The organism is Microbacterium sp. LWH13-1.2 (genome assembly GCF_038397735.1).
Lineage (GTDB): Bacteria > Actinomycetota > Actinomycetes > Actinomycetales > Microbacteriaceae > Microbacterium.
On record NZ_CP151635.1, the window covers coordinates 1,018,874 to 1,074,813 of the forward strand.

Sequence of the window (55,940 nt, forward strand, 5' to 3'; positions counted from 1 at the left end):
AACCTCGATCAGGTGATGGACGGCGCTCTCGAGCCGATCATCGAGAGCGCGATCCAGGCCGACGAAGAGGCGCGTCTCGCCGCCGTCGGCTCGGAGTCCTGACCGGGCTCCTGACCGGCGTCCCGCGCGGAGTCGGACGGGCGGCCTGTTCCGCTGCCGGCCTTCGGGTGTCGCGCGTCCTCAGATCCGCGCCGCGTAACGATGCTCGGGTCGTCCGGTGGCGCCGTATCGCAGGCTCACCTCGACCACGGTCCGCGCAGCGAGCGCGGCGAGATGGCGCTGCGCCGTGGCGCGGGAAATCCCGACCCGCTCTCCGACCTCCGCCGCCGACGCCTCTCCGTCGCCGAGCGCGGCGAGCACCAGCTGCTCGGTGGCCGACCGAGAGACCGAGACGGGCTCTCCCGAGCCGTGCAGGATCGCCAGCGCCCGATCGACGTCCTCCTGCCGCAGAGGACGGTCTCCGGCGAGGAGGTTGCGATAGCGCGCGTACCGGTCGAGAAGTCCGGTGAGTGCGCGTCGGTCGAACGGCTTGAGCAGATACCCCACGGCGCCCGATCTCAGTGCGCGGCGTACTGTCGAGGTGTCGTCTGCCGCCGAGATGAGGATGGCATCGACCCCGGCATCCTGCACGAGTGCGATACCGTCTCCGTCCGGCAGGAAGACGTCGGCCAACAGCAGATCAGGACGAGACGAGCGGATGCTGTCCCGTGCCTCGGCGATCGATCGCACGGGCTCGAGAGCGACGAAGCCGGGTTGCTCGTCGATGATTCCGCGATGCAGCTGGCCGACACGGAAGTCGTCGTCGAGAATGAGGACGCGTATGGGGTCTGTCATGAACTCTCCTTCTGAGCTGGCGCGACGGGGGAGACGGCGCCGCTGAGGCGCGCGGCGAACACGGCGCCGTGCTGCGCTCCTCCGGGGTCGATGACCCAGAGCTCCCCGCCGCTCCGCCGTGCGATCTCGCGTGCGAGCGGAAGCCCGATGCCGTGACCGTGCACTCGGTCATCCGTGGCATCGGCGGAAGAATGCGGCGACAGGGGATCGACGCCTCCGAGACCCGCTCCCGAGTCCGCGACCGTGACCACGAGTGCATCGCCATCACCGAGCACGGCGACCTCGACCCAGCGGGGCGAGCTCTGGCCCTCGACGGCGGCGGTCACGGCGTTATCGACCAGATTGCCCAGCACGGCTGCGACGTCCTCCGGTGCTGCCACGCTGCCGATCAGCTGCGTCTCGTCTGCAATGCGGAGCGCGACGCCGCGCTCGCCCGCCTCGACGCCCTTGGCGCCGAGGAACGAATGCAGGAAGGAGTCGCCCAGCAGGTCGAGGCCGGCGACGGGGAAGGCAACGGAGCCGCGCTCGACCAGCTCGCCGAGGAAGGCCCGGGCATCATCCACCCGCTCCGCGTCGATGAGTCCTGCGGCGACATGCATGCGGTTGGCGAACTCGTGCCTCTGCACGCGCAGCGCGGCGGTCATGGTGCGCACCGTCTCCAGCCGCTCGGTCAGAGCGATGAGGTCGGTGCGATCGCGGATGATCAGCACATCGCCCAGGGCCCGTCCGTCACGCACGACGGGCCTCGAGTCGAGGTACAGCACGCGGTCGTCGACGAGGGCGCTGGACCGTGCTCGGTCACCCGTCACGGTCTCGAGCACGGCTGCAGGGAGTCCGAGGTCGGCGAAGGGGCGGCCGACGGGGGCGTCGAGCCCCAGCATCCGATCTGCGGCGTCGTTGCTCACCCTGACGATCCCGGCGGCGTCGACGGCCAGCACGCCGTCGTCGACGCCGTTCAGGACCGCCGTCTGGTTCTGCACGAGTGCGACGAGCTCCTCCGGCTGGACGCCGAGGGTGAGGCGTTCCCAGCGTCGGCGGAGGAGGAGGAATGCGAGGACGGCCAGTGCGAGTGCGCCGAGCGCGGTGACGCCGATCACAGCGAGCAGCGGGGGCAGGTCGTCGAAGACCCCTGTCCGTTCGAAGCCGACGCTGACCTCGCCCACGGGAATCCCTGCGTCGTCGCGGACGGGGACCTTGGCACGCGCGGACTCGCCGAGCGTGCCGGTCTGCCAATCGACGACCTCGTTGCCTCTGAGGACCTCTTCGAACGGCGTGCTGACGACTTCGCCGATGCGCGAGCTGATGGGATGGGCGAGGCGGATGCCGTCCTCATCGGTGATCACGACGAACAGTGCATCCGTGCGGGCCGACACGCCCATCGCGATGCGCTGCAGGTCTCCGTCTCTGAGCGCCTCGGCATCCGGTGCATCGTTCGCTGCGGAGATGAGCGCGACATCTGCCCGGACCTGCGGATCCTCCGCCAGCGTCCTGGCGATGCCGAGAGCGGTCGACTCGGCCTCGGCGCGCAGCTGCTGCACGGCGACAGCGAGGTACACGCCCGTGCACAGCGCGACCACGAGCGCGACGGTGGCGAGGTGCAGCAGGAGCGTGCGCGTCGCGAACCGCGGCCTGATCGTCGTCGTCTTCGACACGGTTCTCCCTTCGCGCAATATGCGCAGAACCCACGCTACGCGCATAACGTCCGGGAATGCGGGATACCGCACCTGCAGTCGACGTATTCCCTAGTCTCGTCAGGATCCGTCGCAGATGACGGAGCGACGACGAAGGAGTCACCGTATGCCCGACATGCTCATCGGCCTGCCCGCGGCCGCAGAAGAGGCGCCCACGTACGACGTGGCTTTCGTGCCGCCGGAGTGGGTTCTCGTCCTCCTCGGCTTCACCATGGTGCTGGCGTTCATGACGCTCATCATGACGAAGCGTCTGACGCCCATGGTGGCGCTGATCCTCGTCCCGACCGTCTTCGGCCTCTTCGCCGGTGCGGGCCTCGGCCTCGGGGACATGATCCTGGACTCGATCGCGACCATGGCGCCGACCGCCGCGCTGCTGATGTTCGCGATCATGTTCTTCGGCATCATGATCGACGTCGGCCTGTTCGATCCGCTCATCCGGATGATCACGCGTCTGCTGGGCGACGACCCCGCGAAGGTCGTGCTGGGCACGGCGATCCTCGCGGGCGCTGTCTCCCTCGACGGGGACGGATCGACGACGTTCATCATCACGACCTCGGCCATGCTCCCGATCTACCTGCGGCTCGGCATGAGCCCCGTTGTGCTCACCTGCGTGGCCGGACTCATGAACGGCACGCTGAACATCGTGCCGTGGGGCGGCCCGACCGTGCGAGCGGCGACGGCCCTCGGTCTGCAGCCCACCGAGATCTTCGTGCCGATGCTCCCCGCACTCGGCGTCGGCATCCTGGTGACGCTGGGCTTCGCGTGGATGCTCGGGCTGCAGGAGCGCCGACGGCTCGGACGGCTCGACTCCGACGGGCGGCTCACCGGAGCTGACGGCGGGGCGCTCTCGACGCTTCCGAAGCTCTTCCGCGGTTCCGATGCGACACCCGGTGCCCGCGCGGCGCTGCGCACCGGCAACATCGTCGTGGTGTCCGGCGGACGCGGCCCCGTCGCCGCCGCGAGCGTCGACCTCGCGGACACCGCGATGGCCGACACCATGCTCGACCCTGCCCGGCCTACGCTCCGACCCCAGCTGATCTGGTTCAACCTGGCGCTCACGGTCGCCGTGATGGTGCTGCTCGTTCTCGACATCATGCCGCTCCCGTACGTCTTCATGGTCGGCGCCGCCGTCGCCCTCCTCGTCAACTTCCGCGGGATCAAGGATCAGGCGTCCGAGATCGTCGCTCATGCGCCGAGCATCGTGGGGGTCGTGTCGATGGTGATCGCCGCGGGCGTGCTGGTCGGGGTCCTGTCCGGTACCGGCATGGTCGACGCCATGGCGACCTGGATCACCGACGTTCTCCCTCCGGCGCTCGGACCGTTCCTCGCGCCCATCACGGGCCTCCTGTCGATCCCGTTCACGTTCTTCATGTCGAACGACGCGTTCTACTTCGGCATCCTCCCTGTGCTGTCGCAGAGCGCTGCGGCGTTCGGGATCGACCCGGTAGAGATGGCGCGCGCGTCGATCATCGGACAGCCCGTGCATCTGCAGAGCCCGCTCGTGCCGGCGATCCTGCTGCTCGTCTCGCTGGCGAGCGTCAACCTCGGCGATCATCACCGGAAGGTGCTGTGGCGTGCGACGGTGGTGTCGCTGGTCATGCTCGGAGTCGGGATCCTGTCCGGTGCCATCCCCTTCTTCGTGGCGCAGTGACAGGGAGGCCGTGGGGAGCCGGATGCTCCGGCTCCCCGCGGCAGTGCTCCGAAGGATTCCGCGCGCTCGTCACGATCGCACTGCGGTTCCCGGTGGTTCCGCGCCCTGGCGCTAGGCTCAGCCCGTGATCACGTTCCTCTTCCGCGCGCTCCTGTACGTCGTGTCCGCAGGTCTCGGCCTCATCGTCGCCGATCTGGTGCTCGACGGCTTCCAGATCCAGTGGGACAAGTGGTGGGGCTTCGTCATCTGCATCCTGATCTTCGCGATCGTGCAGAGCGTGCTCGCTCCCTGGGTCAGCAAGATCGCCGACCGCTATGCGCCGGTGCTGATGGGCGGCATCGGGATCGTGTCGACTCTGATCGCCCTGGTCGTCGTCGTGCTGCTGCCGATCGGCGGCCTGCGCATCGTCGATCTCACCGGCTGGCTGCTCGGCGCCGTGATCGTGTGGCTCGTCACGGCGCTCGGCAGCGTGCTGCTGCCTCTCATCTTCCTGCGCAAGAAGGTCGAGAAGTCGCGGGCTCGCTGAGGCGTCCGTTCCGACGCCGGACGCACTCTCAGATGGAGTAGTCGGGCGCGGTGAGCATCGCTTTGGTGTCCTCGCCGAGGATGCGCGCCCGAGCCTTCGCAGGGATCCCGACCAGGACGCTGTCGGCGGGGGCATCGCGGGTGACCACGGCGTTCGCCCCGACCACCGATCCCTCGCCGATCGTGATCGGTCCGAGGATCTTCGCCCCCGCGCCCACGGCGACGCCGTCGCCGAGGGTGGGATGCCGTTTGCCGGAGTCTCTTGTCCGGCCGCCGAGCGTCACCCCGTGGTAGAGCATCACGTCGTCGCCGACCTCGGCGGTCTCTCCGATGACCACGCCCATGCCGTGATCGATGAAGAATCGCCGCCCGATCTGCGCACCGGGGTGGATCTCGATGCCCGTCAGCCAGCGCGCGACCTGCGACGTCGCGCGTGCGAGCAGACGGAGGCGCTTACGCCAGAGCGCATGCGAGACGCGGTGCGCCCAGATGGCGTGCAGTCCGGGATAGAGGAGCGCCACCTCTGCTGCGCTGCGAGCAGCCGGGTCGCGAAGTCGAGCTGCCGCGATGTCCTCGCGCATTCGGCCGATCATGCCCATCGACGGATCAGGATTCCCGCAGGTGCTCGTACAGAGCGGTCGAGAGGTAGCGCTCACCGAACGAGGGGATGATGACGACGATGGTCTTCCCCGCGGCCTCCGGACGCTGCGCGACCTGCAGAGCGGCCCAGATGGCGGCACCGCTCGACATGCCCACGAGGATGCCCTCTCTGCTCGCTGTCTCCCGTGCGACCCGGATGGCATCGTCGAAGGTGACGTCGATGACCTCATCGAGGACGTCGCGGTCGAGGATCGGCGGCACGAAGTTCGGTCCGATGCCCTGGATCTTGTGCGGTCCTGGGTGTCCCTCGGTCAGGATGGGGGAGTCCTTGGGCTCGACGGCGACGATCTGAACGCCCGGGACGCGCTCCTTCAGCACCTGGCCGACCCCGGTGATCGTTCCGCCGGTCCCGATGCCCGCGACGAGGTAGTCGACGGAGCCCTCGGTGTCGCGGAGGATCTCCTCGGCTGTGGTCCGGCGGTGGATGGCGGGGTTCGCCTCATTGGCGAACTGCTTCGCCAGCACGGCACCCGGCGTCCGGGCGGCGATGGCCTCAGCCTCGGAGATCGCGTGCGTCATGCCCTTCGTCGGGTCGGTGAGGACGAGCTCGGCTCCGAAAGCCCTGAGGAGCATGCGCCGCTCCTTCGACATCGACGCGGGCATCGTGAGGATCACCTTGTAGCCGCGTGCTGCACCGACCATCGCCAGTGCGATACCGGTGTTGCCGCTGGTCGCCTCGACGATCGTGCCCCCGGGCTTCAGCTCGCCGGACGCCTCAGCAGCGTCGACGATCGCGATGCCGAGCCGGTCCTTGACGCTCGACGCCGGATTGTAGAACTCGAGCTTGGCGAGCACGGTCGCGCCGAGACCCTCGGTGACCCGGTTGAGGCGAACCAGAGGAGTGTTGCCGAACGCGCTGGTGATGTCGGAGTGGATACCGGGCATGGGGAGAGCCTTCCTGTGCGGGGTGACTGCGGCTCCAGCCTAGGCGAGCACCCTTGGGGGTCGGGCAATATGACACCTTCCCGCGCTCTACGCTTGTGCTCATGCCTGATCTCTCCCTCGCCTCCGCGGTGCACGCCGCCGCCCGACGACTCGCGGAGGCCGGGGTCCCGGATCCGCTCGTCGATGCGGAGCTCCTGGCGGGACACATCCTCGGTGTGCGGCGGGGCGAGGTGCAGGCTGCCGTGATCAGGGGTGATGCGATCGCCGACGACGCTGCGGTCGCCTTCGACGCGACCGTCACTCGCCGCTCGGCGAGGGAGCCGCTGCAGCACATCACCGGGACGGCGCCGTTCCGGCACCTCGAGCTCGCGGTCGGACCCGGCGTCTTCGTCCCCCGGCCCGAGACCGAGACCGTGGTGCAGTACGCGATCGACGCCCTTCTGGGATCGTCGTCGCCCGAGCCCATCGGCGTCGACCTCGGCACCGGAAGCGGGGCCATCGCGCTGGCCATGGCGACCGAGGTGCCCCACTCCAGGATCTTCGCGACGGAGCTGTCTCCCGATGCCTATCCGTGGGCGGCGAGGAACACCGCAGGAGTCGACAACCTGACGCTGGTCAACGAGGACCTCGCCCACGCCTTCGGCGATCTCGACGGCACGGCGTCAGTCGTGATCTCGAACCCGCCGTACGTGCCTGACGCCGCCGTGCCCCGCGACCCCGAGGTGCGGCTGTACGATCCGACGATGGCGCTGTACGGGGGAGAGGACGGCCTCGACATCGTGCGTGTCCTCAGCGTCCGCGCCCTCGAGCTCCTGCATCCGGGCGGACTGCTCGTGATCGAGCACGGGGAGCTGCAGGGGGAGGAGATCCGCAGCATCCTCACCCGCGACGGATGGCGCGCAGCGGCTACGCACCGCGACCTGACCCTGCGGGATCGGGCCACGACCGCTCTGCGCCCCTGAAAGCGGACACGAACCGCCCAGGCATCCCCAACTAGAATCGGATCGTCATGTCCTCCATCTTCGATTGCGGCGACGAGTCCCAGCTCCTCGCCGGCATGCGCCACGCCCGCCAGGCCATAGCCCGCGGCGAACTCATCGTGATGCCCACCGACACCGTCTACGGCGTCGCCGCCGATGCCTTCTCGCCCGCCGCGGTGCAGCGACTCCTCGACGCGAAGGGCCGCGGACGAGATCAGCCACCGCCCGTCCTCGTCGGCACGAAGGAGACCCTGCACGCGCTCGCGGAGTCGGTGCCGGAGCCCGTGCAACGACTCGTCGACGCGTTCTGGCCCGGCGGCCTGACGATCGTGCTGCCGGCCCAGCCGTCGCTCGTCTGGGACCTGGGGGAGACCCAGGGCACCGTCGCCGTGCGCATGCCCGAAGGGCGTGTCGCTCTCGAGCTGCTCGCCGAGACCGGTCCGCTCGCGGTGTCGAGCGCGAACCTGACCGGTCGCGATGCGGCGATCTCGGCGTTCGATGCCGAGCGGATGCTCGGTGACAGCGTGTCCGTCTACCTCGCCGACGGCGTGAGCCGCGACGGCATCGCCTCGACCATCGTCGACGCCACATCCCTCGTCCCTCGTGGAGCCGAGCCGACCACGGGCGGCGTACGCATCCTCCGCACCGGCGCGGTCAGCCGCGAGCGGCTCGAGGAGGTGCTCGGCGATCTGCTCGAGCCCGCTGAAGAGCCTGCGGAATCGGACGGGGATTCGTGAAGCAGTATCTCTTCACGATCATCCTGACCGCCGCGATCACGTTCGCGCTGACCTGGGCGGTCTGGCGGCTGAGCCTGCGGTTCAAGCTCTACCCGAGCATCCGCGAGCGGGATGTGCACACCACGCCGACCCCGCGTCTGGGTGGCGTCGCCATCTTCCTCGGCATCGCGGCGGCGATCGGGGTGTCGGCGGCGAACCCGTTCTTCGCGAACATGTGGATGCCGCCCCAGACCATGTGGTCGATCCTCGCCGCGTCGCTGCTGATCGCGATCGTCGGCGTGGTCGACGACCTCTGGGATCTCGACTGGATGATCAAGCTCGGCGCGCAGTTCCTCGCCGCCGGGATCATCACGGTCGGCGGCGGGCTGCAGATCCTGTCTCTGCCGTTCGGCGACCTGATCGTGTTCTCCAGCTGGCTGAGCATCACGATCACGATGTTCGCGATCGTCATCGTGATGAACGCGGTCAACTTCATCGACGGCCTCGACGGGCTGGTCGCCGGTGTCTGCCTGATCGCCAACGGAGTCTTCTTCGCGTACTCCTACATCCTGACCCGCGACACCGGCGCCTCCAGCTACTTCAACCTCGCCTCCTTCCTGGCAGCGGTCCTGATCGGCGCGTGCCTCGGATTCCTGCCGTTCAACTGGAGTCCGGCGAAGCTGTTCATGGGAGACTCCGGCGCTCTGGTCCTCGGGTTGCTGATGGCCACCTCGGCGATCGCGGTGACCGGTCAGCTGGAGCCGTCGGCGCTCGATCCTGAGCGCCTCGGACGCTCCCAGCTCCTCGGAGCCTTCATCCCGATCCTGCTGCCGCTGCTGGTCGTGCTGCTGCCGCTTCTCGACTTCGGCCTCGCGGTGCTCCGACGCATGAACGCCGGCAAGTCGCCGTTCTCGCCCGATCGCAAGCACCTGCACCACCGCATGCTCGACCTCGGACACCGCGACCGCGATGCCGTCCTGATCTTCTACGCCTGGACTGCGGTGATCTCCCTCGCCGTGCTCCTGATGTACGTCGGCGCCCGTGAGGACTGGCCAGGCCAGTACATCCCCGGCGTCGCCTTCGGAGTCGTCGGCATCGCCGCGTGCCTCGTCATCACCCTGAATCCTCTGCGCCGACGGAAGTCCGCGGCGTCTGCTGAGCCCGACCCGACACCCGTGGAGTCCCCGTGAGCCCGAGCCCCGTTTCCAGCAATCCGATCCTGCGGAGGACGCTGCTCTGGTCCGCTTTCTCGATGGTGGTCCTCGCGCTCGTGGCCGGCGGGATCGGTCTTCTCGTCGACGGCGTGGAGGGTCTCGTGAGCGGCCTGCTCGGGGTCGTGCTCGCCATGCTGTTCCTCGGGATCACCGCGCTCAGCATCCTGATCGCCAACCGCTGGTTCGGCGACCCGCTCTACGTGCAGCTGTTCTTCGCGATCGTCCTGGGAGGCTGGCTGCTCAAGCTCGGGCTGTTCGTGGTGATCATGATCGTTCTGAGCGGTCAGCCGTGGGTCAGTCCGATGGTGTTCTTCCTCTCGATCGTCACGGGCGTCGTGGCGACCCTCGTCATCGATGTGATCGTCATCACGAAGATGCGGCTGCCGAACGTGAGCGACGCGTCGCTGCCCACGCAGGCGCCGGCCGACCATGCCCCGGGCATCCCGCTGCCGACCGTCGTGCCCGAGGATCGTGCCCCCGGACGCCACAACCTGATCCCCGAGTCCCACGACGAAGAAGGGTCGGCAGAAGACGCCCCGCGGTCTTAGGACACCCTCAGATTCTGATAGTGTTATGACGTGCCCGCCGCTCGTTCGCGAGCGCTTGCGCTTGAAGCACACCGACCATCGTCGCCCCGGTTCTGACCGGTGCCCCGAAGCTGGAGCCCGCGCTGTTCAATCTTGCTGCGACCCTGATGCCCAAACTCGCCACTGACGGCGAGTTCCACGGACCTTCGATCGACGAGTTCTTCCCGGAGATCCTCTTCACTGTGGCGGGTATCCCCGTCCATCGAATCCACCTCGTCCAGTTCATCGCGGTGGTCGCCGTCGTGCTGATCCTGGTTCTCGGAACCCGTCGGATGAAGATCGTCCCCGGCCGCTTCCAGAGCGTCGTCGAGATGGGGCTGGACTTCGTCCGCTCCAACATCGCGCACGACCTCCTCGGGCGCAAGGACGGAAACCGGTTCCTGCCGATCCTGACCACGATCTTCTTCATGGTGCTGTTCATGAACATCACGGGAATCATCCCGTTCCTGAACATCGCCGGAACGAGCATCGCCGCCGTGCCGCTGACGCTCGCACTGGTGAGCTACATCACCTTCATCTACGCGGGCATCAGGAAGAGCCCGCTGGGCTTCTTCAAGAACGCGCTGTTCCCGGCGGGCGTGCCCTGGCCGGTCTACATCATCGTGACGCCGATCGAGTTCCTCTCGACCTTCATCATCCGGCCCGTCACGCTGATGCTCCGACTGCTGATGAACATGGTCGTCGGTCACATGCTCCTGGTGCTGTGCTTCGCAGCCACCCAGTTCTTCTTCTTCACCGCAGGTGGCGGCTGGGCCGCCCTCGGTGTCGGAACCCTCGCCTTCGGCGGCGCCTTCACTCTCTTCGAGATTCTGGTCGCCGTCCTCCAGGCATACGTCTTCACCGTCCTCACCGCGGTCTACATCCAGCTCGCGGTCGCAGAAGAGCACTGAGCGGGTCGGCAACTGCCGTCCCACCCAACGAAAGGAAAAACCCGTGGACGCTACTACGGTTCTCGCAGACATCAACGGTCACCTCGCTTCGGTCGGCTACGGCCTCGCCGCAATCGGCCCGGCCATCGGTGTGGGCATCGTCGTCGGCAAGACCATCGAGGGTGTCGCTCGTCAGCCCGAGCTGGCCGGCCGCCTCCAGGTCCTCATGTGGATCGGTATCGCCTTCACCGAGGCGCTTGCATTCGTCGGCATCGCCGTCGGATTCATCCCCTTCCCGTAATCTCTACCGACTTCTGAAGGAGACAGGATGCTGAACGCTCTTGTCACGAACCTCGCAGCAGAGGGTGAAACACACAACCCGCTGATCCCTGCGTGGTACGACATCATCTGGTCGGGCCTGTGGTTCCTCGTCATCCTCGTCGTCGTGTGGAAGGTCGCCCTTCCGAAGTTCACGGCGATGCTCGACAAGCGGTCCGCCGCGATCGAGGGCAACATCGCCAAGGCCGACGAGGCCCAGAAGCAGGCTGAGGCCGCGCTCGAGGAGTACACCCGGCAGCTCGCCGAGGCGCGCACCGAGGCCGGAGAGATCCGCGAGGCCGCCCGTGAGGACGGCAAGAAGATCGTCGCCGAAGCCAAGGACACCGCGTCGAGCGAGGCCGCTCGCATCACGGCGACCGCGCACACGCAGATCGAGGCGGAGCGTCAGACCGCTCTCGTGTCGCTGCGCAGCGAGGTGGGCTCGCTCGCCATCGACCTCGCCGGTGGCGTGGTCGGCGAGACGCTCTCGGACGATGCTCGCGCGACGGCGGTCGTCGACCGCTTCCTCGCCGACCTCGAAGCATCCGAGAAGGCGGCTCAGTAATGGGCAGCGCGACCACTCAGGCACTCGCGGCATCCACTCAGTCGCTTGCCGCAGCGAAGGACGTCACTCTCGACTCGGCCAGGGAGCTGTTCGCAGCTGCCAGGACCGTGGCGGAGTCGTCTCAGCTGAGCGGCGCGCTCACCGATCCCTCGGCTCCGGCAGACGCGCGACAGAACGTCGTGTCCGCGGTCTTCGGCGGATTCTCCCAGGACGTGCAGAACGTCCTGAAGACCGTCGTCGCTCAGCGCTGGTCCTCCACGTCGCAGCTCGTCGACGGCGTCGAGGAACTCGCCATCCGTGCCGCGGCGATCTCCAGTCCCCAGGCCGACATCGGGGGAGAGCTGTTCGGCTTCTCCCGGGTCATCGCCGCGAACGCGGATCTCGAGCTCGCGCTCGGAACCCGCCTCGGGGGAGAGGACGCCAAGGGCGCACTCGTCGAGAGGCTTCTGGCCGGCGGCGTCAGCGACGCCGCCGCGCTGATCGTCTCGTCGCTGGTCCGCCAGCCGCGTGAGCGTCGCATCCGGCAGATGCTGTCGCGGGCGACGCGCATCGTCGCTGACCAGGGCGATCGGGTGGTGGCGACGGTGCACACCGCGAAGCCGCTGACCGACGCGCAGCGCACGCGTCTGAGCGCCGCACTCTCGCGCCGCTACGACGGCAACGTATCCCTCAACGAGGTCTTCGACCCCGCCGTCGTCGGAGGTCTGCGTGTGCAGATCGCCGATGACGTCATCGACGGCAGCATCTCCGCTCGACTCGCCGACCTTCGCCAGAAGCTCGCGGGCTAACACGACTTCGCGCGGGGAACCGCGCACCCAGATACAAAGGGAAGACAATGGCAGAACTATCGATCAGCCCCGACGTCATCCGTGACGCGCTGAAGGACTTCGCCGCCGCCTACGAGCCCACCGGGGCAGCGGCGACCGAGGTCGGCACCGTCATCGACGCAGCGGATGGAATCGCGCACGTCGAGGGCCTGCCCGGCGTCATGGCCAACGAGCTCGTGGCCTTCGCGAACGGCACCAAGGGCCTCGCGCTGAGCCTCGACCAGGACCAGATCGGTGTGGTCGTCCTCGGCGACTTCACCGGTGTCGAAGCAGGACAGGAGGTCACCCGCACGGGTGAGGTCCTCTCCGTTCCCGTGGGTGACGGCTACCTGGGGCGCGTCGTCGACCCGCTCGGAAACCCGATCGACGGCCTCGGCTCGATCGTCACCGAGGGCTCGCGTGAGCTCGAGCTGCAGGCGCCCGGCGTCATGCAGCGCAAGTCGGTTCACGAGCCGATGCAGACCGGCATCAAGGCGATCGACGCCATGATCCCCGTCGGCCGCGGCCAGCGTCAGCTGATCATCGGCGACCGCCAGACCGGCAAGACCGCGATCGCGATCGACACGATCATCAACCAGAAGGACAACTGGGAGTCCGGCGACGTCAACAAGCAGGTGCGCTGCATCTACGTCGCCATCGGCCAGAAGGGCTCGACCATCGCCTCGGTGAAGGGCGCGCTCGAAGAGGCCGGCGCCCTGGAGTACACCACGATCGTGGCAGCTCCCGCCTCCGACCCCGCCGGCTTCAAGTACCTGGCTCCCTACACCGGTTCGGCCATCGGCCAGCACTGGATGTACGGAGGCAAGCACGTCCTGATCATCTTCGACGACCTGTCGAAGCAGGCAGAGGCCTACCGCGCCGTCTCGCTGCTGCTGCGTCGTCCGCCGGGCCGCGAGGCCTACCCGGGTGACGTCTTCTACCTGCACTCCCGTCTGCTGGAGCGTTGCGCGAAGCTGTCCGACGAGCTCGGCGCAGGCTCGATGACCGGTCTTCCGATCATCGAGACCAAGGCCAACGACGTCTCGGCGTACATCCCGACCAACGTGATCTCGATCACCGACGGCCAGATCTTCCTGCAGTCCGACCTCTTCAACGCCAACCAGCGTCCTGCGGTCGACGTGGGTATCTCGGTGTCGCGAGTCGGTGGTGACGCTCAGGTCAAGTCGATCAAGAAGGTCTCGGGAACGCTCAAGCTCGAACTCGCTCAGTACCGCTCGCTCGAGGCCTTCGCGATGTTCGCGTCCGACCTCGACCAGGCGTCGCGTCGTCAGCTCTCCCGTGGTGCGCGTCTGACCGAGCTGCTCAAGCAGCCGCAGTACTCGCCGTACCCCGTCGAGGAGCAGGTCGTCTCGATCTGGGCCGGAACCAAGGGCAAGCTCGACACGATCGAGGTCGCTGATGTCCTGCGTTTCGAGCGCGAGCTGCTCGACTACCTCCGTCGCAACACGAAGGTCCTCGACACCCTGCGCGAGACCAACGTCCTGGACGACGACACGGTGGCTGAGCTCGAGAAGCACACCGACGCTTTCCTCCTGGAGTTCCAGGGTGGCAAGGGGCAGGCCATCGGCGCTCCCGGTCACGAGGAGCACGCTGCAGCCGAGGCTGAGGACGTCAACCAGGAGAAGATCGTCAAGGGTCGTCGCGCGTAATCGCGTGAGGAACTGATTTCATGGGCGCTCAACTCAGGGTCTACAAGCAGAAGATCTCTTCTGCTCAGACGACCAAGAAGATCACGAAGGCGATGGAACTCATCGCGGCTTCGCGCATCCAGAAGGCGATGGCACGCGTCAAGGCGTCCAGCCCCTTCGCGCGAGCCGTGACGAGGGCCGTGTCCGCCGTCGCGACGCACTCGAACGTCGACCACCCGCTCACCCGCGAGCCCGAGACGATCCGCCGCTCCGCGGTCGTGATCTTCTCGTCGGACCGCGGTCTCGCCGGAGCCTTCAACTCGCAGATCCTCCGTGAGGGTCTCGAGGTGGCGGAGCTCCTGCGCGGGCAGGGCAAGGAGCCGGTGTTCTACCTCGTCGGTCGCAAGGCCGTCGGATACTTCCAGTTCCGTCGCATCGCGGCGGCCGCGGAGTGGACCGGCGACACCGACACCCCGTCGTTCCACACGGCGGAGGAGATCTCGGCCACGCTGCTCGAGGACTTCTCCCGCGGTGCGGACGAGGGCGGCGTCGACGAGATCCACCTCGTGTACAACCGCTTCGTCAGCATGATGACGCAGTCGCCGGAATCCGTGCGCCTGCTTCCGCTGGAGATCGCGGAAGCCGATGACTCGGAAGCGGGAAGCGCCGTCTACCCGCTGTACGAGTTCGAGCCGGATGCCGAGACAGTCCTCGACGCGATCCTGCCGGTGTACATCCAGAGCCGCGTCTTCAACGCTCTCCTGCAGTCGTCTGCTGCCAAGCAGGCTGCGACGCAGAAGGCGATGAAGTCGGCCAGCGACAACGCCGACAAGCTCATCACCGACTACACCCGTCTGCGCAACAACGCGCGTCAGGCGGAGATCACGCAGCAGATCGCGGAGATCGTCGGCGGCGCCGACGCACTCTCGTCGAGCAAATAGACCATCAGGAAAGAGACGAAAATGACCACCACCGCCACGGCTGACCAGCCGGCGACCGCGGTCGTCGGGCGCGTCGCACGCGTCAACGGTCCGGTTGTCGACATCGAGTTCCCGCACGACTCGATCCCCGACATCTACAACGCGCTGAAGACCACGATCACGATCGGCGACGAGTCCGTCGAGATCACGCTCGAGGTCGCTCAGCACCTCGGCGACGACCTCGTTCGCGCCATCGCCCTGAAGCCGACCGACGGCATCGTCCGCGGCCAGGAGGTGCGCGACTCCGGTGAGGCCATCTCGGTCCCCGTCGGCGACGTCACCAAGGGCAAGGTCTTCAACGTGATCGGCGAGGTCCTGAACCTCGAGCCCGGCGAGACGATCGAAGTCACCGAGCGCTGGCCGATCCACCGCAAGGCTCCGAACTTCGACCAGCTCGAGTCGAAGACCACCATGTTCGAGACCGGCATCAAGTCGATCGACCTCCTGACGCCGTACGTCCTCGGTGGGAAGATCGGTCTGTTCGGTGGCGCCGGTGTCGGAAAGACCGTCCTCATCCAGGAGATGATCCAGCGCGTCGCGCAGGACCACGGTGGTGTGTCGGTGTTCGCCGGTGTCGGTGAGCGCACCCGTGAGGGCAACGACCTCATCCACGAGATGGAAGAGGCGGGTGTCTTCGACAAGACGGCCCTCGTGTTCGGCCAGATGGACGAGCCGCCGGGAACGCGTCTGCGCGTCGCCCTCTCGGCTCTGACGATGGCGGAGTACTTCCGTGACGTGCAGAAGCAGGACGTGCTGCTCTTCATCGACAACATCTTCCGCTTCACGCAGGCAGGCTCCGAGGTCTCCACGCTGCTGGGCCGCATGCCCTCCGCCGTGGGTTACCAGCCGAACCTCGCCGACGAGATGGGCCTCCTCCAGGAGCGCATCACCTCGACCCGTGGCCACTCGATCACCTCGCTGCAGGCGATCTACGTGCCCGCCGATGACTACACCGACCCGGCCCCGGCGACGACGTTCGCCCACCTCGATGCCACCACGGAGCTCTCGCGTGAGATCGCGTCGAAGGGTCTGTACCCGGCCATCGACCCGCTGACCTCGACGTCGCGCATCATGGACCCCCGCTACTTGGGCGAGGATCACTACCGCGTCGCCACCACGGTCAAGCAGATCCTTCAGAAGAACAAGGAACTGCAGGAGATCATCGCCATCCTCGGTGTCGACGAGCTCTCCGAAGAGGACAAGATCGTCGTGTCGCGTGCACGTCGCATCCAGCAGTTCCTCTCGCAGAACACCTACATGGCAAAGAAGTTCACGGGCGTCGAGGGTTCGACCGTCCCGCTCAAGGAGACCATCGAGTCCTTCGATGCGATCACGCGCGGTGACTTCGACCACGTCGCCGAGCAGGCCTTCTTCAACGTCGGTGGCATCTCCGACGTCGAAGAGCAGTGGGCGAAGATCCAGAAGGAGAACGGCTGACCATGGCGCTGCATGTCAGCCTCGTCTCCGCGGACGCGGAGGTCTGGACGGGAGAGGCGAGCCTCGTGGTCGCCAAGACCGTCGAAGGTGAGATCGGCTTCATGACCGGCCACGAGCCGGTTCTGGCGATCCTCGCCCAGGGCGAGGTCCGCATCACGCAGACGGATGGCACCAAGGTGCTCGCCAACGCACAGGACGGCTTCCTCTCGATGGAGAGCGACGTCCTGACGATCGTGGCGGGCAACGCGGCTCTCATCGCCTGATCAGTTCAGCTCATCGCGTCCGCCTCGGCGCCCCCAGGGGAGCCGAGGCGGACGCGTCTGCATTCCCGAGGTCCCATGAAGATCCTGCTTCCCCCGTCAGAGACGAAGCGCCCCGGCGGGAACGGTGCACCCCTCGATGTCAGCGCACTGGCGCTTCCCGGGTTGCACAACGAGCGTCATGCCGTGATCGACGCGCTCGTCGACCTCGCTGCGGACGAGGCAGGTGCGCTCAAAGTGCTCAAGCTGAGCCCGAGGCAGGCGGGTGACATCGTCCACAACCGGATGCTGCGCTCCGCCTCGACGATGCCCGCTGTCGATCGCTACACGGGAGTGCTCTACGACGCGCTCGACGCGCAGACGCTCTCGTCGTCGTCTCGCCGGTGGCTCGCTTCGCATGCGTGGATCCATTCTGCGCCGCTCGGCCCGATCGGCGCTCTCGATGCCATCCCTGCCTACCGGCTGGCGGCAGGCACGTCGCTGCCCGGGCTACCGGCGCTGCGCCGCCACTGGGCAGACGCGACGACCGCGGCGATCGCAGGGGAGGACCCGGCGTTCGTCCTCGACCTGCGCAGCGAGGCCTACGTCGCACTCGGGCCGGTGCCTGCTTCCGTCCCCTCCGCCTACGTGCGGGTGGTGACCGAGCATGGGCGTGCGCTCAACCACTTCAACAAGAAGTCCAAAGGGCTGCTGACCAGGGCGCTTGCCGAAGACCGTCCGCGCGTACGCTCGTTGAGCACCCTTCGTAGGTGGGCCGAGTCGCGCGATATCGTGCTCCGAGACGCGCGGGAGCCCGGAATCCTGGAGTTCGTCGTCGCGGAGTGACGCAGTGTCACGCAGGAGGGCTCTCCTGCGTGTGTCGTTGCCCCGTATATCGGGACCCCGCTATGGTGGGTGTCGCGGCGCGCAAGGCGTCTGCTCCATCGGATCCGGAGGGGTTCATGTTCTCATTTATCGGCGACGTAAGCGCGGCGATCGCGTCATCGTATAACTACGACGGAGGCGGAGCCGCAGCGGCCGCCTTCTGGGTCATCTACGGCATCTTCATCTTCGTGTTCGCCATCGGCGGCTACGTGCTCAGCGCTCTCTTCCTCATGAAGATCTTCGAGAAGGCCGGCGTCGAGGGCAAGTGGCGTGCCTGGGTTCCGTATTACAACCTCATGATCTTCTTCAAGCTCGGCGATGTGAGCCCGTGGCTCGTCTTCGCCAGCCTGCTGACCTGGATCCCGGTTCTCGGCTGGTTGGTCGCCATCGGATTCGCGATCGTCGCGGTCCTCGCCGCGTGGCGCGTCGGTCTCAAGCTGCAGAAGGACTCCGTCTGGGTGATCCTGTACGTCTTCCTCTCTCTCGTCTGGCTCGGAATCAACGCCTTCGACAAGTCGCGCTGGAACCCGAACATCGCTCCGGCATCGTGGGCGAACAACGGCTTCCTCGCCGACCGCACGGTCTGGCAGGGCATCCCCGTGCAGCCGCGTCCGGCGGCCGGCCCCGGCTACGGTGCACCGCAGGGCTACGGCGCTCCTCAGGGGTACGCACCTCCCGCTCCTCAGGGCTACGCGCCTCCGGCTCAGCCCGGCTACGCGCCGCCTGCTCAGCCCGGTTACGCGCCTCCCGCGGCTCCGTCGGCTCCGTCGGCTCCTGGCGTTCCGCCGGCAGCCCCGTCGGCACCCCCTGCCTCTCCGCAGGTCCCGCCGGCGCCGCCCGCAGCCCCGCCCGCGCCGCCGACCAACCCCACGCAGCCTCCGGCCTGATCACGTGATGCAGAGCCCCCGACTCCGGTCGGGGGCTCTGTTGCGTATCGTGATCGTGTTCCGCCGATTCCAGGTGCATCGGGTCGAGGCGATAGCGTGGGGGAATGCTCACTTCGCAACGCCGGGACGGCGCCGCCGCTCTGCTCGCGACGCCGAGACCCGTGGGCGCGAGTTCGAGCGTCTCGGTGTCCACTACGATGTGTGAGTATCCCGGCGAGGCCCGACCCGCAGGACTTTCGGAGGCGACGAGTGTCTGACACGACGACGAAGACGCGCAGCGTCACGGTTGCGCAGCGCCCGCTGCTGCTCTCCTGGGCGGGCGTCACCGACGTCGGCCGGAGACGCGAGACGAATCAAGACGCGTTCTTCGCGGATTACCCCTTGTTCATCGTCGCAGACGGTATGGGCGGTCATGCCGGAGGTGAGATCGCGAGCCACAGCACGGTCAAGAGGCTCGAGGCCGTCGTCGCGTCGGGGTCCGTCGAGCGCGGCTCCATCGAAGGCGCGCTCGAGCTGGCCGTCGGCGATATCGCCGACCACCCGGAGACGACCGACGAGGGCACGGGAACCACGCTCACCGGAGTGTTCCTGGAGTTCGAGAACGACGAGCCGCATTGGGCCGCACTCAACATCGGTGATTCGCGGGTCTATCTTCTTCGCGACGACCGCCTCGTCCAGGTGACCACCGACCACTCGGTCGTCCAGGAGCTGATCGCCGCGGGCAAGATCAGCCCGGAGGAAGCCGAAGGGCACCCCTACAGCAACGTCATCACTCGTGCCGTCGGGGCGAGCGAGTTGACCGCTCCCGACTACGTCACTCTCGACGTGCGCGCAGGCGACCGCTTCGTGATCTGCTCGGACGGACTCACGAAAGAGCTGACGGACTACGGGATCCAGCACTTCCTCCGTGAGAACGCCGACCCGGCGGCGGCGGTGGACGCGATGCTCTCCGCTGCCCTCGAGAACGGTGGGCGCGACAACGTGACCCTCGTCGTCGTGCAGGTGGCGGACGAGTCGTCCTCCACATCGGACGCTCCCGCGGAATAGCTCTCCTCGGCTGTGGAGTACGACCTTCACATGCCTCCGGTGATGTCCACTGAGCGGCATGGACTCCCTTCCGATCGCGATCCCTGCTGAACCCGCACCGCCGCGCCGACCGCCGACACCGTTCGTCGCTGCACTCGTGCCGGTGGTCGCCGGCGTGGTCCTCTGGCTCGTGACCGGCTCGCTGTTCTCCTTGTGCTTCGCGGCGCTCGGACCGCTGATGATCGTCGCGTCGCTGATAGACGGTGCGCGATCCCGACGCAGGGCGCACCGCCTCGCGGAGGCGGAGAGCGCCGAGGCCTGGTCATCGGCTGAAGCCCTTCTCGCACAGCTTCACGATGATGAGCGTCAGATCCACTGGCACCGGCGACCCGACGCTGCATCGTGTCTGGTCCAGTCCCCGCTGCGTGGGCTCGACGCGCCCGAAGCCGGCACCGAGATCGTCGTGGGCAGCGGGACGGCGCGAAGCGGAGTGAGAGCGATGGGAGGAGACGGGGAGCGTGAGCGCGAGTTCCGCTCGAGATGCGGGCGGCTCGAGAACGTGCCGATCGCCGTGCCTCTCGGCAGCGGCGTCGCGCTGCGCGGGGCTCGTCCGATCGTCGAAGCCGCCGCACGAGCAGTGATAGTGCAGATGTGTCTGCGGTTCGGGACCGCCCAACTCACGCTCATCGGGGATCACCTCGAAGAATGGGGCGTGTCGGGCTTCCCTCACGCCCGGGCCGCGCGCCGCGGGTCGTTCCGCCTGGGCATGGCTCGGGTCGGTGATACGAGACTGACGACGGAGGCGACGATCTGGCTGCTCGCGCGCGGCGACGAAATACCGGAGGGGATCACCACGGTGATCGATGTCGTCGAGCCGCACCGCGCGACCGTCCGCACCCCCGAGGGCATCGTCGAGGTCGCAGCCGAGTGCCTCTCCCACGCGCAGACGGTCGTGGTGGCCGAGTCTCGCACCGACGCCGCCGAGGAGCTCGACGTGTTGCCCGCCGGGGTACGGCTCGAAGATCTCGTCCAACCGGTGTCGCAGACCGGGCTGCCGGCCGCGATAGGTCGGGGTGAGCGTGATGATCTGATCCTCGACATCGTCGATGACGGGCCTCATGCCATCGTCACGGGAACCACCGGCAGCGGGAAGAGCGAGCTCCTGGTGTCCTGGGTGACGGCCATCGCAAGCGCACACGGTCCGGAGCGCGTGATCTTCGTGCTCGCGGACTTCAAGGGCGGGACCGCCTTCGAGCCTCTGCGGATCCTCCCGCAGGTCGCGGCGGTGATCACCGACCTCGACGAGCACGGTGCCCGGCGCGGCGTATCGAGTCTGACGGCGGAGCTGCGACGCCGCGAGACCGTCCTCGCGGCAGCCGGGGCACGCGACATCCGAGAGGTCGGAATGCCGCGGCTGGTGATCGTCGTCGACGAGTTCGCCGCACTGCTGCAGGAGCACACCGACCTCGGTGTCGTGTTCACGGACATCGCAGCTCGCGGCAGAGCGCTCGGCATGCACCTCATTCTCGGAACTCAGCGCGCATCCGGAGTGATTCGCGATGCTCTCGCAGCGAACTGTCCGCTTCGACTGAGTCTGCGCGTCGGTGAGGCCGCTGACAGTCGCGCGGTGATCGGCACGGATGCGGCGGCCGATCTGCCCGGTGGCGTGGAGTCCAGGGGGCTCGCTCTCGCGCGTCGCCCACAGGACACCGAACCGGTGCCGTTGAGGGTCGCGCTCACCGGCGCCGCAGACCTCCGGGCCGTCTCGATGGCCTGGGCCGGGGCGGAGGCTCCTCAGAGCCCGTGGCTTCCTGCGCTGCCGTCGGTCCTTCCGCTCGCCGAGCTGAGTCGTGCGGAGAGGGGGCATGGGGACCTGGTCTTGGGGCGCGCCGACGACCCAGATCACCAGCGTCAGCCGCTCGAGGTTCTCTCCGTGGGGTCGGATCGCGGCATCGCGCTGATCGGCGCTCCCGGTTCCGGTCGCACCTCGGCTCTGCGTGCGCTGGCGAGGCAGCACTCGGATTCGCTATGGGTGTCTCGTGATCCGGAGCTGGCCTGGGACGCGGTCCTCTCGCTCGCGTCGGGAGGCGCGCCGAGGTCGGGACTCGTGCTGTGCGACGACATCGATGCCCAGATCAACGAGCTGCCGATCGAATACGGCCAGCACCTCGCCCAGCTGTGGGAGCAGATCCTGCGCAACGGCACGGGTACCACCTTCGTGGTGACGGCGACGCGGGCTGCAGGGCAGGTGGGCAGGCTGCTCGATTCGCTGCCGAGGCGCGGCCTGCTGCGCATGCCGAGCCGAATCGATCACCTTGCGGCCGGCGGCGATTCCGACGGATACGACCGCGATCGCCCACCCGGCCGCCTGCGGCTGGGGGATCGTGAGGTGCAGATCGTGTGGGTTCCCGAGGAACGGCTCCGCTCGACGGGGGTTCTTGGGGTTCCTCAGTCGGCCGAGCGGCTCGCCTGGAATCCACGGTCAGCGGCGACCGCGCTCGTCACACCGGCTTCCTCGGTGGTCGCCGAGGTCGTGGCTCGGGCGTACCCCGAGTGCGATGTCGTGTCGCTCTCGGGCGAGGCGCCCGCACTTCCCGACTCCGGTCGTCCGATGATCCTGATCGGAGAGTCGGACGCGTGGCAGCGTCACTGGGCCCTGTGGCAGCGGATTCGCAGCGAGGGCGAGGTGCTCGTGAGAGCCGAGAGCGCAACGGACCTGCGGCAACTGGCTGGTGTCCGTGAGATCCCGCCCTACGCGAAGCCGCACGCCGGACGCGCCTGGTCGCTGTCAGGAGATTCTGCGCCGCGACGCGTGGTGATTCCGGCGCTTGCGGACCGGCGGTGACCTCGGCTCACAGGACGACTGTCGGGCGCACCCGGGGACGAAGCACGCGCCTGCCGGTTATGCGGCGTCAGATCCCGCTGCCGGGGCGGATGACGCCGACCTCCTCGCCCCCGCCGAGCACCTCGAGCGAGAGCGCGGCACCGAGCGTCGCGACGTCGGCGTCGGTCAGCCCGCCTGCTCGTGCGAGGAGGGTTGCAGCGACGATCGTGGAGGCGCGGGCACCGCCGTCGAGCATCTTCAGGGCGACAGTGGTGCCGTTCGGAGCGACCATGACCATGACGCCCTCAGCGCCGCCCTTCGCGAACACACCGAGCGTCTCGATGGCGATCGTGTCAGGGCGACCCGGACCGTCGATCGTCCAGGGGTGTTCGCGGACGGCGCGCACCAGCGAGCCCGCGACACGGTGCAGAGCGAAGGGGGAGCGGTCGGAGGCCGTCCCGATCCGATGGATCGACCGGGCGAGGCCCGTCAAGGTGAGCGCATACACCGGAGCGCCGCATCCGTCGATCGCCGTGTGTGCGACCTTCTCGCCCGTCAGGCGCTCGATGACGTCTCGGATGTGCGCCTGAAGCGGATGCGCAGGATCGAGGTACCCGTCGGTGGGCCAGCCCGTCGCGACGCAGGCGCGCAGCATCGCCGCGTGCTTTCCGGAGCAGTTCATGCGGATCCGGGTCTGTGCCCCGTGCTCGCGCACCAGCTCGTCGCGAGCGGACGTGTCTCCGGGCCAAGCCGGCGGGCAGGCGAGGTGGTCTTCGGTGAGTCCGCCCTCGGTGAGCACATCGCGCACCACGGATGCATGCCGGTCCGTGCCGCTGTGGCTCGCGGTCGACATGGCGAGCTGCTCGCCTTCGAGAGAGGCGCCGGCCGTGATGCACGCCACAGCCTGGAGCGGCTTGAGGCTCGATCGGGGCAGGATCAAGGCATCCGCATTGCCGTGACGCGCGATCACGTCGCCGTCGGGGGAGAGGACCACCGCCGCTCCCGCGTGGCGGGATTCGACGAACCCGCTCCGTTCGACAACGGCGAGTTCTACGGCATCCTGAACGGTGAGAGTCTCCAGCACCTCCCCAGGATATCGTCGGTTCGGCATGGGGCTGTGCCAGGGCGGCGCGGTTCCCGGGGTTCGATGCGGCTGGCAGACTGTCGGCATGGCAGATCGTTCCGCGCCTCTCGGCGAGCATCGCTACACACTCACCTCGACCTGGACCGGGAACTCCGGCACGGGGACCAGCGGTTATCGCGACTACCGCCGCGACGTCACGCTCGAGGTGGCGGGCAAGCCGGACGTCCTGGCATCCGCCGACAAGCCGTTCCGCGGTGATCCCTCGCGCTGGAATCCCGAGGACCTCCTGCTTGCCTCGCTCTCCGAGTGTCATCTGCTCTCGTATCTGCACGCCTGCGTCACCGCCGGCGTGGTGGTCGTCTCCTACCGCGACACCGCCTCGGGCGTGATGCGCGAGGACGGCGCCGGTGGCGGTGCCTTCGTCGAGGTGATGCTGCGGCCCGAGGTCGTGGTCGCGGATGCGTCCATGATCGACGCCGCCGAGCGTGCACACGCACAGGCCAACGCGTGGTGCTTCATCGCGAACTCCATGAACTTCCCGGTGCGTCACGAAGCGAGGGTCCGCGCTGAAGAATGATCCCTCGCCAGGATGCGGGCCTCGATCGGATGATCGGCGACGACGCCGCGCGACCGCCTGTTCCGGCTGATCCGGAGGTTCAGGGCCTCAGCGGCGCTCGTGCGGGAGTGCCTGCTTGATCTTCTCGATCGTGCCCTGAGCCGGAGCCTCGTTGTACGCGTCGGCGAGTTCCTGCCCGGACAGGGCGTGTATCGCCGCCATGATCTCGTCGGTCGCGAGCCGACGTGCGCGACCGCTCGTCGCCGGGCCGTGAGGGGAGAGGTCCAGCGGCTGACCGAACCTCACGGTGATGCGCTCCTTGAGAGTCGGCACCTTGGCGCCGACCGGCATCACCTTGTCGGTTCCGATCAGTCCGACGGGGACCACTGGGGCGCCGGTCTGCAGCGCGAGGAAGGCGACCCCCGTGCGGCCCTTGTACAGACGTCCGTCGGTCGAGCGCGTTCCCTCGGGGTAGAGGGCGACGGCGAGCCCCTCGTCGAGCAGCTGTCGTTGCACGTCGAGTGCGTCGAGAGCGGCCTTGCCTGCGCCGCGGCGCACCGAGATCGCCCCGATGGATTCGAAGAAGGTCTTGCTGAACCAGCCTTTGAGCCCCGGGCCTTCGAAGTAGCTCGACTTCGCGAGGAAGTGCACAGGGCGCGGCGCCGCGACCGGAATCGCGATCGAGTCGATGAAGGACAGGTGATTGCTCGCGAAGATGACGGGGCCGTCCTTCGGCACGTTCTCCCTGCCCTCGATTCGCGGTCGGTAGATCGTGCGTGCGAGCGGAGTGATGAGGCTGCGTCCGAGCGCATAGGCGAAGCCGGCGTGACGAGGCTTCTCAGTCTCTGCGGGCGAGGATTCGGGCTCCACGGACTGCTCTGACGTCATCAGAGCAGATTACCCCCGGATCCATGCCTTGGTGGGAATGAAGCGCCAGAGCGCGCCTCCCAGCATCGACAAAGAGGTATGGGGGATGATGGGGTGTCCCGCCCGCGATCCTGAGGTCTTACTGTGCGCAAGCGTCCGCTCATCGTTCTGTCCACCGTCGCTGCGGCGACCCTGCTGCTGGCCGGTTGCGCCGGCGATGCGGCGCCCGAGTCGACGGGAACGCCCGATCCGTCGGCGCAGAGCTCCTGCCTCGCTGACCTCGCCTCGGGCGCAGGTTCCGACGCCGTGTCCGTCGAGGGCACCGGAGCCGACGCGAAGGTCACTGTTCCCGCAGATGCCGATCTCGCCGAAGCCCAGCGCTCCGTCGTGGTCGAGGGCGACGGCGACGACGTCATGCCCGGCGATCTCGTCTCGCTTCGGTACCAGCTCGTGGACGCCACGACCAACGAGGTGCTCAGCACGTCGGAGCGCGGCCCCGACGGCGTGCTTTCCGCACTTCTCGCGGTGCAGCAGCCGCAGCAGATCGTCGACCCCACCCAGTCGACCGTCTTCACCGTCGCCGCGGAGTGCCTCCCGATCGGCTCGAGCATCGTGCTGACGCTGCCGGCCGCACAGGAGGGCATGAACCCGAGCGTTCTCTACGTCGAGACCATCGAGCAGCTCCCGAAGACCGCTTCCGGCTCGGATGTCGATGCGACCGAGGGCATGCCCACCGTCGAGCTCGACGACGCGGGCTCTCCCACGATCACCATCCCGGACTCCGAAGCCCCCACCGAGACCGAGGTCGCCGTCCTCAAGCAGGGTGACGGAGCCGTCGTCGGCGCCGGTGACCTGGTCACCGTGCAGTATCGCGGAGTCAAATGGTCGGACGGCACCGAGTTCGACTCGAGCTGGAGCCGCGACGCAGAGCCCTCGCAGTTCCAGACGAGCGGCGTCGTGACCGGCTTCAAGATGGCGCTCGAAGGCCAGCAGGTCGGATCCCAGGTCGTCGTCGCGATGCCCCCGAAGGACGGCTACGGTGCATCCGAGGGCAACGAGCTGCAGAACGAGACCCTGGTCTTCGTCGTCGACATCCTCGCGACCACGCCCATCGAGCAGGCCCCGTAAGGGCTGAGGGGCCGAGGGCTTGCCATAGGCTGGCGGCATGCGTCGCATCATCGTCCTCGGCTCCACAGGTTCCATCGGCACGCAGGCGCTCGACGTCATCCGCGCCAATCCCCGTCGATTCGAACTCGTCGGCCTCGCCGCCGGTTCGAACGCGGAGATGCTGGCTGAGCAGGCGCAGGCGTTCCAGGTCGAGAGCACGGCGCTCGGCGCCGCCGAGGCCGAGCAGCTGGTGCGGGACGTCGATGCCGATGTCGTGCTCAACGCGATCACCGGATCCATCGGGCTCGGATCCACTCTCGCGGCGCTGAAGGCGGGGCGGACTCTCGCTCTCGCGAACAAGGAGTCGCTCATCGTCGGCGGCGAGCTCGTTCTCGCGGCTGCGGCCCCCGATCAGATCGTCCCCGTCGACTCGGAGCACTCCGCGATCGCGCAGGCGCTGCGCAGCGGAACCCACGCCGAGGTGCGACGTCTCGTCGTCACGGCATCCGGCGGACCGTTCCGCGGATGTTCGCGTGACGAGATGGCCGAGGTGACCCCGCAGCAGGCCCTCGCCCACCCCACCTGGGACATGGGCCGGATGGTCACCACGAACTCCGCCACCCTCGTGAACAAGGGGCTCGAGGTCATCGAGGCCCACCTGTTGTTCGACGTCGCCTACGACGACATCGAGGTGGTCGTTCATCCGCAGTCGATCGTGCACTCGATGGTCGAATTCATCGACGGATCGACGATCGCCCAGGCGTCTCCACCCGACATGCGTCTGCCCATCTCGCTCGGACTCGACTGGCCGAACCGCATCGGCGGCGTCGGGCGCCCGCTCGACTGGACGCAGGCGACCTCCTGGACGTTCGAGCCGCTCGACGACGACGCCTTTCCGTCCGTCGACCTCGCCAAGGCCGTCGGACGCGCGGGAGCCACGTTCCCCGCCGTCTACAACGCGGCGAACGAACAGGCGGTCGATGCGTTCCACGAAGGACGGCTGCCGTTCCTCGGGATCGTCGACACGATCGCACGGGTGGTCGACGCCCATGAGCCGCCGCAGACCCTGACCGTCGAGTCGCTGGCGGAGGCCGAGGACTGGGCTCGCCGCAAGGCCGATCAGCTGATCGCGAAGGCCTGACGCGACGACGGCCGCAGCGGATCGCTGCGGCCGTCGATCGCATCAGTCTTCGTCGGGGTAGGGCACGGGCCAGCGCGAGTCCGGCACCGGCCATCCTGCAGCGCGCAGAGCGCGGCGAGCGAGTTCGCGCGCCGAATACGGAGTGCGCACTCCGCGGATGTCGCGGTAGTCCTGATGTCCGGGGCCGGCCCACAGGATCGAGTCGCCCTCGCCGACGAGGCCGACGGCGGCGACGATGGCCGCCTCGGGCGGCGAGTACTCGTGGATCTCTGCGTCCGGGCGTGCTCGGCGGGCGCCGGCGACCAGAGTGGCCCTGATCGATTCCGCGTCCTCGAAGCGAGGGTGGTGGTCTGTGACGACGAGGATGTCGCTGCCCTCGACGGCTGTGCGAGCCATGTCGTAGCGCTTGCTGGCGTCGCGGTCGCCGTCTGCGCCGAACAGCATCAGCACTTTGCCCGGGGTGACGCGGCGCACGGCCGCGAGGGTCTTCTCGAAGGCGTCGGGGGAGTGCCCGAAGTCGACGAAGACGACGGGGCCCGTGTCGCCGGACACGAGCTGGGTGCGACCGGGCAGGTGGGCGTCGATGCCGCCGTCGCGCTCGAGGGCTGCGACGATACGGTCCCACTCGTAGCCGCCCTCGAGCAGCATCACGATCGCCAGAGCGGCGTTGGCAGCCATGTGAGGGCCGATCACCGGAACGGTGGTCGTGAGGGATCCGGCAGGACCCGTCAGCGTGAAGGTGGTTCCTGACGCGCGCTCGTCGTCGATCTCGACGACCCAGTCGGCGTTCGCGGCGGCAGCGGGGTCGGCCGCGATGGACGGCGTCCCGACGGTGACGACCGGGATCTCCGCGCGCTCCACCACGATCGCGCCGTTGGCGGAGTCGAGGCAGACCACACCACGCGTCGCGCGGTCGGGGCGGAAGAGCGGGAGCTTCGCCTCGAAGTACTCCTCCATGTCGGCGTAGTCGTCGAGGTGGTCGTGGCTGAGGTTCGTGAATCCGGCCACATCGAAGCGGATGCCGTCGACGCGGTGACGCGAGAGCGCCTGCGCGCTGACCTCGACGGCCACGGCCTCGACGTCGCGCTCGCGCATCAGCGCGAGCAGAGCGTGCATCTCGGATGCCTCGGGGGTGGTGAGTCTCGAGACGATGACCTCTCCGGCGATGTGCCGCTCGGCTGTCGAAGAGAGTCCGGTGACGACGCCGAGCTGGTCGAGGATGCCCTCGAGCAGGTGAGACACGCTGGTCTTGCCGTTCGTCCCGGTGGTCGCGAACAGCAGCGGGAGAGGCTCGCCTGCTCCGGTGCCGTAGACCCAGGCGCTCAACGCGCCGAGAACCGCGCGCGGGTCATCGACGACGAGTACGGGCAGGCCCGCGGGCTCCGCGATCTCGGCGCCTGCCTCGTCTGTGATGATCGCGACGGCGCCCTTCTCGGCGGCGGTGATCGCGAATTCGGCGCCGTGGCGGTTCACGCCTCGGATCGCGACGAAGGCCTCGCCGGGGCGGAGGTCGGCGGTGGCGAGAGTGACCCCCGACAGGGTGACACCGCTCACCTCCCCGCGGACGTCGCGCGCGAATCGAGAGGCGAGTTCGGACAGCTCGCGCCGGGGCGGGTTCGCGGGGCGGAGCACGGGAGGCAGGCTCGGTTGTTGTTCAATCGACATGTCGCATCCATGATCGCACGGCTCCGGAGAGATCACGGGGTGCGGCACGTCTCCTCGGCCCCATCGAGCCGAGGAGACGCGCCAGGATGTCACGCCTTGCGGCGGTAGGCGAGCACGGAGACGACGAGCGCGGCGACGCCCGCGACGAGGCCGCCTGCGCCGAGTGCCGTGCCGAGCGTGTTCGAAGCCCCGGACTCATCGGCGGCAGTGGGATCGGCGTCGTCCGCAGAGTCGTGCTCGCCGTGGCCGTCTGCGGCCGCGGCGGCGACCTCGACCACGGGAGCGGGCGTGTCGAGGCTGTGCGGGTCCTCGCCGTCCTCCGCGAGCTGCGTCCATTCGGTGCTGCCTTCGACGCAGGTCTGGATCACGGGGAACGCGAGCGATTCCGGGGTCTTCTCGTCGAGCCCTACCGACATGCTGACGGCGCCGCGCAGCTCGTTCGGCACCGGCGTCACGGCGGTGTAGGTCACGGCGCTGACGAGGCCGTCGTCGCCCTTCTCGATGTCGATCGTCCAGTCGCTGTCCATGGTGGGAGCGACAGAGGCGAGTCCCTCGGGCATCGTCACCTTGAGCGAGGTGGTCGGTGAGTTGTCACAGCCGTGGGCGAACGAGAAGGTGAGTACGCCGTGGTCTCCCGCGGTGAGCTCGTCGGGGCTGACGCTGACGTGTGCACTGGCCATCGCGGGGATCGCGAGGGCGAGCACCGCGCCTCCGATGAGTCCGGTGGCGAGGTTGCGGCGAGTGGTGTTGCGACGGGTGGTGGAACGCATGGTGGAACTCCTGATTGCTGTCGTGCGGGCGCGCAGAGAAGAGCGCGGCATCCGCGGGGTGAGGAAACGCCTCGATGAGGCGACGGGTGATCAGGCGATCGCCGGCGGTCCTCGACGTGACAGGGAGGTGGACAGGGCGCGATCCACCAGCAGCGGGAGCGCGACGACGGGAGGGGCCGGAAGCCGGTGACTCGCGCGGAACGCGGTGGCCGCGCGGCGCAGCCGCGCCTTCACCCAGCCGGCGACCGCACGCACCATCGATTCGCCATGCCAGACGAACACGATCGTGATCACCGCGGCGCAGAGGTGACCGATGACCATGAGCAGGTCGGGGGCGGTCGCCGCAGCCATCGGGCCGAGGGTGGAGAGATCCAGATGATGCTGGTGTCCGGAGAGCACGGTGGTCCCGGTCGGAGTGCCCAGCAGCTGGAACACGACGTGGAAGGCTGCCTGGCTGACCAGCACGGTCGCCGCGACTCGAAGCAGTGAGGCGCGCCCGCCGATGACCAGAGAGGCGATCGGGACGACGAGCGTCATGACCGCGATGACCAGCAGCGGATGCGGCGCTGGGCCGCCGGCGACCGTGTGGGACGTCGCCGCGAGGAGAGTGGCGACCGCCGATGCCGAAGCCGCGCGCAGGAGTCGCAGCTGGCGGGAGGTCACCCGACAAGCCTACTGGGCGTGCTCGGCGGGCCCGGCCGCGGCGTGGGGCTTATTCCTAGGCTGCGAGCACTAGCTTGGGGGAGTGGAAGCACTGCTCTATCTGGGTGGCATCGTGTTCATGCTGATCGGCCTCGGCCTCTCGATCGGCCTGCACGAGGTCGGCCACCTCCTGCCCGCGAAGCTGTTCGGCGTTCGTGTCGGCCAGTACATGATCGGCTTCGGGCCGAGGCTCTGGTCCAAGCGCATCGGTGAGACGGAGTACGGCTTCAAGCTCCTGCCGCTGGGCGGCTTCATCTCGATGTCGGGGATGTATCCGGCATCCAGCGCATCGGGACCCGCGAAGGGCGTCTTCCGGGCGCTCGTGCAGGACGCACGCTCGGCGAACGATGAGACGATCGCGGATGGCGCCGAGGATCGCGTCTTCTATCGCCTGCCCGTGTGGAAGCGCGTCGTCGTGATGCTCGGCGGCCCGCTGATGAACCTCCTCCTCGCGGTCGTGATCTTCACCGTCCTGGTGTCGGGTATCGGCGTCCAGCAGGGGACCACGACCATCGCATCGGTCAGCGAGTGCGTGCTCCCGGCCGGGTCCACAGCGACGGAGTGCTCGGCCGATGACCCGGCGACGCCCGCGGCGGAGGCGGGGATCAAGCCTCGCGACGTGCTGGTGTCCGTGGGGGGCCAGCCGGTGTCGACCTTCGCGGAGGCGACTGCGATCGTGCAGGCGGCTCCGGGCGAGACTCTCGACCTCGTCGTCCTCCGCGACGGCGCGGAGAAGACCCTGAGCATCACGCCGATCGAGGCTGAGCGCACCATCACGGATGCGAGCGGCCAGCCGATCATCGGGGACGACGGCCAGCCGGTTGTCAAGGACGTCGGCTACGTCGGCATGGGCGCTCAGATGGGCTTCGTGCAGCAGCCCTTGTCAGCGGGCCCGCAGATGGCCGGCGACACCGTCGCGCGCGTCGGGTCGATGATCCTGACCCTCCCCGTCCGCATCTGGGAGACCGGCGTGTCTCTGGTGACGGGAAGCGAGCGGGATCCGAACGGACCGCTGAGCGTCGTGGGCGTCGGTCGCATCGCCGGCGAAGTCGCAGCCACGGACGCGCCGATCCTCAATCGCTTCTCCATTCTGCTGAGCCTCCTCGGCTCGCTGAACGTGGCTCTGTTCGTGTTCAACCTGATCCCGTTGCTGCCGCTCGACGGAGGTCACGTCGTCGTCGCCCTGTGGGACGGCATCCGTCGCGCCTGGGCGAAGCTCTTCCGTCGCCCTCCTCCTGCGCCGGTCGACGCCACCAAGCTCGTGCCGCTGACCGTCGTCGTCGCCACGCTGCTCATCGTCATGGGAGCCGTGCTGCTGCTCGCCGATGTGTTCAACCCGGTGAAGCTCTTCGGAGGCTGAGCGGATCGGCCGATCCGCGGATCAGCCCGGGTGCTCGCTCAGTCGAGCGCGTGCGAGACCAGACGCTCCAGAGTGCGGATGCCGTCCCGCGAGAGGATCGACTCCAGGTGGCCCTGCACCGATGCGAAGTGCTCGCCACGGAGTGCGTAGACGTCTCCTGACACGGGGTCTGCGGACACCTCGGCGGCACCCGCGGATGTGGTCCCCGGTGCGACCCTGGCGGTGAACGTGTTGTAGAAGCCGATCGACGCGTCTTCGCCGAAGACGGGCACAGCCTTCTGCAGACCCTGATGCGGTGCGCCGAGCGGTGCGAGGTCGATGCCGAGGCTGTGGCTCAGGATCTGATGGCTGAGGCAGACCGCGAGCAGCGGCGCGCCTGCATCGATGCGGCGCGAGACGATCTGTCGCATCCGGGCGATGCGATCGCTGTCGGTGTCGCGAGGGTCGCCGGGACCGGGGCCCGCGACGACGAGGTCTGCGGAGTCGAGCTCCGCGTCAGTCACCTCGCCCCAAGCCCGGATGGTGACGTCCAGCCCCAGGTGACGGAGCTGGTGGGCGAGCATCGTCGTGAATCGGTCCTCGGCGTCGACCACGATCGACGTCTTCCCTGCGAACGGGCCAGTGAGGTCGTCGCCCTGCGGGTTCAGCCAGAAGTCCGCGAGTCGCGCGTTGCGCGAAGAGAGCAGTGCCGCGACTGTGGGGTCAGCGGCGAGGGACTGCGGCGCGCCCGGCGCATCCGCGTCCTCGCGGGCCTCAGCGGCGCTGTCTCGGTCGATCGCGCCGATCGCACCGAGCACTCCGGCCGCCTTGCCGTGGGTCTCCGACACCTCGCCGTGGGGATCGGAGTGCCGCACGAGCGTCGCTCCGACGGGCACGCTGAGCGAGCCGTCTTTCAGATAGACCGTGCGGATGAGGATCGGGGCGTCGAGATCGTGTCCGCCTTCGGCGTTCGGAGTGAACAGTGCTGCGACGCCGGAGTAGTACCCGCGCGGCTTCTTCTCGTGGCGGCGGATGACCGCGCACGCGTTCTGCATCGGCGAGCCGGTGACGGTGGGCGCGAACATGGTCTCGCGGAGGATGTCGCGCGGATCGAGCGCGCTGCGCCCGCGGAGCATGTACTCCGTGTGCGTCAGGCGCGACATCTCCTTGAGGTGCGGCCCGGTGATGCGTCCGCCGTCGGAGCAGACGGCGCTCATCATCTTGAGCTCCTCGTCGACGACCATGAACAGTTCCTCTGTCTCCTTCGTGGAGGAGAGGAAGTCGACCAGCGTCTCCTTCGTGGCACCGCCGGCGGGGTGCCGGAAGGTGCCCGAGATCGGGTTCATCGTGACGACGCCTCCGCGGGCGACGACGTGCGCCTCAGGGCTCGCGCCGACGGCGATGTGCCCGGGGGTGACGACGGCGAATGTCCAGTAGGCCCCGCGCTCGTGCGTGAGCAGCGCTCGGAACCATGTGAGGGCGGCCGTGCGGTCGTCGACGTCGATCTCGGCCGTGAAGTCGCGGCGGATCACGAAATTGGCGCCTTCGCCTCGGCCGATCTCGTCGGCGATCACGGTCTCGACGATCTCGGCGTACTCCTCATCGGCGATGTCGAATCCGCCGGCGCTGAGGGGGACGGCGGAGGACGGCAGCTCTGCGACCAGCTCAGGAGCAGGCAGGTGCAGGTGCTCGTCGACCACGATGCAGCGCAGCGGCGCTCCGTCGTCCTGGGCGACGAATCCGCGCTCGCGCACCTGACGGTAGGGGACCATCGCGAAGATCTCGCGCGGAGTCCCGTCGATCGTGAGCGGAATGTCGGCGAGCAGATCGACGTCGACGACCTCACCGGTCAGCAGCTCGACCGTGTCGGCGCCGTCGCGCGCGATCAGCACGAACGACGCAGTGGGATCTGCGGCGAGCTCGGCAAGACGTGAGAGGGTCATCGGTGTCTCCTGTGCATGGCTCCGGCTCGGCTCAACGAAAAGACCGCCCCGGAGGCGGTCTGGATTCGTGGGAACGCGAACACACCGCCTAGGAGGCGGGCCACCAGGTGAAGTTCGCGAGCATGGGCTGAAAACTATCACACCGCGCACTGTCGCCCCGGCCGGATGACGCGCGCCCGAGCCGCGTGACATCCAGCCTGCGTGCATCCAGGCGGCGTAGGCTGGGGGTTGTGCCAGCAGTGAATCTTGGGATGCCGAAGATCCCCGAAGTCCTCGCCCCGCGCCGCAAGTCTCGCCAGATCAAGGTGGGCAAGGTGCTCGTGGGCGGTGACGCACCCGTCACCGTGCAGTCCATGACGACCACGAAGACGACGGACATCAACGCGACTCTCCAGCAGATCGCCGAGCTGACCGCGTCCGGATGCGAGATCGTCCGTGTCGCCGTCCCCCATCAGGATGACGCCGACGCGCTGAAGATCATCGCGATGAAGAGTCAGATCCCGGTGATCGCGGACATCCACTTCCAGCCGCGCTACATCTACACCGCGATCGACGCCGGGTGCGGCGCCGTGCGGGTGAACCCGGGCAACATCCGCGAGTTCGACGGCAACGTCGGCAAGATCGCCGAGGCCGCCAAGGCCGCCGGCGTCTCGCTGCGCATCGGCGTGAACGCCGGATCGCTCGACCGCCGCATCCTCACCAAGTACGGCAAGGCGACGGCTGAGGCCCTCGTCGAGAGCGCCGTGTGGGAGGCGTCGCTGTTCGAGGAGCACGACTTCCACGACTTCAAGATCTCGGTCAAGCACAACGACCCCATCGTCATGGTGAAGGCCTATCGCCTTCTCGCCGAGCGGGGCGACTGGCCGCTGCACCTCGGTGTGACCGAGGCAGGGCCGGCGTTCCAGGGCACGATCAAGAGCGCCACGGCGTTCGGCATCCTCCTCGGCGAGGGCATCGGCGACACGATCCGCGTGTCCCTCTCGGCGCCGCCCGCCGAAGAGGTCAAGGTCGGGCACCAGATCCTGCAATCGCTGAACCTCCGCGAGCGCAAGCTCGAGATCGTCTCATGCCCGTCGTGCGGACGCGCGCAGGTCGACGTGTACACGCTCGCTGAGAACGTGACCGAGGGCCTCAAGGACATGACAGTGCCGCTGCGCGTCGCGGTCATGGGCTGCGTCGTGAACGGACCGGGTGAAGCTCGCGAGGCAGACCTCGGAGTCGCCTCCGGCAACGGCAAGGGACAGATCTTCGTCAAGGGTGAAGTCATCAAGACCGTGCCCGAGGCCGACATCGTCGCGACGCTGATCGAAGAGGCCAACCGGATCGCCGCAGACATGGGGCCCGAGGCGCCGCTCGGCACCGCGCAGGTCGTCACGGTCTGACCTCGGGGCGCGCCCTCCCATCGACTCGGTCGTGCGTTCCCTCCTGCGAGGGAGCGGCGCTCGCCATGAACATCTCAAGGAGCCCCATGTCCTCGTCAACCGTCGTGTCCTTCGCCGGCGGCGATGTCTCGGGATCGAGCACCGTCGCCCGGGTCGAATCGTCATCCGCAGGCGCCGTGGTCGTCGTGGACGCGACGCCGTTCCACCCGGTCGATCACACGTGGCCGGATCAACCGGGCGACAGCGGCGAGATCGCTGTCGAGGGGGCCGCCGTCCGCATCACCGAGGCTCTGATGGCCGCGGTGTCCGACGAGGGCGAGTTCGCGGTCGGTTCGGACATCCCCGTGAAGCGCGGTGCTGAGGGGTGGACCTGGCTCGTCGGGCATCCGCTCGAGGGCGAGACCCCGTCCTGGCTGGTGGAGGGCGCACGCGTGGAGCTGTCGGTCGATTCGTCCCGGCGGGCCGGTCTCAGCCGAGGACACACCGCCTGCCACCTGGCGTCTCTCGCGCTCGATCTCGCTCTTGCGGATCTGTGGCGCAAGGATCCGGGCGAGGATGCTCTGGGCACCCCGAACTTCGAGGGCAAGGCCAATCAGTCCAGCCGCATCCATGCGGACGGCGCGGTCGACGAGTACCGCCTGGGCAAGAGCCTGCGCAGGGCCGGATTCGACACCGAGACGTTCGCAGCGACGATCGCGGATCGTGAGGCGTCGATCAACGCACGGCTGGCCGACTGGGTCGCGTCGGGTGCGTCGAGCCGAGTGGTGACGGAAGGCCCGACGATCGTGGACCGTCGAAGCTGGCACTGCGAGCTTCCCGAAGGTACGGCGGAGATCCTGTGCGGCGGCACGCACGTGGCGTCTCTCGCCGAATTCGTCTCGATCTCGGTGACGCTCGACCTGACGGATCCGCAGCTGCTGGTCATGACGACACGGGCCGTGCCCGCTTCCTGACGAAGGTCACCGCACGAGGACGTTCAGCGCACGAAGCCGCTCTGCACCCTTCCGCCTGCACGGTCGAGCTCGTCTTCGACGCGGGCGGCGAACGTCGCGTAGTCGCGGTCGAGCAGTGGGGTGCTCAGCAGCTCGGCGCGCTCATTGCTGAGGTTCCGGAGCCGCCTCGGAAGCCATTTGCCCGTCGCGATCCAGCGTCCCTCCCTGAGAAGCATGAGCTCTGCGATCCTCTCGAACAGGATGAAGGCCTCGATGTGCTGCTCGAGAGGGTCTGCCGCATCTCTGAGGTCGTCGAGCACGTCGGTGATGACGTAGCGGCGAAACGCGGACTCCTGCGCGCTGAGTGCGGGGCCCCTGTCGAGGACCGTCTGCCACCGACGGCGGAGAGCGGCGAGGCGGCCGTCGTCTCGGATCGCGGTGCCTTCGACGAGCATGTGCACGGTCACCGGTCGGTGCTGTGCGACGCCTCGGTCGGCCCACTCGTCGAAACCTGCCGGCGTGTACGCGAACACCTCGAAGATCTCGCCCTCGAATTCGTGAGTCGAGGCCTCGCTCGTCTGGTCTTCGGCGTCGAAGAGGCCGTCTCCGAGGAGCAGCAGGTCGATGTCGCTCGTCGGGGTCCGTTCACGGCGCGCGGTGCTCCCCGCCACGATGGCGACATCTGCGCCGGGGTAGCGGGCGGCGACGAATCGTTCAGCGACAGCGAAGTTGTCCACGTCGCAAGAGTAACGACCGTCCGTGCGCGTTCCGGCGTCAGCGGAGCGCTGCACCGAGTCGAGAGCCGAGGCCACCGGCGAGCACATGAGCCTGAGTGAGCGGGATCCACCGGCATGTCCACGAGACGGGCGAGCGGCCGGTCGCCGGATCGGCTTCACCGGCCTGCCAGACCGCGGAGACCTCGGGATCGACGACCTCCAACCGGAAGAAGTGTCGGAGCGCCACTTCATCGCGCAACGGGGCGAGGTCGTAGAACTCGGCGCCGAGGCTGCGCGTCACCGTGCCGCGGAGCCCGGTCTCCTCGAACAGCTCTCTCTCAGCGGCCTGAGCAGCACTCTCGTCGTCGCGCACGGTGCCCGCGGGAACCTGAACGCCGGTGGCGAGCATGTCGGTGTCGTCGTGGGTGAAGACGAGCAGGCGATCCTCTGCGATGACATAGCACACGGCTTTCTCGACAACGGTGATCTGAGACGCGACGGCCGTCTCGCCCGGACGGCCGGCATCGCCGATGATTCTGTCCACCCACCGATCGCGCGGAAGCCGCGCGATCTCCGCCCTGGTGAACCACCCCGTCTCGATGAGCTCGCCGTCTGTGAACATGAACCCGGCGTCGACCGGAATCGAACACGAGTAGGCGATCGTCGTGTATCCGACACGATCGCCGTTCGGATAGCTCACGAGCAGATCCTCGCCTCCGTACGCCCCCACGATCCCGTGGACGGTGGCGGCGACTCCGATCTCCTCGTGCACCTCCCGGAGCAGCGCATCCTCCGGCTTCTCGAGCGGCTCGATTCCGCCGCCGAGGAGTCCCCACTCGCGCGAGTGCGTTTGCCGGCACAGCAGAAATCGATCGCCTCGCCGGATCACCGCAGTGACCGCGGGGAGCAGAAGGAGATCATGCCCCACGATCTTGCGGAGGTCGCTCAGGTACGGCGATATCGGCATGGCCTCGAGCCTAGGGCGTCAGAGAGAGAACTCGATCTCGCCTCGGGTGATGTCCGCGCGCACGACGTGGAGCGGCACGACGGCTCCGGGGGTGGCACCGTCCGGAATCGGGGCAGAGGCGGTGACGGCAGGATCGGCGATCTGGACCGTCGCCCGCTCGCCGCGGATCTCGATCACGGTCGCATCGATCGTCGAGCCGACCAGGGGAGTCATCAGCGCAGCCTCGACGCAGTTGATCGTTGCGGAATCGAGGTTGGACGCGCGCTGACCGGACTCCTGCATCAGTGCCGGGAGATCAGCGAGGGACTCGCGGACCCAGGCCGGCACCTCTCGCCCCTCGGACACGGCGAGGCAGATCGCGAGCGACCAGCGATCGACGAGACGACGCAGAGGCGCCGTGGCGTGCGCGTACGGTGCGGCGATCGCCGCCTGCTCGGTGTCGGACGGCACTGAGCCGTCGAAGGTCACGTAGCCCGCTCCGCGGAAGAGTGACGCTGCCGCCTCGAGGATCGGGAGGGTCATGGGGTCTGCGCGATCCAGCTCGCGCAGGTAGTCGCCGTACCGGCCCGTCGTCCAGGGCCGACCGAGCGCCTCGGTCTGATAACGGAACGCATCGAAGGATCTCTCGTCAGGCTGGGGCATCGTGCGCAGGATGCCGATGCCGGCCTCGATCATCAGGGAAGCTGCCGCCATACCCGTCATGAGGGACAGCTGAGCGTTCCATTCTTCGACAGGCAGCGGGTGCCGACGTTCGATCGAATAGGTTCCGTCGAGTCCTCGCACGACCTCTTCGTCCGGGAGGTTCAGGCTCGCGCCGCCGCGGAGCTTCTCCTGTGCGATCCGCAGAGCACCGATCTCCGGGAGCAGCGCGGCGGGGCCTTCCTCGCCCCGGTCGAGCGCCGCCTGGGTGCTGACGTAGTCGAGCTGCGCGCGCGAGCGGATCAGGGCCCGCTCCAGCCTGACGTCCTCGACCACTCCCGCAGAATCGAGGGCGAAGGTCCAGACCAGCGCTGGGCGATCCACATCCGCCAGCAGCGATGCGCGATCCTCGCTCAGCACCTTCGGATGCAGGGGGACAGTGCCGTCCGCCGCGTACAGGGTCTGGCCTCGACGACGGGCCTCCGCGTCGACCGCACCGCCGGGAGCCACGAATCCGGGCACATCGGCGATCGCATAGCGAACCGTGTATCCGGAGTCCCGCCGCTCGAGGTGGAAGGCCTGGTCGAGATCGCGAGACCCGCGGGGATCGAGTGTGGCGAACGGGATGTCGCGCATATCGAGTTCGGGAGTTGCAGCATCCGATGCCGCAGCCTCGGCGAGCACCGCGGCGGGGAAATCAGCGGGAGCCTCCAGAGATTCCTTGAGGGCGGCCAGCGCCGCGGCGAGTTCCGTCTGCGCGGCGGACGGAGCAACGTGGGATCGGCGCTGAGGCATGACCCCACACTAGGCGTCGAGGCGCGCCGGACCATGACGGCGGACCCCGGATACGACGGCGCTGAGGGGATCGGGGCTGAGCGTCGGACCCCCTCGGCGCACCCTCCGGAAACCTGTGATTCGCGTGTCCGTCCGGCCCCGACCGGAATACAGGGCGTTAGCGTGGGGGCATGACCACTGCTGCGAAAGCCCAGACCCTGATCGGACTCTACGAAGCGCCCGAGATCCTCCGCGTCGTCAATGTGTGGGACGTCGTCTCCGCCCGAGCTGTCGCGAAGCTCCCGGAGACCAAGGCGATCGCCACCGCCGGCCACGGCATCGCCGCGTCGTTCGGATTCGAGGACGGCACCATCACCCGCGACATCATGATCGACATGGTCGGACGCATCGCGGCATCCGTCTCCGTCCCGGTGACCGCCGACCTCGACGACGGCTACGGCGACGCAGGAGAGACCACGCGTCTCGCGATCGGCGCGGGTGTCGTCGGCGCCAACGTCGAGGACCGCCTCAAGCCGTTCGACGAGTCCGTCGCCGTGGTGGAGGCCATCGTCAAGGCGGCCGAGGCAGAGGGCGTTCCGTTCGCTCTCAACGCCCGCACCGACGCGTTCGTGCGCGCAGGTCACCGACCGGTCGCCGAGAGCGTCGCCGATGCGATCCAGCGCGGCCGTGCGTTCCTCGACGCCGGTGCCACGGCTGTCTTCGTCCCCGGCATGCTCGACGCCAACATCACGCGTCAGCTCGTCGAGGGCCTCGGAGAGGGCAAGCTCAGCGTGATCGGCCTGCCCGGCACCCTCGCGGCGTCGGAGTACGAGAAGCTCGGCGTCGCCCGCATCTCCTACGGCCCGCTGCCGCAGCGGGTCGCCCTGACCGCCGTGCAGGACCTCGCAGCGAGCCTGTACGCCGGCGGCGTGATCCCCAACGGACTCCCTGCCCTCAACTGACGCATCGCGAGACGAGTGACCACCGGTCAGTAGACTTGGCCCGTGGTCACTCGTCTTTCGAATTTCTTCCTCCGCACGCTCCGTGAAGACCCTGCAGGCGCAGAGGTCGCGAGCCACAGGCTGCTGATCCGCGCCGGGTACATCCGGCCGCAGGCTGCCGGCATCTTCGCGTGGCTCCCGCTGGGGCTCCGCGTCAAGGCCAAGATCGAGACCGTCGTCCGCGAGGAGATGGCCGCAGCAGGAGCGCAGGAGGTGCACTTCCCGGCTCTGATGCCGCGCGAGTCGTATGAGGCGACCGGGCGCTGGGACGAGTACGGCGACCTGCTGTTCCGTCTCCAGGACCGCAAGGGCGGCGACTACCTGCTCGCCCCGACGCACGAAGAGGCGTTCACGCTGCTCGTGAAGGACCTGTACTCGTCGTACAAGGACCTTCCCCTCACGCTCTACCAGATCCAGGACAAGTACCGCGATGAGGCCCGTCCCCGGGCAGGCCTGCTTCGCGGACGCGAGTTCACGATGAAGGACGCCTATTCCTTCGATTCGTCCGACGAGGGCCTCGACGCCAGCTACCAGGCTCAGCGCGATGCCTACGAGCGCATCTTCCAGCGCCTGGGTCTCGAGTACGTCATCGTCCAGGCGGATGCCGGAGCGATGGGCGGTTCGCGGAGCGAGGAGTTCCTGCACCCGACTCCCGTCGGCGAAGACACGTTCGTCCGCAGCGCCGGCGGATACGCCGCCAATGTGGAGGCGTTCACGACTGCCGTGCCTGACGCGATCACTTTCGACGCGGATGCGGTGCCGGTGATCTTCGACTCGCCGAACACGCCCACGATCGAGACTCTCGTCGCGCACTCGAACGCGCACCTGGACGGCGACTACACGGCTGCGGACACGCTCAAGAACGTCGTGCTCGCGCTCACCCACCTCGACGGAACCCGTGAACTCGTCGTCGTCGGCATCCCCGGCGACCGCGAGGTCGACGAGAAGCGCGCCGAAGTCGCATTCGCGCCTGCGGAGGTCGAGACCGCCACGGCAGACGACTTCGAGAAGAACCCGCTGCTCGTCAAGGGCTACATCGGCCCCTGGTCTCCCACGGGAGCCGTGCTCGGCGAGGAATCGGCGACCGGCATCCGCTACCTGGTCGACCCCCGTGTGAGCGAGGGCACGAGCTGGATCACCGGTGCGAACCTGGACGAGAAGCACGCGCATTCGGTCGTCGCCGGGCGTGACTTCTTCGCCGACGGCATCGTCGAGATCGCGAACGTCCGCGCGGGCGATCCGGCGCCCGACGGCTCCGGTCCGGTCGAGCTCGCACGCGGTATGGAGATCGGCCACGTGTTCCAGCTGGGTCGCAAGTACGCGGACGCGCTCGGACTCAAAGTCCTGAACGAGAACGGCAAGCTCGTCACCGTCACGATGGGGTCGTACGGCATCGGCGTGACGCGAATCCTCGCGATCATCGCCGAGCTGAACAACGACGAGAAGGGGCTCATCTGGCCCGCATCCGTCGCCCCCTTCGACGTGCAGGTCGTCGCCGCCGGTCGTGATCAGGTCGCGTTCGATGTGGCCGCCGACCTGTCGGCGCAGCTCGAGTCGGCCGGACTCGACGTGCTCTACGATGACCGACCCAAGGTCTCGCCGGGAGTCAAGTTCGGCGACGCCGAGCTCGTGGGCGTCCCGAAGATCGTCATCGTGGGCCGCGGGGCGGCCGACGGTCAGGTCGAACTGTGGGATCGCAGCACGGGTGAGCGCGACGCGGTCTCGGTCACCGAGGCCATCGAAAGGCTCAGCAGGGGCTGATCGCCGTGGTGCGGAATGCCGCGCACCCCCTTCCCGGGACTGCGCGGCATTCTCATGAGCGGGGTCGAGATCAGCAGACGATGCGACCGTGGTTCATGATGTCGTCATCCGGTGTGTCGCGCGTGACCAGCGACTTCAGCGCTCCCGCAGCCATGGCGATCTTCCCCTTCGCGGGCTCCCAGAACTCGGTCACGGTGGGGGTCACCTTCAAGAGCGCGATGCCTGGGGTGTCGAGGCCGTCCGCGAACCAGATCTCCAGCGACGGGGAGTAGAGCTCCTCCATCTTCGCGCGGTCGTGCACGAGCGTCGCCTTGCCGGCGACCGAGACGTAGCGCATCCCCTTGGCATCGCAGTAGGACAATCCGACATCGTGGTGCTTGCGCGCTTCGTCGACCTTCTCGGTGTCTTCCGCGGTGAAGAACCAGATGTCGCCGGCGTCGTCCATCTGCCGCGTCGACATCGGTCTGCTCACGAGATTGCCGTCATCGTCGGTCGTCGTCAGCATCGTGAAGTCGATGTCCTCCACGAGCTCGGCGACACGTGCCAGGGCTTCAGGTCCGGTGATCTCTGTCATGTCGATACCTTCGTACGGGCGCGACGCAGAGGCACGGGGATTGACAGGAGGAGCGCCACATGATCGCGGGCGGCGTTGCGCCGCACACGGGGCCGATCGCGCATGACAGTCTGGAGACATGACCGAGGAATCGCTGCCGGAATCGCTCAGCTCCGAGATCAACGCCGTGCTGGACGACGCCGGGGTCAAGACCGATCGGCGACTGGTGATGCGCATGATGCGCACCGCGATCCTGCTCGGTGAGGACGGCACCAACCGGCTCGATCTGAAGATCGCATCCGCGGCTCTGGCCGAGATGCGCGACGCCTTCCGACTCTTCGCGCCCTTCGAGGGAGTGCCCAAGGTCACCGTCTTCGGGTCTGCTCGCACACGGCAGGACGACCCGCTCTACGTCCAGGCGCGAGCCATCGCCGAGGCCCTGGCCGCAGACGGTTGGATGGTCGTGACGGGCGCCGGCCCCGGGATCATGCAGGCGGCGGCTGAGGGCGCAGGTCCCGCGCTCTCGCTGGGCGTCTCGATCCGACTGCCGTTCGAGGAGAAGGCGAACAGCCTCGTCGCGGGGAGCGACCACGTCGTCGCGATGAAGTACTTCTTCACCCGCAAGCTCATGCTCATCAAGGAGTCGATCGGCTTCATCTGCCTTCCGGGCGGGTTCGGCACCCTGGACGAGATGTTCGAGCTGCTGACCCTGCAGCAGACGGGCAAGGCCGAGCCGACGCCCATCGTGCTGCTCGACGAACCCGGGGGCACGTTCTGGAACGGGCTCAAGCGGTTCATCGACGAGGATCTCGCGCCGACGGGGGTGATCTCCGAGGGCGACTTCGACCGCGTCGTGATCACGGACTCGGTGGAGTCGGCGGCCTCGGTGATCGCCGGTTTCTGGCGCAACTACGATTCGCTGCGCTGGGTGGGCGACACCCTCGTGCTCCGCCTGCGTATCGACCCGACCGATGCCGAGCTCGACCGGCTCAACGAGCAGTTCGCGGGGATGCTGGTGAGCGGCCGTATCGAGCGATCTGCGCCGCGGTCACCCGAGGTCGCGGACGACGACGTGCTGCACCTGCCGCGGCTAGCCCTTCACCTCGACCAGCGCCAGGTCGGCAACCTGTTCCGTCTGATCGGTGCGATCAACTCGCTGGATTCTGCTCCCGCGCTCTGATCCCTGCCGCGAACGCGGCGAGATCGACATCGTGCCCGAGGATGCGCTCGGCGGCTCGGTGGCCTGAGTAGTAGGCGGCACCCACTGTGGCGGGTTCGTCGCCCCAGGTGGCCTCACCCGCGAAGTGCAGCACGCCGTCTACGGGACCGGCCGCATCGTCGTGATCATGATGCGATGACCCGACAGCAAGATGCGAGTACGACCCGTTCGCGAATGGGTCGTGTCCCCAGCGGGTGATCCAGTGCGCGGTCGGCGCTCCGACGTGGTCGCCGTACAGCGTGTGCAGCGCGGCGACCACGTCCGCGACGATCTCCTCGTCGGTGAGTTCCTGCATCCGACGTCCGAAGGGGCCGGCGGCGAAGGTGAGAAGAGTCGGCAGTCCGCTGACCGCGGACACGTCGTACCAGGAGTGCCAGTGCTCACCCGCCTCGCCGAGCGCACGGACCGCATAACTGCCCTCGTCCCAGAAGCGCTCCGGAAACTGGATGAAGATCTTGTTGAAGGTTCCCATCCCCAGGCGCTCGACGGGACCCGCGACGGCCTCGGGCAGGGGAGGGGCGAAGTCGATCGAACCGCCCTTGAGCACGCCGAGCGGCACCGTGACCAGCCCGCTGCGGGCGGAGAAGTCCCCGGCGTCGGTCGAGACGACCACCCCGTCGGGCGTCCGAGCGACCCGCGTGACGATGTGATCGAGCCGGATGTCGAGTCCGGCGGCGATGCGGCGGGGGAGTTCGTCGTATCCGCGAGGGAAGATCACCTCGTCGCCGTCGATCGCGTCCTCGTCGAGTCCGTGCGCGTCGAGGTCGCCGATCCATGCTCCGCACTGCTCTTCGACACGGTGTCGGAAGAACTCTCGGATCTCGTCGATGCGCTCCGGTTCGAATCCGGAGCGGTCGAGCGCGCGCTCGGTCACAACGAGGTAGGTGTCGCCGGGGGAGGACGCGGCGATCTTCTCGACCAGCAGACGATCGGCTGTCGCGACGTCTTCGATCCACTGCGCCGTGCTCGCAGCATCCATCGGCGTGCCGTCCCCGTCGAAGTTCTCGATGGGACGGCCACCGGCCTGGAAGCTGCCGACCGTGTACTCGATCGTGGGGATGTCCAGCGCCTGCACGAGATCCCACAGGCGCGACCCCTCGATCCCGTGCACCCAGGATGCCCCGAGATCGACGGGGAAACCGGCGGTGCGGTCGGTGTTCATCCGGCCGCCGACGCGATCGCGAGCCTCCAGCACCAGGACCCGCTGGCCGGCATCGGCGAGCATGCGTGCGGCCGTCACTCCCGACATCCCGGCTCCGATCACGATGGTGTCGTACGTGGTCACTGAGTCCTCCTGCGATCCTGACACCGCGACGGTGCGGCGGCCGCCGTGGCATGGGGCGGTGGGCACAGGGTATCGTGGTACGGATGTCGTGCGAGCACACCCGCGCGACGAGAGCTGAATAGGGAGCCGTCATGGATATCGAACTGAGTCTGCTGCGTGGGATCGAGAAGGAGAAGGCGATTCCCTTCGATGAACTGGTCTCGATCATCGAACAGGCCATCCTGACCGCGTACTCGAAGCACGTCTCCGCAGACGGAGCCACCCCCGAGGGGGTCCGCGTCGAACTCGACCGTCGGACCGGGCACGTCGCCGTGCTGCAGGTCGTCAAGGACGAAGAGGGCGCGATCATCGGCGAAGAGGATGCCACGCCCGACGACTTCGGACGTATCGCGGCCTTCGCAGCCAAGCAGGTCATCAGCCAGCGCCTGCGGGACATCGCGGACGACGTCGTGCTCGGCGACTTCAAGGACAAGGAAGGCGACATCGTCGCGGGAGTGATCCAGCAGGGTCCGAATCCCCGCATGATCCACGTCGACCTCGGAGCCGTCGAGGCGATCCTTCCTCCTGAGGAGCAGGTGCCGGGCGAGGAGTACACCCATGGGTCGCGCCTCCGCGTGTACGTGACCAGCGTCGCGAAGGGGCTCAAGGGGCCGCAGATCACCGTGTCGCGCACGCACCCCGGGCTCGTCCGCAAGCTGTTCGCGCTGGAGGTCCCCGAGATCGCCGCCGGTCTCGTCGAGATCGTCTCGCTCGCCCGCGAGGCCGGCCACCGCACGAAGATCGCCGTCCGGGCGAACGACCCGGCCATCAATGCCAAGGGAGCCTGCATCGGCGAGATGGGTCGTCGTGTCCGTGCCGTCACCGAGGAGCTCGCGGGGGAGAAGATCGACATCGTCGACTTCGATCCGGAACTCGCGCCTTTCGTCGCGAATGCCCTCTCGCCGGCCAAGGTGACCAGTGCGTTCATCCTCGACGCGAGCACCAAGGCGGTGCGTGCCCTGGTGCCCGACTACCAGCTCTCGCTCGCGATCGGCAAGGAAGGGCAGAACGCCCGTCTCGCCGCCAAGCTCACCGGCGCGAAGATCGACATTCAGCCGGACAGCGTCCTGGACTGACCGCTCGTCACGTCCGACTCGCGCCCTTCGCGCGAGTCGGACGGGAACACAGGTGTAAGATGGAACCCGTACGAATGTGCGTCGGCTGTCGCACGCGTGCTCCCCGCGCCGCTCTTCTCAGAGTGGTGTCCCAGAACGAGACGCTCATCATCGATGAGCGTGCTGTCCTGCCGGGGCGAGGCGCGTGGGTTCATCCGACACCGGAATGCATGGATGCCGCTCTGCGGCGTCGGGCTTTCGGAAGAGCACTGCGCGTCTCCAGCGATCTGGACACGCGGAACATCGAACAGCACCCACCAAGAAACAAAGGCTGAACGGCTATGGAAACAAAGTGAACGGCTCGAAATGAGACCCGTCCGCGACTAGTGGTCTGCCCTGTCTGGGTGGACCGACCCCAGACAGGAGAATTGTGGCTGGTAAACCACGCGTACACGAGATCGCCGCCGAACTCGGCGTCGACAGCAAGATCGCACTTGCAAAGCTCAAGGAACTCGGAGAGTTCGTCAAGAGCCCCTCTTCGACCATCGAACCTCCGGTGGCGCGCAAGCTGCGCGCTGCCATCGAGTCGGACGCTTCCCTGAAGTCGTCCGGCGACGCCGCACCCGCTGCTGCAGCGAAGCCCGCTGCCAAGCCGGGTGCTGCCAAGCCTGGTGCTGCCAAGCCTGGTGCTGCGAAGTCGGCAGAGGAAACCTCCGACGCTGCGACACCCGCTGCTGCGAAGCCCGGTTCCGGTGCACCGACTCCGGGTCCCAAGCCCGGGCCCAAGCCGGCCCCCGCGCCGGAGGCGCCCGTTGCTGCTCCGGCAGCCGAAGCTCCGGCCGAGCCTGCTGCTCCGGCAGCGGCGACACCCGGCCCCGCGGCTCCGAAGTCGAACGACGGAGGAGCTCCGAAGCCCGGCGCCCCTCGTCCCGGCAACAACCCGTTCTCCTCCGCGCAGGGTATGGGACAGCGTCCCACCGGTCCGCGTCCGGGGAACAACCCCTTCGCTTCGGCGCAGGGAATGGGCCAGCGCCCGACGCCGGGTAACATCCCGCGTCCGCAGGCTCCGCGTCCCGGCGCACCGCGTCCGGGTGCACCTCGTCCCGGTTCGCCCCGTCCCGGCGCTCCGCGCGGTGGTCAGGGTGGTCGTCCCGGCGGTGCACCGTTCCAGCAGCGTCCGGGTGGCCCCGGTCGTCCCGGCGGTGCCGGTGGACCCGGTGCGGGTCCCGGTGCTCGTCCCGGTGGTGGCTTCGCAGGTCGTCCCGGTGGCGGCGGTGGCCGCGGTCGTGGCCCCGGTGGAGGTACCGCAGGTGCTTTCGGCAAGGGCGGCGGCAAGAGCAAGCAGCGCAAGTCGCGGCGGGCGAAGCGGCAGGAATTCGAGATGCGGAGCGCCCCGGTCGTCGGTGGCGTCAACGTCACCCGCGGTAACGGGGAGATCATCCGCATGCGCCGCGGCGCGTCGATCGCGGACTTCGCCGACAAGATCGAGACGCTGACCGGTTACACGGTCCAGCCCGGAACCCTCGTGACGATCCTCTTCAACCTCGGCGAGATGGCCACGGCCACCGAGTCGCTGGACGAGGCGACGTTCGAGGTACTGGGTGCCGAGCTCGGCTACAAGATCCAGATGGTCTCGCCCGAGGACGAGGACAAGGAGCTCCTCGAGGGCTTCGGTCTCAACCTCGAGCAGGAGCTCGAGGAGGAGAGCGAGGACGACCTCGAGATCCGTCCTCCGGTGGTCACCGTCATGGGTCACGTCGACCACGGTAAGACCCGGCTCCTCGACGCCATCCGTCAGACCAACGTCATCGACGGTGAGGCCGGCGGCATCACGCAGCACATCGGTGCGTACCAGGTGTGGACGGAGCACGAGGGCATCGAGCGTGCCATCACCTTCATCGACACCCCGGGTCACGAGGCGTTCACCGCCATGCGTGCACGTGGAGCGCAGGTCACCGACCTCGCGATCCTCGTGGTCGCGGCCGACGACGGCATCATGCCGCAGACGGTCGAGGCGCTCAACCACGCCCAGGCGGCGAACGTGCCGATCGTGGTCGCGGTGAACAAGGTCGACAAGCCCGACGCCAACCCGGCCAAGGTGCGTCAGCAGCTCACCGAGTATGGTCTGGTCGCCGAGGAGTACGGCGGAGACGTCATGTTCGTCGACGTGTCGGCTCGCGCCAACACCGGTATCCAGGAACTCCTGGACGCGGTGCTGCTCACGGCCGACGCTGGCCTCGACCTCACGGCGAACCCGAACAAGGCCGCTCGCGGTGTCGCCATCGAGGCGAAGCTCGACAAGGGTCGCGGTTCGGTCGCCACAGTGCTGATCCAGTCCGGAACGCTCCGCGTCGGAGACGCGATCGTGGCCGGAACGGCCTATGGCCGAGTGCGTGCGATGGCGGACGAGAACGGCGAGCAGGTCCTCGAGGCCTACCCGTCGCGTCCGGTGCAGGTTCAGGGTCTGAACTCCGTGCCGCGTGCCGGCGACGTCTTCATCGTCACCGAAGAGGACCGCATGGCCCGTCAGATCGCTGAGAAGCGTGAAGCGGTCGAGCGCAACGCCCAGCTGGCCAAGGCCCGCAAGCGCATCTCGCTCGAGGACTTCACCCGTGCTCTCGAAGAGGGCAAGGTCGAGTCGCTCAACCTCATCATCAAGGGTGACGTCTCCGGTGCCGTCGAGGCACTCGAGGAGTCGCTGCTCAAGATCGAGGTCGACGACTCGGTGCAGCTCCGCATCATCCACCGCGGTGTCGGTGCGATCACGGAGTCCGACGTCAACCTCGCGACGATCGACAACGCGATCATCGTGGGCTTCAACGTCCGCCCCGACACGAAGGCGCGCGAGCGTGCTCAGCGTGAAGGCGTGGACATCCGGTTCTACTCGGTCATCTACAACGCGATCGACGAGATCGAGAGCTCGCTCAAGGGCATGCTCAAGCCGGAGTACGAAGAGGTCCAGTCGGGCGTCGCCGAGATCCGCGAGGTGTTCCGCTCCTCGAAGTTCGGCAACATCGCCGGTGTCATCGTGCGCTCGGGAACGATCACGCGAAACGCCAAGGCTCGTGTCATCCGCGACGGTGTGGTCATCGCCGATGGCCTCGCCATCGAGTCGCTGCGTCGCTTCAAGGACGACGTCACCGAGGTGCGCACGGACTACGAGGCCGGTATCGGCCTCGGCAAGTTCAACGACATCCAGATCGGTGACGAGATCGAGACCACCGAGCTGGTCGAGAAGCCTCGCGGCTGATCACGTCAGATATATGTCTTCGGGCGAGGATGCGTCATGCATCCTCGCCCGAAGGGTACGTAGAGGGAGAGAACAATGGCTGGTGAACGACAGGCACGTCTGGCCGATCGCATTCGTGTGATCCTCGCTGAGCGACTCGAGAAGGGGCTGCGAGACCCGCGCCTCGGCTTCGTGACGATCACCGACGTCCGCGTGAGCGGCGACCTGCAGCACGCATCGGTGTTCTACACGGTGCTCGGCACCGAAGAGGAGCGTCTCTCCAGCGGGGCGGCTCTGACGTCGGCGACGGGGATGCTGCGCAGCGAGGTCGGCAAGCAGCTGAGCACCCGGCTCGTCCCGACGCTCGAGTTCATCCCCGACGCGCTTCCGGAGAACGCCGACCACATCTCGGCCCTCCTCCGTGAGGCGCAGCAGCGGGACGCCGATGTGGCGAAGCTCGCGTCGTCGGCATCACACGCAGGCGACGCAGACCCCTACATCCGCCAGGACGACGACGACACGGAGTCCTGAATATCGGCGCGCTCCTCTGTGGGCGTGCCTGCGTTGCTAACCTCGGCTGAGCGAGTGGATGCTCGTACGGGCTGGGGGGTTCGGCATCGACGTGTTGAGTGCGCATGGGGCGGCTTCGGTCGCCTCCGGGGTGATCGAGGAGATTCTCGACGATCTTCTCGAGAACGATCTGAGTTGCGCGCCACATGTCGTCGCGCGGCTCATCTCTGAAGTCACGGCGGATCGAGCGACAGTCAGAGCGGTCGCCGCACGATTGGATGCTGCGCAGCGGCAGGGGTTGAGGCCCCTCCCGACCCCGGTGCCGATGGTGGAGGCGATCGAAGCGCTGTACGCGCACCTCGTGCTCGATCAGCGCGATCGTGAGATCCTCGTCGCGGTCTCTCTGCGCCTCGACGACAGGCTCGAACCGCTTCTCGACTTCGTGGGGCGCTCTGCCGACTACCTCTCGGCGGGAACGCTCGGTCCGTTGCTCGACATCCACGCGGGGCGGGTGCGCCTCGCCGACCCACGCCTGGCCATCTGGCTTCGAGCGACGACGTCATCATCGGCGGCGGCAGCCGTGCACGATCGCCTGCACGTCATCTTCCGGAGCCGGGGCGAGTGGGTCGACGCGGATTGGCACCGTGCCCGCGCATCTCTCTACGGCGACCCCGACACCGCCGGGGAGCTGACGCGCATCGCGAGAGAGCACTCGGAGTCCGGTCTGAGTGAGCGCGCGTTCCATCTCGCGGCAGAAGCCGCATCGCACACCAGTGGAGTCCGCAAAGACGAGGCCACCGTCGTGGCGGGCGTCGCGGCGATATCCGCGGGCTATGCCGTGGAGGCTGTCAACCAGCTCTCCGGCCTGTTCCCCGCGGGCGACGAGCGGTACCGGTTGCAGGGGCTCGGTGGATTGTTCGTCGCGCAGGCGCATCTGCGGGGCAGCGTTCCCGAGGTCGATGTGGAGACGTTGAAGCCTCGGAGTGACGATCCCGAGCATTGGTATTCCTGGGCGCGCGCGTCAGCGTTCGCTGCCGTCCTCTGCGCGGAGCGCGGCGATCGTCAGGGCATGCGATCGTGGCTGGATGCTCTGCGGGAAGGGAGCGCGAGGGTGAGCGCGGAGAGTGATCTCCGTGACCCGGTCGTCGCACTGGCCTGGCTCGTTCTGGGTGATCGCGACCTCGAGGATGTGCGAGGAACCGGGCCCCTCACCGGAGGGATGCTCCAGGCTCTGCGCGCGGCCATGGACGGCGACGTCGACCGTGGACTGCGGCTGCTCGGCGTCGCGGACTCCGGTATCGGTATAGAAGTCGATCCGTTCGTCGCGGGGTTCGAGCGCAGCCCTCTCGTCAGCGCGTATCGGGCGATCGTCGAAGTGCTGCTGCTGATGTGGCGAGGGGACATCGGTACGGCCCGAGACCGAATGCTGCGGGCGGCCCTCGAACTCCCCGTGGCGCTGCCCTTCGCCGGACTCGGCGTCGTCATCGCCCGTCGTCTCGATCTGGCGGTTCTCGGACGGCTCGGGCCGTTCTCCCGCGCTCTCACCGCGGCGTCACCCGCACCCGTCCGCTTCGATCAGCTCGTCGACCGCGCCATCGGAGCGTTCTTGGCCGGCTCGACGGACGAAGCGGTGTCCTTCATGCGGCTCTGGCGCGAACGAGGCGCGCCGCAGTCGACACTGTCCGTGCCCGGGCTGGAAGAGGCCATCGTCCGCGCGGAGCCGGCCCCGCGCCACCCGCAACGCATCGAACCGCCTGAGATCGCGCTCGCCCAGCTGCTCCGCCTGCGGATCACGAGATGCTCTGACGAGGACTGGCGCACCGACAGAGCACAGGTGGCAGCCGAGGCAAGGGCACTCGCATCTCCGTTCTCACGGGGACGCGTCGAGGCCATGATCGGCACGCGGTCGCTCATCCGGGGAGATCTGGAGATCGGTCGCGAACATCTCACCACCGCACTGAGTCTGCTGGAACTGTCGGGGGCGACGGCGTGGGCGCGCGCCGTCAGCGTCAGGTTGGATCGCTTGGATGCCGGAGAGCACCTGTCGGTACGCTCGGCAGACCTGCTCGCGCCCTGCCGGCGAGTGTGGGAGCCGCTCCTCACCGTCCGCGAGCTGGAAGTGGCGATGCTGGTCGTCGAAGGCTCGTCGAACCGTGGCATCGCAGCTACGCTGCACGTCTCGGTGCGCACGGTGGAGGTCCATCTCGGGCGTGTGTTCGCCAAGCTCGGGGTGCGCACCCGTGTCGAGCTCACGGTGATGGCTCACCGCATCGGTCAGTTCGTCTGAGCGGGTGGCGTCAGCGGGGGAGGGAGAGCGTCTCGCCGTCTGCTTCGGCGAGACCGTCGGCGATGAGCGAATCGATCGCCCTGTCGCGCTGCAGCGGATCCGGCCAGTCGGGGAGCACCCCCTGAAGCAGCACCGGATCCGGGGCGGCAGCGCGAAGGACACGCAGGACCGCTCCTCTGGCCTGACGGTCGGAGCCCTCGAAGGCCGCCTGGCGCCGTCGCGTGTCACCGGTGTCTGGGCGCCCGGCCGCGACCCAGGCGCAGTCGTCGATCAGCGGACAGATCTCGCAGCGAGGAGAGCGCGACGTGCAGACGGTGGCGCCGAGCTCCATCGCGGCCGCGTTGAACACCGCAGACTCGGCGTCGTCCGTGGGGAGCAGCGAATCCATGAGGTCAAGGTCCCGGCGAGACGGCGAGCCGGGCTGCGCCTGTCCGAGCACCGCCCGCGCGAGTACTCGACGAGTGTTCGTGTCGACGACGGGATGCCGGTCGCCGTATGCGAAGACGGCGACCGCCCTGGCGGTGTAATCGCCGATGCCCGAGAGGAGCAGAAGCGGCTCGACGTCCCTGGGGACGACTCCACCGTGCCGATCGGTGATCTCGATGGCTGCCCGGTGCAGCCATAGAGCACGCCGGGGATAGCCGAGGTTCGCCCACTGCTGCACGACCTCCGCAGGGGTGGCCTCTGCGAGCGCTCGGGGAGTGGGCCATCGGGAGAGCCACGCCTCCAGGTGCGGGATCACCCTGGCCACCGGCGTCTGCTGCAGCATGAACTCGCTGACGAGTGTTCCCCAGGCTCCGAACTCGTCCTGGAACTCGCCGCGTCGCCACGGCAGATCTCGCGCGGCTTCTCGATACCACGCCGTCAGGGGAGCCATCGTCGCAGCGGCTGGATGAGACGTCGAAGGCACCTCGACAGCCTAGGCGAATCGGCGCTCACGCCGGAGGCGGGACGCCGAGCATCCCGTCGCACCGTAGGCTTGAGGGATGGTCTCGCCCGGCATCCTCCTCGTCGACAAGCCCGCTGGACTGACCAGCCACGATGTGGTCGCGCGCACCCGTCGTGCGCTCGGAACCCGCAAGGTCGGGCACGCGGGAACCCTCGATCCGATGGCCACCGGCCTGCTCGTGATCGGCGTCGAGGGAGCAACGCGCCTGCTGACCTACATCGTCGGCGCGGACAAGACGTACGAGGCGACGATCCGGATCGGGCAGACGACCGGCACGGACGATGCCGACGGCGAGATCCTCACCCGTGCGCCCGAGCAGGCATGGCGTGCGGTGACACCCGAGCGGATCGCGGCGGGAGTCGCCGCGCTGACAGGGGAGATCTCGCAGGTGCCGAGCTCGGTGTCAGCGATCAAGGTCGACGGCCGACGCGCCTACGACCGGGTGAGGGCGGGAGAGGAGGTCGTGCTCGCAGCGCGCGATGTCACGGTCTCCCGGTTCGAGATCGTCGCCGAGCGCTCGGGCGAGGGCTTCCTGGATCTCGACGTCGTGGTCGACTGCTCGTCCGGCACCTACATCCGTTCTCTGGCCCGCGATCTCGGTGCAGACCTCGGCGTCGGAGGACACCTCACCGCTCTACGACGCACTCGCGTCGGCGACTTCGACGTCGCGGATGCCGTGATGATCGAGGACATCGTCGAGACCGCACTTCTGACTCCGGCCGCTGCGGCAGTGCGGGTGCTCGACCCGCTCCCTGTCTCGGCCGCGGACGCCAGGGATCTCCGGCACGGCAAACGGCTCACCGACCAGGCCTCTCGACTGAGCGGTGTTCTGGCCGCCGCGATCGACGAGGACGGCGTGCTCGTCGGCGTCGTCGAGCGACGGGGAGTCGACCTGAAGAGCGCGATGAACATGCCCGAGGTGGCCCGATGATCCTGTGGCTGACGATTGCTCAGGTCGCGGTCGCGACCGCCGCCGGACTGTTCTGCATCATCCTCGGTCTCGCCGGGCGGCGTCCGAGCGACTTCTCGGTCGGGGCCCTCGCTCTCGTCGAGCTGCTCCTGGTCGTCCAGGTCGTCGTGGCGATCGTGGCGCCCGTCGTCGGCAACCCCCCGACCGGCGATCTGCTCGAGTACTGGGTCTATCTCGTCTCCGCTGTGCTGCTGCCGATCGGCGCGGTGCTGTGGGCGCTCATGGAGAGAAGCAGGTGGAGCACGGTCATCCTCGGAGTCGCCGGGCTGGCCGTCGCGATCATGGTCTGGCGGATGCACGTCATCTGGACGATCCAGATCGCCTGAGCGTCCGGGATCCCCTGCCCCGATCTAGAATGGGGGGAGCTATGAGCACCACCGTCCCCACCTCCCGCATGACCGGCATCGGCCGTGTCCTCGTGATCGTCTACGCCGTCATGGCGTTGGCGGCGACCGGTCGAAGTTTCGTGCAGATCTTCCGGCAGTTCGACGAGGCGCCCCTGGCGTACTCGCTGTCGGCGCTGGCGGCCGTCGTCTACATCCTCGCGACCCTGGCGCTCGTGCTCGCCGACCGCCGCGGCTGGTACGTCATGGCATGGGTCGCGATCGTCTTCGAGCTCACCGGCGTCTTGGTGATCGGTACCCTCAGCGTCTTCTTCCCCGACCTCTTCCCTCATGACACCGTCTGGTCGATGTTCGGGCGTGGCTATGTGTTCATCCCGCTGGTGCTTCCGATCTTCGGGATCTGGTGGCTGCGCACTCATCGCCCGGCGCGCGCTGTGCAGGCGGCGCCCGCCGCTGAGGTGTCCGCATGATCGTCTTCCGCGATCCGCTGGAGGTCCCGGCGGACTTCGGTCATTCCGTGGTCGCGATCGGCAAGTTCGACGGTGTCCACGCCGGGCACCGGGCGGTCATCCGTCGGCTCAAGCAGGTCGCGGACGAAACCGGCCTCCGCACAGTGGCCGTCACGTTCGATCGCAATCCTCTTGCCGTGCTGCGACCCGATCGCTGCCCCGAGAATGTCGTCACGGTCGAGCGCAAACTCGAGCTGCTGAGCGAGCTCGAGCTCGACGCGACGCTGCTGCTGACCTTCGATGCCGAGTTCGCCGCGCGCAGCGCCGAGGAGTTCGTCACGAGCATCCTGGTCGGAGCGCTCGGTGTGTCGACGGTGCTCGTGGGTGAAGACTTCCGGTTCGGGCGCGGGGGAGCGGGAACGCCGGCGTTGCTGCGCGAACTGGGCCCGAAGCATGGGTTCAGCGTCGAAGTCGTCGACGACGTCTTCCTGGACGGCTCTGATCGACGAGTCTCGTCCACGTGGATCCGGGAACTGCTCATGGACGGCGACGTCACCACCGCCGCACGAGTTCTCGACCGTAACGTCGACGTGCGCGGCGAGGTGGTGCACGGCCTCAAGCGAGGACGGGAACTCGGGTTCCCGACCGCCAACCTCTCGGCCTCGGTCGACTCCTTCGTCCCGGGCGACGGGGTCTACGCCGGATGGCTCGTCGACCACGAAACCGGGATCCGTCACCGAGCGGCGATCTCGGTGGGCACAAACCCGACTTTCGACGACGTCCTCGAGCGCCAGGTCGAGGCGCACGTGCTCGGCGAGACGGATCTCGACCTGTACGGGCACGATGTCACCGTCGAGTTCGTCGAGCGTCTGCGTGGCATGGTCGCCTTCGAGGGCATCGACAAGCTCAAGTCTCAGATGGCCACCGACGTCACGGATGCCGAACGGGTGCTCGCAGCTCCGAACAGCTGAACTCCGAGCCAACTCTCCGTGACGTGATCTCGGTCCGATGGTCGGCATGGCGTAGAATGGGTCTCGGTGGTCGACGAATCTCGCGACTGAGTCGCGCGCCGATGACCACCGGAACTACTGTTCGTACGGTCCTGGCTCACGCCACACGCGGACATCGAGAACGGCTGCCGCATCCTGTGGATGCTCGGCCTTCACGCTCAGGAGGAGCATGCCGACCACGGCGACTGCCGCAACGCGGCGCAAGAAGACGTCTCGTCGCGACGATGAGGCGCCCCTCATCCCGATCCTCGCGCGAAAGGTGCGCGAGATCGAGGCGAAGTCGCAGCGCGGAAAGCTGGGCCCGACGAACCGGGTGAAGTTCCAGGTGATCGCGTTCCTGGTGCGCGAAGAGCGTGCCAGGGTGAAAGCGGACACCGAGATCGCCGATGCCGCCCGCGCGGAACTGCTCAAGCGGCTCGACGGCGTCGCGACGATCCTCGCCAAGACCGCCGCACGCGACACATCGC

Annotated in this window: 54 protein-coding genes (2 of these 54 running past the window's edge); 38 read left to right on the forward strand and 16 right to left on the reverse strand. The window is 68.0% G+C overall.

Features of this window, described 5'->3' with window-relative positions; all coding sequences use genetic code 11:
• Positions 1-102, forward strand: partial view of a peptide chain release factor 1 gene (prfA, locus tag MRBLWH13_RS04625; RefSeq protein ID WP_341957129.1) — the end only. Its footprint begins 978 nt before the window's first position; 102 of the gene's 1,080 nt are visible here — the last part of the coding sequence; its start codon lies beyond the left edge, outside the window; the stop codon is at positions 100-102.
• A gap of 78 nt (positions 103-180) precedes the next feature.
• Here prfA and MRBLWH13_RS04630 read toward each other — a convergent pair whose 3' ends face one another.
• Positions 181-834, reverse strand: coding sequence for a response regulator (locus MRBLWH13_RS04630; RefSeq protein ID WP_341957130.1), 654 nt, complete (start codon positions 832-834; stop codon positions 181-183).
• A complete protein-coding gene (locus MRBLWH13_RS04635; RefSeq protein WP_341957131.1) occupies positions 831-2,486 on the reverse strand; it encodes a sensor histidine kinase in 1,656 nt (551 codons plus the stop codon). Before MRBLWH13_RS04635 ends, MRBLWH13_RS04630 begins: the two co-directional genes overlap by 4 nt.
• Before the next feature lie 145 nt (positions 2,487-2,631).
• On the opposite strand from MRBLWH13_RS04635, the gene MRBLWH13_RS04640 reads away from it, so the two are divergent.
• A complete protein-coding gene (locus MRBLWH13_RS04640; RefSeq protein ID WP_056509240.1) occupies positions 2,632-4,176 on the forward strand; it encodes a CitMHS family transporter in 1,545 nt (514 codons plus the stop codon).
• A gap of 124 nt (positions 4,177-4,300) precedes the next feature.
• Positions 4,301-4,702, forward strand: coding sequence for a phage holin family protein (locus MRBLWH13_RS04645; protein WP_311243293.1), 402 nt, complete (start codon positions 4,301-4,303; stop codon positions 4,700-4,702).
• A 28-nt stretch (positions 4,703-4,730) separates the two neighbouring features.
• Here MRBLWH13_RS04645 and epsC read toward each other — a convergent pair whose 3' ends face one another.
• Complete coding sequence (gene epsC / locus MRBLWH13_RS04650; protein WP_341957132.1) at positions 4,731-5,300, reverse strand: serine O-acetyltransferase EpsC; 570 nt, start codon at positions 5,298-5,300, stop codon at positions 4,731-4,733.
• Positions 5,301-5,307: 7 nt separating this feature from the next.
• Positions 5,308-6,246: a cysteine synthase A gene (gene cysK, locus MRBLWH13_RS04655; protein ID WP_341957133.1), complete on the reverse strand. Its 939-nt coding sequence runs from the start codon at positions 6,244-6,246 to the stop codon at positions 5,308-5,310.
• Between the two features lie 101 nt (positions 6,247-6,347).
• On the opposite strand from cysK, the gene prmC reads away from it, so the two are divergent.
• The 16 genes from prmC (at position 6,348) to MRBLWH13_RS04735 (ending at position 22,249) form a co-directional block, all read left to right on the forward strand.
• Entirely contained in the window at positions 6,348-7,208 is an 861-nt protein-coding gene (prmC, locus tag MRBLWH13_RS04660) for a peptide chain release factor N(5)-glutamine methyltransferase (protein WP_341957134.1), read from the forward strand.
• 47 nt (positions 7,209-7,255) lie between these two features.
• Entirely contained in the window at positions 7,256-7,963 is a 708-nt protein-coding gene (locus MRBLWH13_RS04665; RefSeq protein WP_341957135.1) for an L-threonylcarbamoyladenylate synthase, read from the forward strand.
• Positions 7,960-9,132 (forward strand): MraY family glycosyltransferase, encoded by a 1,173-nt coding sequence (locus tag MRBLWH13_RS04670; protein WP_341957136.1) that lies wholly within the window; start codon positions 7,960-7,962, stop codon positions 9,130-9,132. Before MRBLWH13_RS04665 ends, MRBLWH13_RS04670 begins: the two co-directional genes overlap by 4 nt.
• 62 nt (positions 9,133-9,194) lie before the next feature.
• Complete coding sequence (locus MRBLWH13_RS04675) at positions 9,195-9,704, forward strand: hypothetical protein (RefSeq protein ID WP_341957137.1); 510 nt, start codon at positions 9,195-9,197, stop codon at positions 9,702-9,704.
• A gap of 146 nt (positions 9,705-9,850) precedes the next feature.
• A complete protein-coding gene (atpB, locus tag MRBLWH13_RS04680) occupies positions 9,851-10,633 on the forward strand; it encodes a F0F1 ATP synthase subunit A (protein WP_341957138.1) in 783 nt (260 codons plus the stop codon).
• A gap of 43 nt (positions 10,634-10,676) precedes the next feature.
• Positions 10,677-10,913: an ATP synthase F0 subunit C gene (atpE, locus tag MRBLWH13_RS04685; protein WP_042541851.1), complete on the forward strand. Its 237-nt coding sequence runs from the start codon at positions 10,677-10,679 to the stop codon at positions 10,911-10,913.
• A gap of 27 nt (positions 10,914-10,940) precedes the next feature.
• The gene (locus tag MRBLWH13_RS04690) at positions 10,941-11,495 is read left to right on the forward strand and encodes a F0F1 ATP synthase subunit B (RefSeq protein WP_056308258.1); all 555 of its coding nucleotides are present in this window, start codon (positions 10,941-10,943) and stop codon (positions 11,493-11,495) included.
• Positions 11,495-12,283, forward strand: coding sequence for a F0F1 ATP synthase subunit delta (locus tag MRBLWH13_RS04695; protein WP_341957139.1), 789 nt, complete (start codon positions 11,495-11,497; stop codon positions 12,281-12,283). Before MRBLWH13_RS04690 ends, MRBLWH13_RS04695 begins: the two co-directional genes overlap by 1 nt.
• Positions 12,284-12,330: 47 nt before the next feature.
• Positions 12,331-13,971, forward strand: a complete 1,641-nt coding sequence (gene atpA / locus MRBLWH13_RS04700) for a F0F1 ATP synthase subunit alpha (protein WP_341957140.1) — start codon at positions 12,331-12,333, stop codon at positions 13,969-13,971.
• 20 nt (positions 13,972-13,991) lie between these two features.
• The gene (locus MRBLWH13_RS04705; RefSeq protein WP_053095762.1) at positions 13,992-14,891 is read left to right on the forward strand and encodes a F0F1 ATP synthase subunit gamma; all 900 of its coding nucleotides are present in this window, start codon (positions 13,992-13,994) and stop codon (positions 14,889-14,891) included.
• 21 nt (positions 14,892-14,912) lie between these two features.
• Entirely contained in the window at positions 14,913-16,367 is a 1,455-nt protein-coding gene (gene atpD / locus MRBLWH13_RS04710) for a F0F1 ATP synthase subunit beta (protein ID WP_045255375.1), read from the forward strand.
• Positions 16,368-16,369: 2 nt separating this feature from the next.
• A complete protein-coding gene (locus MRBLWH13_RS04715; RefSeq protein ID WP_056308253.1) occupies positions 16,370-16,630 on the forward strand; it encodes a F0F1 ATP synthase subunit epsilon in 261 nt (86 codons plus the stop codon).
• A gap of 75 nt (positions 16,631-16,705) precedes the next feature.
• The gene (gene yaaA / locus MRBLWH13_RS04720) at positions 16,706-17,452 is read left to right on the forward strand and encodes a peroxide stress protein YaaA (RefSeq protein WP_341957141.1); all 747 of its coding nucleotides are present in this window, start codon (positions 16,706-16,708) and stop codon (positions 17,450-17,452) included.
• A gap of 116 nt (positions 17,453-17,568) precedes the next feature.
• Positions 17,569-18,378 (forward strand): large exoprotein, encoded by an 810-nt coding sequence (locus tag MRBLWH13_RS04725; RefSeq protein ID WP_341957142.1) that lies wholly within the window; start codon positions 17,569-17,571, stop codon positions 18,376-18,378.
• Positions 18,379-18,627: 249 nt separating this feature from the next.
• The gene (locus MRBLWH13_RS04730; protein WP_056509278.1) at positions 18,628-19,425 is read left to right on the forward strand and encodes a protein phosphatase 2C domain-containing protein; all 798 of its coding nucleotides are present in this window, start codon (positions 18,628-18,630) and stop codon (positions 19,423-19,425) included.
• Between the two features lie 58 nt (positions 19,426-19,483).
• Positions 19,484-22,249 carry an FtsK/SpoIIIE domain-containing protein gene (locus MRBLWH13_RS04735; protein ID WP_341957143.1) on the forward strand — a complete coding sequence of 922 codons (2,766 nt, stop codon included), beginning with the start codon at positions 19,484-19,486 and terminating at the stop codon, positions 22,247-22,249.
• A gap of 67 nt (positions 22,250-22,316) precedes the next feature.
• Here MRBLWH13_RS04735 and MRBLWH13_RS04740 read toward each other — a convergent pair whose 3' ends face one another.
• Complete coding sequence (locus tag MRBLWH13_RS04740; RefSeq protein WP_056509284.1) at positions 22,317-23,312, reverse strand: asparaginase; 996 nt, start codon at positions 23,310-23,312, stop codon at positions 22,317-22,319.
• Positions 23,313-23,397: 85 nt separating this feature from the next.
• Here MRBLWH13_RS04740 and MRBLWH13_RS04745 point away from each other — a divergent pair, with 85 nt between their 5' ends.
• The gene (locus MRBLWH13_RS04745) at positions 23,398-23,889 is read left to right on the forward strand and encodes an OsmC family protein (RefSeq protein ID WP_341957144.1); all 492 of its coding nucleotides are present in this window, start codon (positions 23,398-23,400) and stop codon (positions 23,887-23,889) included.
• Between the two features lie 87 nt (positions 23,890-23,976).
• Here MRBLWH13_RS04745 and MRBLWH13_RS04750 read toward each other — a convergent pair whose 3' ends face one another.
• A complete protein-coding gene (locus MRBLWH13_RS04750; protein ID WP_056509287.1) occupies positions 23,977-24,756 on the reverse strand; it encodes a lysophospholipid acyltransferase family protein in 780 nt (259 codons plus the stop codon).
• Between the two features lie 123 nt (positions 24,757-24,879).
• On the opposite strand from MRBLWH13_RS04750, the gene MRBLWH13_RS04755 reads away from it, so the two are divergent.
• Both MRBLWH13_RS04755 and dxr read left to right on the forward strand, forming a co-directional pair.
• On the forward strand, positions 24,880-25,863 hold the full coding sequence (locus tag MRBLWH13_RS04755) for an FKBP-type peptidyl-prolyl cis-trans isomerase (RefSeq protein ID WP_341957145.1): 984 nt from the start codon (positions 24,880-24,882) through the stop codon (positions 25,861-25,863).
• A gap of 37 nt (positions 25,864-25,900) precedes the next feature.
• The gene (gene dxr / locus MRBLWH13_RS04760) at positions 25,901-26,983 is read left to right on the forward strand and encodes a 1-deoxy-D-xylulose-5-phosphate reductoisomerase (protein ID WP_341957146.1); all 1,083 of its coding nucleotides are present in this window, start codon (positions 25,901-25,903) and stop codon (positions 26,981-26,983) included.
• A 42-nt stretch (positions 26,984-27,025) separates the two neighbouring features.
• On the opposite strand, the gene MRBLWH13_RS04765 is transcribed toward dxr, so the two are convergent.
• The 3 genes from MRBLWH13_RS04765 to MRBLWH13_RS04775 form a co-directional block, all read right to left on the reverse strand.
• A complete protein-coding gene (locus tag MRBLWH13_RS04765; RefSeq protein WP_341957147.1) occupies positions 27,026-28,648 on the reverse strand; it encodes a UDP-N-acetylmuramoyl-L-alanyl-D-glutamate--2,6-diaminopimelate ligase in 1,623 nt (540 codons plus the stop codon).
• 89 nt (positions 28,649-28,737) lie between these two features.
• Positions 28,738-29,418 (reverse strand): YcnI family protein, encoded by a 681-nt coding sequence (locus MRBLWH13_RS04770; protein ID WP_341957148.1) that lies wholly within the window; start codon positions 29,416-29,418, stop codon positions 28,738-28,740.
• Between the two features lie 90 nt (positions 29,419-29,508).
• Complete coding sequence (locus tag MRBLWH13_RS04775) at positions 29,509-30,081, reverse strand: hypothetical protein (RefSeq protein ID WP_341957149.1); 573 nt, start codon at positions 30,079-30,081, stop codon at positions 29,509-29,511.
• A gap of 82 nt (positions 30,082-30,163) precedes the next feature.
• Here MRBLWH13_RS04775 and MRBLWH13_RS04780 point away from each other — a divergent pair, with 82 nt between their 5' ends.
• Positions 30,164-31,480, forward strand: coding sequence for a site-2 protease family protein (locus MRBLWH13_RS04780; RefSeq protein WP_341957150.1), 1,317 nt, complete (start codon positions 30,164-30,166; stop codon positions 31,478-31,480).
• A gap of 38 nt (positions 31,481-31,518) precedes the next feature.
• On the opposite strand, the gene MRBLWH13_RS04785 is transcribed toward MRBLWH13_RS04780, so the two are convergent.
• Positions 31,519-33,402, reverse strand: a complete 1,884-nt coding sequence (locus MRBLWH13_RS04785; protein WP_341957151.1) for a chorismate-binding protein — start codon at positions 33,400-33,402, stop codon at positions 31,519-31,521.
• Between the two features lie 230 nt (positions 33,403-33,632).
• On the opposite strand from MRBLWH13_RS04785, the gene ispG reads away from it, so the two are divergent.
• On the forward strand, positions 33,633-34,784 hold the full coding sequence (ispG, locus tag MRBLWH13_RS04790; RefSeq protein WP_187249498.1) for a flavodoxin-dependent (E)-4-hydroxy-3-methylbut-2-enyl-diphosphate synthase: 1,152 nt from the start codon (positions 33,633-33,635) through the stop codon (positions 34,782-34,784).
• Between the two features lie 86 nt (positions 34,785-34,870).
• The gene (locus MRBLWH13_RS04795; RefSeq protein ID WP_341957152.1) at positions 34,871-35,737 is read left to right on the forward strand and encodes a hypothetical protein; all 867 of its coding nucleotides are present in this window, start codon (positions 34,871-34,873) and stop codon (positions 35,735-35,737) included.
• A 23-nt stretch (positions 35,738-35,760) separates the two neighbouring features.
• Here MRBLWH13_RS04795 and MRBLWH13_RS04800 read toward each other — a convergent pair whose 3' ends face one another.
• Genes MRBLWH13_RS04800 through MRBLWH13_RS04810 form a run of 3 tightly spaced genes read right to left on the reverse strand, consistent with a single transcriptional unit; the run spans position 35,761 to position 38,833 of the window.
• A complete protein-coding gene (locus tag MRBLWH13_RS04800; RefSeq protein ID WP_341957153.1) occupies positions 35,761-36,453 on the reverse strand; it encodes a nucleotidyltransferase domain-containing protein in 693 nt (230 codons plus the stop codon).
• Positions 36,454-36,490: 37 nt separating this feature from the next.
• The gene (locus MRBLWH13_RS04805; RefSeq protein ID WP_341957154.1) at positions 36,491-37,399 is read right to left on the reverse strand and encodes an NUDIX domain-containing protein; all 909 of its coding nucleotides are present in this window, start codon (positions 37,397-37,399) and stop codon (positions 36,491-36,493) included.
• 18 nt (positions 37,400-37,417) lie between these two features.
• On the reverse strand, positions 37,418-38,833 hold the full coding sequence (locus MRBLWH13_RS04810; protein ID WP_341957155.1) for an RNB domain-containing ribonuclease: 1,416 nt from the start codon (positions 38,831-38,833) through the stop codon (positions 37,418-37,420).
• A gap of 170 nt (positions 38,834-39,003) precedes the next feature.
• On the opposite strand from MRBLWH13_RS04810, the gene MRBLWH13_RS04815 reads away from it, so the two are divergent.
• Together MRBLWH13_RS04815 and MRBLWH13_RS04820 are read left to right on the forward strand one after the other, a co-directional pair.
• Positions 39,004-39,774, forward strand: a complete 771-nt coding sequence (locus MRBLWH13_RS04815; RefSeq protein ID WP_341957156.1) for an isocitrate lyase/phosphoenolpyruvate mutase family protein — start codon at positions 39,004-39,006, stop codon at positions 39,772-39,774.
• Positions 39,775-39,816: 42 nt separating this feature from the next.
• Positions 39,817-41,574, forward strand: coding sequence for a proline--tRNA ligase (locus tag MRBLWH13_RS04820; RefSeq protein WP_341957157.1), 1,758 nt, complete (start codon positions 39,817-39,819; stop codon positions 41,572-41,574).
• Positions 41,575-41,644: 70 nt separating this feature from the next.
• Here MRBLWH13_RS04820 and MRBLWH13_RS04825 read toward each other — a convergent pair whose 3' ends face one another.
• A complete protein-coding gene (locus tag MRBLWH13_RS04825; RefSeq protein ID WP_341957158.1) occupies positions 41,645-42,148 on the reverse strand; it encodes a pyridoxamine 5'-phosphate oxidase family protein in 504 nt (167 codons plus the stop codon).
• A 118-nt stretch (positions 42,149-42,266) separates the two neighbouring features.
• On the opposite strand from MRBLWH13_RS04825, the gene MRBLWH13_RS04830 reads away from it, so the two are divergent.
• Positions 42,267-43,307: a TIGR00730 family Rossman fold protein gene (locus tag MRBLWH13_RS04830; protein WP_341957159.1), complete on the forward strand. Its 1,041-nt coding sequence runs from the start codon at positions 42,267-42,269 to the stop codon at positions 43,305-43,307.
• Here the strand turns inward: MRBLWH13_RS04830 and MRBLWH13_RS04835 are convergent.
• Positions 43,276-44,631 (reverse strand): NAD(P)/FAD-dependent oxidoreductase, encoded by a 1,356-nt coding sequence (locus MRBLWH13_RS04835; RefSeq protein ID WP_341957160.1) that lies wholly within the window; start codon positions 44,629-44,631, stop codon positions 43,276-43,278. The genes MRBLWH13_RS04830 and MRBLWH13_RS04835 overlap by 32 nt on opposite strands.
• A gap of 131 nt (positions 44,632-44,762) precedes the next feature.
• Between MRBLWH13_RS04835 and nusA the strand changes: the two genes are divergently transcribed.
• From nusA to MRBLWH13_RS04860, 5 genes are all read left to right on the forward strand, one after another.
• Positions 44,763-45,746: a transcription termination factor NusA gene (nusA, locus tag MRBLWH13_RS04840; protein WP_341957161.1), complete on the forward strand. Its 984-nt coding sequence runs from the start codon at positions 44,763-44,765 to the stop codon at positions 45,744-45,746.
• A 74-nt stretch (positions 45,747-45,820) separates the two neighbouring features.
• Entirely contained in the window at positions 45,821-46,060 is a 240-nt protein-coding gene (locus MRBLWH13_RS04845) for a YlxR family protein (RefSeq protein WP_235559984.1), read from the forward strand.
• Positions 46,061-46,155: 95 nt separating this feature from the next.
• Entirely contained in the window at positions 46,156-48,975 is a 2,820-nt protein-coding gene (gene infB / locus MRBLWH13_RS04850; protein ID WP_341957162.1) for a translation initiation factor IF-2, read from the forward strand.
• Between the two features lie 75 nt (positions 48,976-49,050).
• Positions 49,051-49,485, forward strand: coding sequence for a 30S ribosome-binding factor RbfA (gene rbfA, locus MRBLWH13_RS04855; RefSeq protein ID WP_341957163.1), 435 nt, complete (start codon positions 49,051-49,053; stop codon positions 49,483-49,485).
• A 304-nt stretch (positions 49,486-49,789) separates the two neighbouring features.
• Positions 49,790-51,751, forward strand: coding sequence for a helix-turn-helix transcriptional regulator (locus MRBLWH13_RS04860; protein WP_341957164.1), 1,962 nt, complete (start codon positions 49,790-49,792; stop codon positions 51,749-51,751).
• 10 nt (positions 51,752-51,761) lie between these two features.
• Here MRBLWH13_RS04860 and MRBLWH13_RS04865 read toward each other — a convergent pair whose 3' ends face one another.
• Positions 51,762-52,628: an A/G-specific adenine glycosylase gene (locus MRBLWH13_RS04865; RefSeq protein WP_341957165.1), complete on the reverse strand. Its 867-nt coding sequence runs from the start codon at positions 52,626-52,628 to the stop codon at positions 51,762-51,764.
• 109 nt (positions 52,629-52,737) lie between these two features.
• On the opposite strand from MRBLWH13_RS04865, the gene truB reads away from it, so the two are divergent.
• From truB to MRBLWH13_RS04890, 5 genes are all read left to right on the forward strand, one after another.
• Positions 52,738-53,631: a tRNA pseudouridine(55) synthase TruB gene (gene truB, locus MRBLWH13_RS04870; RefSeq protein WP_341957166.1), complete on the forward strand. Its 894-nt coding sequence runs from the start codon at positions 52,738-52,740 to the stop codon at positions 53,629-53,631.
• Complete coding sequence (locus MRBLWH13_RS04875; RefSeq protein WP_341957167.1) at positions 53,628-53,996, forward strand: hypothetical protein; 369 nt, start codon at positions 53,628-53,630, stop codon at positions 53,994-53,996. The genes truB and MRBLWH13_RS04875 overlap by 4 nt, the downstream gene beginning before the upstream one ends.
• A 41-nt stretch (positions 53,997-54,037) precedes the next feature.
• A complete protein-coding gene (locus tag MRBLWH13_RS04880; protein ID WP_341957168.1) occupies positions 54,038-54,484 on the forward strand; it encodes a hypothetical protein in 447 nt (148 codons plus the stop codon).
• Positions 54,481-55,434, forward strand: coding sequence for a bifunctional riboflavin kinase/FAD synthetase (locus tag MRBLWH13_RS04885; RefSeq protein WP_341957169.1), 954 nt, complete (start codon positions 54,481-54,483; stop codon positions 55,432-55,434). The genes MRBLWH13_RS04880 and MRBLWH13_RS04885 overlap by 4 nt, the downstream gene beginning before the upstream one ends.
• A 208-nt stretch (positions 55,435-55,642) precedes the next feature.
• On the forward strand, positions 55,643-55,940 hold the beginning of the coding sequence (locus MRBLWH13_RS04890; protein ID WP_341957170.1) for a DEAD/DEAH box helicase. It continues 1,847 nt past the right edge of the window; the window shows 298 of its 2,145 coding nt (coding positions 1-298); it begins with the start codon at positions 55,643-55,645; its stop codon lies off the right edge, out of view.

Excerpts from the sequence above, each read along its gene's own strand:
- MRBLWH13_RS04695 (WP_341957139.1), top strand. The coding sequence starts at position 11,495 with ATGGGCAGCGCGACCACTCAGGCACTCGCGGCATCCACTCAGTCGCTT.
- nusA (WP_341957161.1), top strand. The coding sequence starts at position 44,763 with ATGGATATCGAACTGAGTCTGCTGCGTGGGATCGAGAAGGAGAAGGCG.
- MRBLWH13_RS04630 (WP_341957130.1), bottom strand. The coding sequence starts at position 834 with ATGACAGACCCCATACGCGTCCTCATTCTCGACGACGACTTCCGTGTC.
- MRBLWH13_RS04815 (WP_341957156.1), top strand. The coding sequence starts at position 39,004 with ATGACCACTGCTGCGAAAGCCCAGACCCTGATCGGACTCTACGAAGCG.
- MRBLWH13_RS04640 (WP_056509240.1), top strand. The coding sequence starts at position 2,632 with ATGCCCGACATGCTCATCGGCCTGCCCGCGGCCGCAGAAGAGGCGCCC.
- MRBLWH13_RS04745 (WP_341957144.1), top strand. The coding sequence starts at position 23,398 with ATGGCAGATCGTTCCGCGCCTCTCGGCGAGCATCGCTACACACTCACC.
- MRBLWH13_RS04860 (WP_341957164.1), top strand. The coding sequence starts at position 49,790 with ATGGTGGAGGCGATCGAAGCGCTGTACGCGCACCTCGTGCTCGATCAG.
- MRBLWH13_RS04765 (WP_341957147.1), bottom strand. The coding sequence starts at position 28,648 with ATGTCGATTGAACAACAACCGAGCCTGCCTCCCGTGCTCCGCCCCGCG.
- MRBLWH13_RS04665 (WP_341957135.1), top strand. The coding sequence starts at position 7,256 with ATGTCCTCCATCTTCGATTGCGGCGACGAGTCCCAGCTCCTCGCCGGC.
- MRBLWH13_RS04795 (WP_341957152.1), top strand. The coding sequence starts at position 34,871 with ATGTCCTCGTCAACCGTCGTGTCCTTCGCCGGCGGCGATGTCTCGGGA.
- atpB (WP_341957138.1), top strand. The coding sequence starts at position 9,851 with ATGCCCAAACTCGCCACTGACGGCGAGTTCCACGGACCTTCGATCGAC.
- dxr (WP_341957146.1), top strand. The coding sequence starts at position 25,901 with ATGCGTCGCATCATCGTCCTCGGCTCCACAGGTTCCATCGGCACGCAG.
- MRBLWH13_RS04725 (WP_341957142.1), top strand. The coding sequence starts at position 17,569 with ATGTTCTCATTTATCGGCGACGTAAGCGCGGCGATCGCGTCATCGTAT.
- MRBLWH13_RS04805 (WP_341957154.1), bottom strand. The coding sequence starts at position 37,399 with ATGCCGATATCGCCGTACCTGAGCGACCTCCGCAAGATCGTGGGGCAT.
- MRBLWH13_RS04785 (WP_341957151.1), bottom strand. The coding sequence starts at position 33,402 with ATGACCCTCTCACGTCTTGCCGAGCTCGCCGCAGATCCCACTGCGTCG.
- MRBLWH13_RS04865 (WP_341957165.1), bottom strand. The coding sequence starts at position 52,628 with ATGGCTCCCCTGACGGCGTGGTATCGAGAAGCCGCGCGAGATCTGCCG.
- MRBLWH13_RS04715 (WP_056308253.1), top strand. The coding sequence starts at position 16,370 with ATGGCGCTGCATGTCAGCCTCGTCTCCGCGGACGCGGAGGTCTGGACG.
- MRBLWH13_RS04705 (WP_053095762.1), top strand. The coding sequence starts at position 13,992 with ATGGGCGCTCAACTCAGGGTCTACAAGCAGAAGATCTCTTCTGCTCAG.
- truB (WP_341957166.1), top strand. The coding sequence starts at position 52,738 with ATGGTCTCGCCCGGCATCCTCCTCGTCGACAAGCCCGCTGGACTGACC.
- MRBLWH13_RS04770 (WP_341957148.1), bottom strand. The coding sequence starts at position 29,418 with ATGCGTTCCACCACCCGTCGCAACACCACTCGCCGCAACCTCGCCACC.
- MRBLWH13_RS04825 (WP_341957158.1), bottom strand. The coding sequence starts at position 42,148 with ATGACAGAGATCACCGGACCTGAAGCCCTGGCACGTGTCGCCGAGCTC.
- prmC (WP_341957134.1), top strand. The coding sequence starts at position 6,348 with ATGCCTGATCTCTCCCTCGCCTCCGCGGTGCACGCCGCCGCCCGACGA.
- MRBLWH13_RS04880 (WP_341957168.1), top strand. The coding sequence starts at position 54,038 with ATGAGCACCACCGTCCCCACCTCCCGCATGACCGGCATCGGCCGTGTC.
- MRBLWH13_RS04750 (WP_056509287.1), bottom strand. The coding sequence starts at position 24,756 with ATGACGTCAGAGCAGTCCGTGGAGCCCGAATCCTCGCCCGCAGAGACT.
- atpA (WP_341957140.1), top strand. The coding sequence starts at position 12,331 with ATGGCAGAACTATCGATCAGCCCCGACGTCATCCGTGACGCGCTGAAG.
- MRBLWH13_RS04735 (WP_341957143.1), top strand. The coding sequence starts at position 19,484 with ATGGACTCCCTTCCGATCGCGATCCCTGCTGAACCCGCACCGCCGCGC.
- MRBLWH13_RS04885 (WP_341957169.1), top strand. The coding sequence starts at position 54,481 with ATGATCGTCTTCCGCGATCCGCTGGAGGTCCCGGCGGACTTCGGTCAT.
- yaaA (WP_341957141.1), top strand. The coding sequence starts at position 16,706 with ATGAAGATCCTGCTTCCCCCGTCAGAGACGAAGCGCCCCGGCGGGAAC.
- atpD (WP_045255375.1), top strand. The coding sequence starts at position 14,913 with ATGACCACCACCGCCACGGCTGACCAGCCGGCGACCGCGGTCGTCGGG.
- MRBLWH13_RS04830 (WP_341957159.1), top strand. The coding sequence starts at position 42,267 with ATGACCGAGGAATCGCTGCCGGAATCGCTCAGCTCCGAGATCAACGCC.
- epsC (WP_341957132.1), bottom strand. The coding sequence starts at position 5,300 with ATGGGCATGATCGGCCGAATGCGCGAGGACATCGCGGCAGCTCGACTT.
- MRBLWH13_RS04690 (WP_056308258.1), top strand. The coding sequence starts at position 10,941 with ATGCTGAACGCTCTTGTCACGAACCTCGCAGCAGAGGGTGAAACACAC.
- MRBLWH13_RS04675 (WP_341957137.1), top strand. The coding sequence starts at position 9,195 with ATGGTGGTCCTCGCGCTCGTGGCCGGCGGGATCGGTCTTCTCGTCGAC.
- MRBLWH13_RS04845 (WP_235559984.1), top strand. The coding sequence starts at position 45,821 with ATGTGCGTCGGCTGTCGCACGCGTGCTCCCCGCGCCGCTCTTCTCAGA.
- MRBLWH13_RS04875 (WP_341957167.1), top strand. The coding sequence starts at position 53,628 with ATGATCCTGTGGCTGACGATTGCTCAGGTCGCGGTCGCGACCGCCGCC.
- rbfA (WP_341957163.1), top strand. The coding sequence starts at position 49,051 with ATGGCTGGTGAACGACAGGCACGTCTGGCCGATCGCATTCGTGTGATC.
- cysK (WP_341957133.1), bottom strand. The coding sequence starts at position 6,246 with ATGCCCGGTATCCACTCCGACATCACCAGCGCGTTCGGCAACACTCCT.
- MRBLWH13_RS04810 (WP_341957155.1), bottom strand. The coding sequence starts at position 38,833 with ATGCCTCAGCGCCGATCCCACGTTGCTCCGTCCGCCGCGCAGACGGAA.